The sequence below is a fragment of the Sulfitobacter sp. F26204 genome, from assembly GCF_026410305.1.
Classification (GTDB): Bacteria; Pseudomonadota; Alphaproteobacteria; order Rhodobacterales; family Rhodobacteraceae; genus Sulfitobacter.
In genome coordinates this window covers 1-57671 of sequence record NZ_JAPMLQ010000012.1, presented here as the reverse complement: position 1 = coordinate 57671, position 57671 = coordinate 1, and the positions used below count along the sequence as shown (strand labels likewise).

Below are 57671 nucleotides of genomic sequence, written 5' to 3'. Positions count from 1 at the left end.
CGGTGATCATCTGTGTGATGCGCAAACCAGCTGGTAGGATTTCTTTGATCATTCCGGCACCTTGACCGGCGTAATTGGGCATGGCTTCCAAATCGCCGGTCGTGGTGCGAAGTGGTGAATCAGTGCTGAAACGATAGCGCGCCTGCGCCCCGTCCCACGCAATTGGCTGCTGCGGCAGTTGGTCCGGGTCATGACCAAAGAACCGGCCACCAAGGTCCTTGGTAATGCTGTTGGCGATCACCCGCACCGCTGCCCCCTTGGGCCAATTCAAAACGAAGACGTCTGTAAGTACCGTGTCTTCTCCGTCGGAGCCGACGACACGGTTTTTGTGCTCTGTATGGGCAAATGCCTCATGTGTTGCCAGAAACGCCGTGCCGCATTGAATGCCTTGTGCCCCTAGTGCAATTGCCGCGGCCAGACCTTTGCCAGTTGAAATACCCCCTGATACGACGACCGGTAGATTGGTTTGCTGCAGAACAGTTTCTGCAAAAGCATATGCGGCCATGCGTCCGTGGACATGGCCACCGGCCTCGATGCCCTGCGCAACGATGACGTCTGCGCCTGCATCTTCAGCCTTGCGTGCCTGTTCCAGGGTGCCGACCTGATGCAGGACCAAGGCGCCGTCGCGTTTGACCCGTGCCACGACCTCTGGAACAACATCCCAGAAAAACGAAAATGCCCCGACACCCAAATCCAGACACTGGTTGATCTGCGCGTCAAGCAAAGCCGGGTCGGTCGCAGCGGGGATCAAATTAACCGCGAAAGGGCGTTTGGTTGCGGCCTGAAGGGCGCGTACCTCAGAAGTGATCAAAGCCGGATCTTCGCGCACCATGCCAAGCGCAGGATACCCGCCGGCATTGGCGACTGCGGCTGCCAGTTCCCACCGCGCCACCCCACCCATACCTGCCAGCAAGATCGGCACATCACAGCCCAACAAAGAACAAAGAGGGGTGCGAATTTTTTTCCTTGGATCCATCGCTCGTTTCCATCTTCTGCCGCGTGTATCAGGCTAGGAGGTTTCCAGACCTTGAGCAATGACACAGCTATGATCATCCAATTGCACCACATCTTGGTGGGCGTCTTGAGGGGCTATTGAAACAACTTTTTCGACTCGCTATTGGTTAACCATGAGAAAGTATTTCTTCAGACTTGGCCCCGTCAGAAGCGGTGTTTTTTGTTCAGGGATCGACACGCTGACCCAGTTCCGTTGCGCGCAGGCAAACCAATGACCAAAACCTACCCCTCCACCCGTATAGATGGGTTATTCTTTGGTAAGGTTCAAAACCACTGGCCCGGTCGAGATCCGTCAGCCATTGACAAAAAACCGGTCATTGGCCGCCACGACATCAATGAGCTTGGCTTTGTCGAGGATGCTCAGGCGGATCCCGATCATCATGGTGGCGTTGAAAAGGCGATTCATCACTATGCAAGCGAACACTATGCCAGTTGGATCGCCGAAGGCGAAATCCCGGCAGGGACAACACCCGCCGCTTTTGGGGAAAACATTGCGTCCCGTGCATTGAGCGAAGACAACCTATGCATCGGCGACATCCTTCAACTGGGATCTGCAGTGGTGCAGATCAGCCAGGGCCGTCAACCCTGTTGGAAAGTATCGCAATATACGGCGAACAAGAAAATGGCCTATCTGTTTCAATCAACCGGCCGGACAGGATGGTATTATCGCGTTCTTGAACCCGGCAGTGCCGGGACGGGCGACATGATTTCGCTGATCGAAAGACGCCAGCCCGATTGGTCGGTAAGGCGCGTGACCGCCGCCAGATTGACCCGCAAGGTTTCGCAAGAAGATGCGGAAACACTTGCGGCTTTGCCCGAACTTGCCCCTGGGTGGCGCAAAGCCTTTGCCAAGATTGCGGATGGCGAGAAGGACGAAGACACCGATCGACGGCTTCTGGGGTCCGTTGCCCATGACAACTTTACCAAGGTTGGCTTGCAGCACGATCAATAAATGGATGTCTGGTCCGCTCTACACCCCAAACAACATTGCATCTGGGCGCTGTTGCTGATGCCGCTGCGGCGCCTGGCAACAAAGACCCGCGGTTGGCGATTCTTGGTAGCCATAGAATGAACGCTGGCTAAGTCAGACATCATAGGCAATATGCAAGCATAACAGGTGCACAGCAGCTTGTCGCAAATAGGCAAAGCAGAAAAGCTGTCGCAATTGCGTAGAAGCAATTGGATTTTTGCGTGGTGCAGCCCCCAACGCAGACGTTCGAAAGCACAGATCTGAACGGCTGAAAACCGAAATGACCTATCAAGATGATATTCAAGACGCCAATACCTACCTTCAACAAGGAAATTATGACCGCGCATTGAAAGCGGCGCTCGCGGCCTTCAAAAAGTCGCCGCTTTCTCCGGCCGCGCTGAATCTGGCAGGCATAGCAAGCAGTGCCAATGGGCGCTCGGACGATGCAATCAGGTACTTTCAAAAAGCGCTTAAACTGAAAACGGATTTCCCGGATGCGCAAAAGAATCTCGCGCAGACACTGGTCCTGAGCGGTCGTTATGATGTGGCGATAACCTTGTTGCACAGGCTTTCATCGGAGAGACCTGAGGATTGGAAGGTCTGGTTTCTGAAAGCACAGGCAGAATTTGGTCTGGGTAGAGACAAGAATGCACTTCAGGCGATCGATGCGGCCCTTGCACTGGAACGAAAACAACCAACGCTGCACCATCTGAGAAGTACAATCAACCTATCCCTCGGACGGATTCAGGATGGGATAGACGATCTTTGGCAGGTTCTGGAAATCAACCCCAATGACGTCACCGCGTTGACCAACCTCAGCCTGCCACTCGCCCGTCAAACCAGGTCACAGGATGCTTTGAAAGTTGTCGAAAAGGCGGTGGAGATTGCGCCGGATAACCTGCCAGCGCGGTATAGGCTTGCCGCCCAGTTTATCGAAATGGGTAGATCAGAGGAGGGCATTGCACAATATGAATCCCTTTTGAATATTCAACACGATCACCCCGGTGCATTAGAGCAACTTACAAAACTGTTACCGCGGGAAGAAGTCGCAGCCCTAGAGGCAAGAATTCAAGCTGCCTTGAAAAGGGTGTCAAGAAACCCAGAGGATCGCGCCTGTCTGTTCTTTGCATTGCATGGTGCGCTTGTTGCCAAAGGAAAATTCGAAGAAGCCGACAAAATGTTGGGCCGTGCGAACAAGGAAATGGCAGGTTTGAGGCCTTACAACATTGATGCTGACGCAAGTGTTACCCAGGCGATATTGGATCGGTTCCCAAGTGAGATCCAATTGGAGCGTCAGAACACAACAGCCTTCACGCCAATCTTCGTGATTGGATTGCCTCGGTCGGGTACCACTCTTGTCGAAGCGGTTTTGGGCTTGCATCCACATGTGGCTCCCTTGGGTGAGCGTGGAACGGTAGGATTTCTATTGCGCGACACTATAGAGCAAAACCTGCCCTTCGCGCAGAGAGATGCTGAAATAATTGCCCAACAGGACCGCCGGTTGTTACCGGATTTGCCAGAAGGCACAGTTGCCTATGTTGACAAGATGCCAGAGAATTACCGGCTGGTTGGCTTTCTGAAATTGATCTATCCCAATGCACGCATCATCAACGTCCAGCGCGATCCACGAGACATTGCCCTGTCTATGTGGAAGTCGCATTTCTCCGGATCGGTGCTTTCCTATACTTATGACTGGGCCTGGATGGCTGCTAAATTCAACTTGTATGCACGATCAATGGAGCATTGGCGAATGACCCTGCCAGGAGAAATCCTTGATATTGATTATCGCGATCTGGTTGAAGACATTGAAACCGCAGGACATCGGATGGCGGATTTCTGTGGGCTTGCGTGGTACAGACACATGGCACGTCCTGATCTGAGTACCACACAAGTCTTGACGCAAAGCGCAACGCAACTGCGCCGTCCAGTACACAGGGAGTCAGTTGGAAAATGGCGGGAAAAAGCCAGCCTGCTTACGCCGTTTATCGCTGGATTGGACCACAGATTATGGTTCGACTATATTCAGAATTAGAACACCTTCGCGTTTGAAGAAAGCACGCGCCAAAATACTACTTTGTTTTGTCGTTTGGCATCTGTGACTAGATATTTTCAGCAATGAGAATTTCTGTGCGAATTCGTTCCTGGGATGCCAGAGTCGTACGGTTTTCGCATTTCGCACGCAAAATCCGAACAGCGCTACGTACAAGATGCCCAGGATCCTGATGAATTACAGCGTCGAGCTCGCCGGTTTTGAGTGCATGTTCGGTGGAAGGCGTGCGTTCATGAGCGATTGCAACGCGATCGTTGGTTGCCGTAAGCACTCTGGAAACTTCAATTGGCACGCGCGCTTCTGCACCCATGAAATAAAGGCCAACTATATCCCGGTGGGCGTGCAGCGCATTGCGCAAGATATGTTGTGTTCGCCCCGGATCACCGTGTGTTTCTAGCGTGGGAAGAATTTTCAGGTTGCTGTAGTCGCGGTTGATGACGCCATCAAAGCCAAGCCTGCGTTCAAGGCTGTCACGGGATTGCGTGGTTTCGGTAAGTACCGCTATGGAACCGGAGAGCCGGCCAAGAAAGCGGCCCATCAGACGTCCCGCTGTGGCACCTGCGCCACGATTGTAGATCCCCACAAAGCCCTCGTCACCATGAAGCTGTTGATTTGCAATAAAGGGAATGGTGCGAATACCACGTTCACGCATCCTGAGAATGGCATCACGGATCTGGGGAGTTCCCGGCGCCATGATCGCGACCCCGTCGAGGTCTTCTGCCGACAGACGCGACAATGTCCGGGCGGCCCGGTGCGGGTCATGATCATCCAGCCGGATCACGTCGACCTCAACCATTTCGGCGCGGCCTGCCCTGTCGAATTCCCGGATACGATCAATGATTTCGTCGAGGAATTCATCGCCGAAACGAGGCAGGGCAAAGGCAAAACGGTAAGCCCGCTGTCGGGCAAGCGTCGCCGCAACCTGGTTGCGTTCGAAACCGATTCGTAAAATCGCGGCGTTGACGGCTTTGACGGTTTTTTCTCTAACACCGGAGCGCCCATTGAGAACCCTGTCGACAGTTGCAAGGCTGACACCTGCGGCCTTGGCCAAGTCTTTTGTCGTTGGTCTCATTTTATTGGAAACGTTCCAGTTTTCTTGATCCTCATTCCCTCAATTTGCCCTGTTGGACAAGATTGCGCAATACATTTTGAGGGGCGTACCTCAGAATTTGCTTGATCTGAGGTACGCCCCTCATTTACGACTTGTACATAGTCGGGCCCTGGCAGGAGGGTCGTGGCGGTGAAACTGGGAGGATTTCTAAATGAAGACGAAACATCTGATGTCGGCTGCCGTTTCGGCGCTGATTGCGGGGGGAGTGGCCACGTCTGCGGCCGCAGAGGATCTGACACTATGCTGGGCCGCATGGGATCCGGCAAATGCTCTGGTCGAATTGTCCAAGGATTTTGAGGCAAAGTCAGGTCATGGCATGAGCTTCGAATTTGTGCCCTGGCCAAATTTTGCCGACCGTATGCTGAACGAGTTGAACTCAGGCGGGAAGCTTTGTGACTTGATGATCGGCGATAGTCAATGGATTGGCGCGGGTGCCGAGAACGGGCATTACGTCAAATTGAATGATTTCTTCGACGCCAATGACATCACCATGGATGATTTCATTCCCGCGACGGTGACCGGCTATTCTGAATGGCCCAAGAACACCCCGAACTACTGGGCGCTTCCGGCCTTTGGCGACGTGGTTGGCTGGACCTACCGCAAAGACTGGTTCGAGCGTCCAGAAATTCAGGCAGAGTTTGAGGGAAAATACGGCCGTGCACTGGACGTTCCGGCCACACTGGAAGAGTTGAAAGAAATCGCGCAATTCTTTCAGGGCCGTGAGATTGACGGGACCACTGTCTACGGCGCGGCGATCTATACCGAGCGGGGTTCCGAAGGGATTACAATGGGCGTGACCAACGCTCTCTATAATTACGGTTTTCTCTATGAGAACCCGGAAAAGCCCTATGATCTTGAAGGCTTTGTAAATTCAGAGGGGGCCGTCGCGGGCCTTGAATACTACAAAGAGCTTTATGATACCGCGACACCTCCAGGATCGTCCAACTGGTACATGGGCGAAAACATCGACGCTTATAAATCCGGTCAGGTCGCGCTCCAGATGAATTTTGCCTTTATCTGGCCGGGGGTTGAGGCGGATCCCAATGTAGGCGGCGGCAAATCTGGATATTTCCCGAACCCGGCAGGCCCCGAAGGTCAGTTCGCACAGTTGGGCGGGCAGGGCATCTCTGTTGTTGCCTACTCCGAAAAGCAGGCGGCGGCACTGGAGTATATCAAGTGGTTTGCGCAGCCTGAAATACAAGCACGCTGGTGGGAATTGGGCGGTTATTCTGCACTACGCGCCGTGGTCGAGGATCCGGGCTTTGCCGAAAGCCAGCCTTACGCACAGACCTTTCTCGACAGTATGGCCATCGTAAAGGACTTCTGGGCTGAACCTGCTTATGCCGATCTTTTGCTGCCGATGCAGGAGCGGATTCATAACTATGTGATCGCAGGCGAAGGCACGGCAAAAGAAGCACTTGACGGTCTCGTAGGTGATTGGACCGAAGTCTTCGAGGATGAAGGCAAGTACTGACATCTCTCCCTGTTGGACCACTCAAATGGTCTGACTGCTCTTGGCGGCACGAAGCGGCCGTCAAGAGCCTTTTTCTGAAGAACCAGGCGTAAAACCGGCATACGCGTGACGGGGCGGAAGCAATGATTGACACATCCATCGACAAGGCCGCCAAGGCCACGCCAGTTGGTTTGGCGCGCCGGATTCGCGGACTTTCCGACCGTACCATTGCCTGGATTTTTGTCGCACCGACGATCTTTCTATTGCTGGCGGTCAATATCTTTCCCTTGATCTGGACGATCCGACTCAGCTTTACCGACTTCCGTGTGAACCGCCCAAACCGCGTGGTCGAATGGGTTGGACTGCGTAACTATGAACGCATTCTGTCAGACCCGGATATTTGGGCGACGATGCAGGCAACAGCACATTTTTTGATATGGACCATTGTGTTGCAGGTGCTGATCGGGTTCGCCCTGGCTTTTCTGATCAACAAGAAATTCAAAGGCAACGATTTGTGGACGACGATCATCGTCTTTCCAATGACGCTGTCACCCGCGGTGGTGGGGAATTTCTGGACGTTTCTTTACCAACCACAGATCGGCTTGTTCAATTACGCCGTTACCTTCTTTACTGGTGCTGATCCGGCCAGTTTCTCGATGATCGGGGATGTGCATCTGGCACCCTGGGCCATTGTGATCGCAGACACTTGGATGTGGACGCCATTTGTCATGCTGATCTGTTTGGCTGGCCTGCGTTCCATCCCCGACAGCATCTATGAAGCCGCCGAATGTGATCGTGCCAGCAAGTGGCGGCAGTTCTGGACTATCACCGTACCCATGGTGCTGCCTTTCTTGATGCTGGCGGTGCTGTTCCGCGGGATCGAGAACTTCAAGATGTTTGACCTAGTCGTACAGCTGACCGGTGGCGGTCCGGGCAACACCACGACGCTGACCTCTATCGACCTCAAGCGCGAAGCTTTTGAAAAATGGCGGACGGGCTATTCTTCGGCCTATGCCGTGATCCTCTTCGTTACGGTTTTCGGCCTAGCTTCGATCTACGTCAAAGCCCTGAACAAGGTGAAAGAGAGATGAGCTTTTCCGTGACCGAACCCAGCAAGCGCACAAAGTGGCTCGCTGGTATCCTTGTTGTCGGCTATGCGTTGATCACCATTTCGCCGCTGATATGGATCATCGCGACGGGTTTCAAATCCGGCCCCGATTCAATCGCCTATCCACCAAAGATGATTTTTGAGCCCTCGCTGGAAGGCTATGTGAATCTGTTCACCGAACGCACCCGTGCAACGCAGGACATGCTGGAGACGGCAGGACCGCCCAAGACATGGTATGATCAGATCGCACGCGATCAAGGCACGGTCATCACAGGCCCTTCGCGGTATGGCGCGCGTTTTCTGAACTCGATCATCATTGGATTCGGCTCTACGGCCTTGTGCATGTTGCTCGGTACTGCGGCCGCCTATGCATTCAGCCGTTTTCGGGTTCCGCTGAAGGATGATCTCTTGTTCTTCATACTGAGTACGCGGATGATGCCGCCTATCGCTGTGGCCATTCCTATCTTTTTGATGTTTCGCAATCTCGGCCTGAACGACACCCACCTGGGCATGATCCTGCTTTACACGGCTGTGAATCTATCCCTGTCGGTCTGGCTATTGAAAGGTTTTATTGACGAAATCCCCATCGAATACGAGGAAGCGGCACTGATCGATGGGTACACCCGGTTTCAGGCGTTCTACAAGGTCGTGCTGCCGCAGGCCGCTACTGGTATCGCATCGACTGCGATCTTCTGCCTGATTTTCGCCTGGAACGAATATGCCTTTGCCGTTCTGCTGACATCGGGCACCGCACAGACCGCGCCGCCCTTCATTCCGACCATCATCGGTGTAGGGGGGAAGGATTGGCCCGCTGTTGCCGCCGGTGCTTCGATCTTCCTCGTGCCTGTTATGGTTTTCACCATCCTTCTGCGCAAACATTTGCTGCGCGGCATCACATTCGGAGCGGTTCGCAAATGAGCACTTTCATCAATGGTTTGCTGCGGCTGCGGCGTGGTCCCTGGGAGATGGTGGCTTCAATCCTCATAGCGCTTGGTGTGGTGATGCTGATGCAGCCCTTTGCGATCATCCTTTACAGTTGGTCTTTCCTGATCACTCTCATTGGTACGGTGATGTTCATCATCGTCAGCCATTTCCCGGAGTAACCCATGGCACAGATCAGAATTGAAAATGTGCGCAAGGATTTCGGGGATTTTACCGCGGTTCAGTCGTCAAGTTTCACCATTGAAGATGGCGAGTTTTTCATGCTGCTCGGGCCGTCTGGCTGCGGCAAGACGACAACGCTGCGGATGATGGCGGGTTTGGAACTTCCGACAAGTGGCAAGATCTACATCGACGGCGAAGAGGTGGGTCAGAAACCCGCCAGCCAGCGCGATATTGCATTTGTATTTCAGATGTTCGCTTTGTACCCGCATATGAATGTGCGCGGGAATATCAGCTACCCTCTAAAGAGCCAGGGCATGCCAAGGTCCAAGATCAAGGCCAAGGTAGGCGAGGTGGCGGAGATCCTCGGAATCTCGGATATTCTCGACCGGCCTGTAGGGGGGCTTTCGGGCGGGGATCGTCAACGTGTTGCACTTGGTCGTGCCATTGTGCGTGATCCCAAGGCGTTTTTTATGGACGAACCCCTAGGCGCTCTGGATGCAGAGTTTCGCGAACATATGGCAGAAGAGTTGCGTGCGCTGCACGACCGGATGGCGGCCACAACCGTCTACGTGACCCATGATCAACTGGAAGCGATGCAGATGGGCGACAAGATTGTGGTGATGAACCATGGCGTTGTGGAACAATTCGGCATCCCACAGGAAATTTATGACTGGCCAGCGACCAAATTCGTAGCCCAGTTCATTGGGTCGCCGCCAATGAATTTTCTCGATTTCAACGGTACGATCGGAGCAGGGCAGGCCACTGTGCATCTGAATGATGTTTCGATCGAGGTTCCCGAAAGCATCGAAGGGGGCAACGGCAGGCTGACGTTGGGTATCCGTCCGGAACATGTTTTGCTGGATGATGCAGCCCCCTATCGCGGGCGGATCGTTGCCACGGAATACCTTGGTACTACCCAGATCGTGACGTTGGACACACCTAATGGTCTTCTCAAGGCGCGCGTTCCCAGCAATAAAAAGATTGCAGTCGGAGAGTCCACGGGACTGAATTTCGACTCCCGCACCATCACCCTGTTTGAGAATGATCACGGCCATGCCCTGCGGTCGCGGGCCAATGAAGGAGTGCTAACCCATGGCTGAAGTCACTCTTAAAGGTGTTAGCAAATCTTTTGGGGCCGATACCGCGCTTGATAACGTGACGATGACCATTCCTGATGGTTCATTTGTCGTGCTTTTGGGGCCAACAGGGGCGGGCAAAACGACAACGCTGCGGTTGGTTTCTGGGCTGGATACCCAGGATAGCGGCTGCATTTCCATAGGGGCGCGGGACATGATGGGCCTGACCCCGGCACAGCGGGATGTGGCGATGGTGTTCCAGCAGTATTCCCTTTATCCGCATCTGACTGTGCGGCAGAATCTGGAATTTCCGCTGAAATCACCGATCCTGAAAACACCTGATGATGAGATCGCCCGCAAGGTTGGTGAAATCGCGGAAGTCTTGCAGATTTCTCACAAGCTGGACAACAAGGCGACGATGCTCTCAGGCGGCGAGATGCAGCGCGTTTCCATCGGGCGTGCCCTTGTACGAAACCCTTCGGTCTATCTGATGGATGAGCCGCTCAGCTCTCTGGATGCCAAGCTGCGTGCGGACCTAAGAATCGAACTGAAATCGATTCAGTCGGACCGGGGTGCCACTTTGCTTTACGTCACGCATGACCAGATCGAAGCCATGACCATGGCGACTCATGTGGGTGTATTGGACAAGGGACGGGTGGTACAATTTGGCACCCCCCGCCAGATCTATGAAGACCCGGTGAGCATTTACGCGGCCAGCCGTCTTGGTCAACCGCGCATCAATGTGCTGCCTGCTGCGGTTTTTGGTGGCGCGCCGACAACTGCGCAAAGCATCGGTCTACGCCCCGAACAGATCGTGCAGGGCGAGGGGGAAGAAAGCCTTGTCCAGCGCGTCGAGCATCTGGGCGATCAAACCCGCCTGCACTTGAGCTTCAAATCACATGACATCGTGACGGTCACCGATGCTCATACGAACTTGAAATCGGGCGACATCATCAGGATTCGCCCCAAGAACCCATTCTACTTTGACGCCACTGGCGCGCGACTGGCCTGAGGGAGGACATCATGGCCCAATTCATCAATGACAAGGATACCACGGTCACCGAGGCAATTGACGGTTTGCTTCAGTCATCGGGCGGCGAACTGGCACGACTGGACGGCTATCCTCATATTCGGGTGGTTATGCGTGGCGACTGGGATAAGAGCAGGGTTGCATTGGTTTCGGGCGGTGGCTCCGGCCACGAGCCGGCTCATGCTGGTTTTGTCGGGGCAGGGATGTTGACTGCGGCTGTCTGCGGCGATGTCTTTGCCTCGCCGTCGGTTGATGCAGTTCTGGCAGGTATTCTCGCGGTCACGGGGCCAGCGGGTTGCCTGCTGATCGTCAAGAATTACACCGGGGACAGGCTGAACTTTGGCCTTGCAGCAGAGCGCGCACGCGCCTTTGGCCTCAAGGTCAGCATGGTGATTGTCGATGACGATATTGCGCTGCCTGACCTGCCGCAACCGCGCGGAGTGGCAGGTACGCTTTTCGTTCACAAGATTGCCGGTGCCATGGCGGAAAGCGGGGCCTCTCTCGATGACATTACGGCGGTTGCCGAACGGGTTATCAAAGGCACCAAATCTATTGGCATGTCACTTGATACCTGCACGGTCCCCGGCTCTCCGAAGGAGCAGCGCATCGGAAAAGGGAAGGCTGAGCTGGGCCTTGGAATTCACGGTGAAGCAGGGGTGCAGCAGATCGATTACCTCAATGCAGAACAAGCAATGGATGCTGTAACGGCCAAGCTGACAGCGGTGATGGATCCGGTGCCCCATGTTGTGCTGCTGAATAACCTTGGCGGGGCATCTGAGCTGGAAATGTCGATCCTGGCCAATGATCTTGTGAAATCGTCAATCGGTAAACATCTCAAGCTGATTGTCGGGCCGGCGGCAATGATGACATCCCTCGACATGCGCGGGTTTTCTGTCTCGGTTTATCCGCTTAGTGCCGAAGATCATGCTTGGCTTAGTGCGCCTTGTGCTCCTCCTGCCTGGCCCGGTTGCAAGCCGATCAAACCTGTGCGCGTGATCGAATTGCCTGATGGCCTGCGCCCGATCCAGCCGATCCCTTCCGAACACAAGGGAACGTCGGACTTCCTGACCCGGTGCTGTCAGATCCTGATCGAAGCAGAGGCAGAGCTCAATGCACTTGACGCCAAATCCGGAGATGGTGACACCGGGTCGACGCTCGCCGGCGCGGCGCGGGCACTGATCGGGGCGCTGGACCGCCTGCCCCTGGCGGATCACACTCAACTGTTCCGCGCTGTCGGTCAGGAACTGACCCAGACGATGGGCGGATCTTCCGGCGTTCTGCTGGCCATCTTTTTCACCGCCGCGGGTGATGCAGCCTCCAGCGGGCTCAGTATGGTCGGGGCGTTAAAGGAAGGGCTGGACAGGATGCAGCAGATTGGCGGTGCAGAGCTTGGCGATCGAACAATGGTAGACGCGCTCAAGCCCGCTTTAGATGCGCTGGAGGCCCAGGGCCTGGCCGAGGCCGCTGCCGCAGCGCGGGCAGGAGCAGCCCATACCGCAACGATCACCCGGGCAAAAGCAGGGCGTGCGGCTTATATCAACGCCGAGCATTTACAGGGTCATGTAGACCCCGGCGCCGAAGCGGTCGCGCGGCTGTTTGAACAACTCGCAACATGAGCAAGGCAAATTGCCGGTATTTCGCACAGGATGTAGGGTACTCAGCGAAACTTTGAACGACAATGGGTCTGGGAGAAGAGTCACCCAGATTAGAATGTGCCCTCTTTGTTTTCTAATAGGAGTCGCACTTCGAAGTAGCGCGCACCAGGTTAGGTTTCAAAAATTGATAATCTTGATTATGTTTAATCCTTAGGAGTATTTCACCTCCACCTGGTTATTTCTAAAGACATCAATGCCTGCCTGTGGACTCTCGCCAAGTATGGGGCAGTGTGTTTTGCTGTTTGTTATCAGTGTCACGATCCAAAATTGACACACAGAGGGCTGGTTCCTGTTCATTGACCCCCGAAAGATTTCACCAGACAGCGCCTGTCATGGCGCTGCCATATCTGAGTAGATTGTCGCATTGGGGCAGTGTCTGGTGTTGAAATCAACGCCCAGATCAATGGCATTCTGACAGGCCTTGGCGCTTTTGCAGTGACCGCAAGTTTCAGCAAGCTCCAGTGCCAGGCCGCGGTCGGCATCGATCATCTCAGGTGTTACGTTAAACTGAGCGGCCAGCACTTCCATGCGCTGGCGCGTTCCGTCTGCACTTGACAGCAAGCGTTGATAACTGGATCTGGACAAGCCCATATCGGCAAGCTCAAGTGCTGTCGGCGCGCGCTCGCGCTCATTGATAAGGTTTTTGATCAGGGAAAGGATGGACATCCGGTTGCTCCGTCGTTGGTTCGATTGGCACGACCTTAACCCGGTCTTGACCAATACTACCTTGATCTGGATCACTCTGACGTCAAAACCTGCTGGCCGCTGCTTCAGGAGCAAGGCTCGCAGCATGGTAAAAACATTCCGGTCCTGATTGACACTGCCATACAGCTGGCGGACCCTTGTTGCATCGAAACCAGCAAGGCCGTGACCAAATCGGAAAAATAGCGGAATGACGTTCCGTTCTGCGGTATTGGCATGTGCTGATTTCCTGCATAGTCTCCATATAACAGAGTCGGCGACCTGCACAGACAAGACGGGGCCGGCATTTCTCCTTGGGAGGGGCGAATGCACAGAAATACGATGGCCAGATGATGGCAATGACACCAGAGGCAGCCGTAAGTCATGTGATCGAAACCGATCCGGTGTTCGCGCTCCATCAGGTCATTATAGACGGGGTGAAGGTCAAGGCATTCAAGAATATACCTTCAACCGTTCCCGCATTATTGGCAGCAGGATGGGCGCGCCACGGAGAGGGAGAACTGGAATATCTGGCTTATGAGAAGGAAAGCTGGACTTATGCTGAATTCACCGCCTCTGTAAACCGCTTGGCGCATGCCTTGCGCGATGAACTGGGACTGGACCGAGGGGATCGCATCGCCATTGCTATGCGCAATTATCCCGAATTGCTTGTGCTGATCCTCGCCATTTCTTCAATCGGCGGAGTTTCAGTCTTCATGAATGCCTGGTGGACCACCCAAGAGCTCGACTATGCGCTGCGCGACAGCGAAGCCAGAGTGGTCTTTGCCGACGCCCCGCGCATGGACCGCCTGCACCCCTTGGCCCAAAGCCTGGACCTGACCCTGATCGGTGTCCGCGACGGCGAAAAACGTACTGGGCTGGATTACAGCACCTTGCGCGATGGCGGCGCAAGCGATCAGAAACCAGAAGTTGAAATCGATACAGATGACGACTTTGCTATCATGTATTCTTCGGGAACGACGGGTCATCCCAAGGGCGTGGTGCAAACCCATCGCGGGGCGGTCAATGCGGTGTTTAGCTGGTTGATGCAATCGGTCATTGCACCGCTGGTCGATCCGCCTACCCCAGATGCACCGGCGCCGCTACGTCCTTCTGCACTGGTGGTCACACCTTTGTTTCATGTCACTGCAACCCATCCATTGTTCCTGCTTAGTCTACCAGCGGGGGCAAAGATTACCCTGATGCACAAATGGGACCCGGACGAGGCCGTGCGCCTGATCCGTGACAATGCAATCACGCGTTTTCTGGGGGTGCCGACACAATCTGCCGAGCTTATGGAATCGGCAATACGCATGGGTACATCCCTACCAACGCTGGATTACCTTGGTTCCGGCGGCGCAAAACGCCCCGCCACCCAGGTTACGCAACTGGCCCAAGCCTTTCCTCAGGCGGGTATTGCGACAGGCTGGGGCATGACTGAAACAAATGCTCTTGGGATCGGCATGATCGGTGACGATTACACCGCACGACCTGAATGCGCGGGCAAGCTGCATCCACCTGTCCAGGAATTGCGCATGCTGGATGATCACGGCAAAGACGTGCCGAACGGTACAATAGGTGAGATCGCGGTCAAGGGTCCGCATATCATGCGCTGTTATCTCAACCAACCCGAGGCTACCGCAGAAACGCTTGTCGATGGTTGGCTGCTCACTGGTGATCTTGGGGTGTTGGATGATGAAGGCTATGTCACCATCCTTGATCGCAAAAAGAACATTATCATTCGTGGGGGCGAAAACATCGCCTGTCTGGATGTCGAAGGTGCTCTGCATCGGCATGCAGATGTCCTTGAAGCCGTTGCGTTTTCAGTTCCTGATGATCGCCTGGGAGAGGTCGTGGGTGCCGCTGTGCAACTGCGCGCGGGCACCAGCGTAACCTGTGACCAGATGACGGCCTTTCTTGAGGGGCACCTCGCCAAATTCAAAATTCCGGTAAAACTGTGGGTCCAGCACGAGATGCTCACCCGTGGCGCAACCGACAAAATCGACCGCCGTGCGATCCGCAAGGCCTGTCTGGAAATCCAAGAGGTTCAAACATGAATATTCCGAATGAACAGGAAATCGGTGCCTATATCGCTGCGGCCGGTGCCGCTGCCTGGGAGGTGCCCGGCTTGCCCGAAACCACGCCGCTACGCCCCGTGAAAACCGTAGGTATCATCGGGGCGGGCACAATGGGTGGCGGCATAGCGATGAATTTTGCCACCGCCGGTTTCGACGTCAAAATCGTTGAAACCACACAGGCGGCGCTTGACCGCGGATTGCAGGTTGTGCGCAGCAACTATCAGCGTTCTGCTGACAAGGGCCGGTTCCCTCAGGAGGAAGTCGAGGCGCGGATGGCGCGTTTCGATGGTCGCCTCTCGATGATCGATCTCGCAGACTGTGACTTGGTGATCGAAGCGGTTTTCGAAAACATGGAGCTAAAGCGCAAGATATTTTCCGAACTTGATGCAGTAATGAAACCGGGTGCAATCCTTGCCACCAATACTTCTGCCCTCGACATCAATGAAATCGCCCACATGACGAAACGTCCCGAAGACGTGATCGGGCTGCACTTTTTCTCACCTGCGAATGTGATGAAATTGCTCGAAATCGTGCGGGCCACGCATACCGCTGACGATGTGGTGGCTACCTGTATGGCGCTGGCGAAAGAGATCAACAAGGTCGCCGCGCTCGTCGGCGTCTGCCCCGGGTTTGTCGGCAACCGCATCCTGTTTGCGCGCCAGATTCAGGCCAACAAACTGGTCTATCAGGGCGTATTGCCATGGGAGGTGGATGCCGCATTGAACCAGTTCGGATTCAAAATGGGGCCCTTTCAGATGTCCGATCTAGCAGGACTCGACATCGGTTGGTCCAAGGGTGCCAAGACCGACAACCCAATCCGCGATGCCTTGTGCGAACTTGACCGACGCGGTCAGAAGACCCAGGCAGGTTTTTACGATTACGATGAAAATCGCCAACCAATTCCATCGGATGTAACCGCAGGCATCATCCACGCTATCACAGGTGCCGAACCCGCAAAGAGGAGTGCAGATGAGATAATCGAAATTTGCATATATCCGATGATCAACGAAGCGGTGAAGATCCTCGAAGAGAACAAGGCACAACGTCCGTCCGACATCGATGTCGTTTGGTTGAACGGTTATGGCTGGCCCGCCGACAAAGGTGGGCCGATGTTCTATGGTGATATGGTTGGCGCAAAAGCGGTGTTGCAGCGGATGGAAAAGCTGGGTGCCGAAGATACCGCATTTACGCCCGCCGAAACCCTGCGCACCCTGGCAGCCAAGGGCGGAAAATTCATCGAAATAGATACGGGAGGCCTGAAGGTATGAGCTATGATTTCATAACCGCGGAAAAGAAAGGCAATGTCTTGCTGGTCACGATGAACCGGCCGGACGTCTATAACGCGGTTCATGTCGATATGCATAATGAAATGGCGGATTGCTGGGATACCTTTGCAGCGGATCAGGACCTATGGGTGGCGGTGTTGACCGGGGCCGGTGACAAGGCATTTTGCGCGGGTAACGACCTCAAGGCGACAGCGGCAGGCGGCAGTAAGGCCAAGATGACCAACACCGGATTTGCAGGTTTGTCATCCCGTTTCGATCTGGAAAAGCCAATCATTGCCGCTGTGAACGGCTTTGCCATGGGCGGTGGATTTGAAACGGCTTTGTCCTGTGACATTATCCTTGCCTCAGACCAGGCGAAATTCGCGCTCCCCGAGGTCAAGGTCGGTTTTTTTGCCGCTGCCTCGGGAGTGCAGCGCCTGTCGCGCTACATCGGGCGGCTGGCAGCGCAGGAAATGATGTATACAGGGCGAACCATTCTGGCAGATGAGGCGCTTGAACTGGGATGTGTAAATGCCGTCTATCCCCATGATGAGCTGATGACCAAGGCAATGGAAAAGGCCGAACAGCTTTGCTCTGTTTCGCCGTCCGCCGTCAAAGCAACCAAACGTGTCCTGAATGACATGTATGTGCGTGACGGCATGAAAGACAGCATCGCCTATTCCCGCGAGGTGATCGGCGATCTGGCAAAGACCGAAGATTTCAAAGAAGGTGTTAATGCCTTTGTCGAGAAACGCGCACCCAACTGGGTGAACAAATAATCCGCCAACAGGAGGCACCAAAATGTCCGACACGAATTCCCCGCTAAGCCTGAACAACCTTGAAATGTCTGAAAAGGCCAAACCGCTGTTGAATGCAGTTATCAAACACATCCGCGAAAACGTCGATCCGATGTCAGAAGAATACTACCGCCTCGGCGAAGGCCGCGAAAACCGCTGGTCCCACACCGACGGCCAGATGAAACTGATGAACGCTGCAAAGCAAAAGGCACGCGATGCCGGGCTGTGGAACTTCTTTCTCCCCAATGCGGAAACCGGTGAAGGTCTGTCCAATCTGGATTATGCCTATATCGCCGCTGAATTGGGAAAGAACCCCCTGGCATCCGAGACCCTGAACTGCTCCGCGCCTGATACCGGCAACATGGAAGTCCTCGAACGCGTCGGCACGCCCGAGCAAAAGGAAAAATGGCTCAAGCCGCTGCTGGCTGGTGAAATCCGCTCGGCCTTTGCCATGACCGAGCCGGATGTCGCTTCGTCTGATGCCAAGAACATTGGCATGACCGCCGTGCTGGAAAACGGTGAATGGGTGATGAACGGCGAAAAGTATTACATTTCCGGTGCGGGCGATCCCCGCTGCAAGATCATGATCGTAATGGTCAAGACCTCTCCTGATGCGGAACCTTTCCGCCAGCAGTCACAGATCCTGGTACCGATGGACACGCCTGGCGTTGAAATCCTTGGCCCGATGCATGTCTTTGGCCACGACGATGCACCGCACGGACATATGCATATCAAGTTCGAAAATGTTCGCGTGCCCGAAGCGAACATGCTCTGGGGTGAGGGCCGAGGCTTCGAAATCTCTCAGGTCCGCCTTGGACCGGGCCGCATCCACCACTGCATGCGTTCTATCGGGCAGGCCGAAAAGGCACTGGACCTGATGATTGACCGGGGGTTGAACCGCGTGGCCTTTGGCAAGAAGATCGTCGATCTTGGTAAGAACATGGAAACCATTTCGCGCGCCAAAATCGAAATTGAATCGATGCGCTTGCTGGTGTTGAAAGCTGCCAAGGCAATGGATGTCCTGGGCAACAAAGAGGCCCGCATCTGGGTCAGCATGATCAAGGCCAAGGTACCGGAACAGGTCTGTGACATCATCGATCAGGCAATGCAGGTTCATGGTGCAACAGGCATCAGTCAATGGTCTCCGCTGTCGGGCATGTATGCCCAACAACGCACCTTGCGATATGCGGATGGTCCCGATGAGGTTCACCACCACGTCATCGCCCGCCACGAAGTGCAGACCTACAAGGACAGTAATTCCCGCCAGGACGCCATCAAGGCCGACACCCAGGCGCGTGGTGCCGGCGGATTCATGGGATGAGACTGTTTGATCTGACCGGCAAGGTGGCGCTGTTGACCGGCGCATCCAAAGGCATGGGGTTGGCGATGGCGACCGCCATGGCCGAACACGGTGCAACGGTGGTGATTTCTGCGCGCAAGCAGGACCAACTCGACATCGCGGCAGAGGGCATCAATGCCCTCGGCAAGGGACGCGCCCATGGCGTGGCCTGCAATGTGGGCTATAAGGACCAGCTCCAGGCACTGGTCGATAAAACCCATGAACTGGCTGGCCCAATTGATGTGGTGATTGGCAATGCGGGGGTGAACCCATACTTTGGAAAAACCTCCGAAATACCCGATGACGCCTATCAGAAAACCATGAACGCCAATGTGCAATCCAACCTCTGGCTGGCCCAGATGGTCGCACCGGACATGGTGGCAAAGGGCGCAGGGTCAATGGTCTTTACTTCATCCATAGGGGCATTCAAACCCTCCGTGATGCTGGGGACTTATGGGATGTCGAAACTGGCGCTGATCGGTTTGGTACGGAACTTGGCAGAAGAATTTGGCCCAGACGGTTTACGTTTCAACGCAATATGCCCCGGTCTTGTGAAAACCGAATTCGCCCGCGAACTCTGGGACAATCCCGAAGTCGCCAAACGCATCGAAAACGAAATCCCGCTGCGTCGATTGGGTGAACCGGATGATTTTGCCGGCCTCGCCGTCTTTCTGGCCTCCGACGCCAGTAGATACATGACCGGACAGGCGTTGACCGTCTGTGGCGGGTCCAACATGTGGACATGAAGCAATGGAAATAAGAGACAAGATATGTGTCGTTACCGGTGCAGCGAGCGGCATCGGGCGCGCCCTTTGTATCGCGTTCAAGGATGCCGGTGCCAAGGAAGTCATCTGTGTCGATGTAAATGGCGAAGGGGCCGCAGAAACTGCGGAAAGCACTGGCGGTGCGGCCTATACTGTTGATGTCGCGGATGAGGCGCAGATCATCAAGATGATCGATAGTGTTGAACGCGACGTTGGTCCGATTGATTTATTCTGGTCGAATGCTGGCATCGCCGTCGGGGGCGGGATGGAAACCCCCAACAGCGAATGGCAACGTACATGGAATATCAATGTGATGGCCCATGTTTGGGCAGCCCGTCATTTGGTGCCTTTGATGGCGGCACGGGGTGGTGGCTATCTGCTCAACACCGCTTCGGCGGCTGGGTTGCTGAACCAGATCGGGTCCGCGTCCTACGGGGTTACCAAACACGCCGCCGTTGGTCTGGCCGAATGGATCGCACTGAGCCATGGTGACGAGGGCATCAAGGTCTCTGTCCTCTGCCCGCAGGCCGTGCGTACTGAAATGACCCGCGGGCATGAAGACCATGTCGCCGCTATCAACGGCATGATGGAACCAGAACCGGTTGCACAGATTTGCCTGGAGGCGATCCGCGATGAAACCTTCCTGATTTTGCCACATGAAGAAGTGCGCGAATACATGAAGAACAAAACCAATGACTATGACCGCTGGATCGGTGGTATGCGCAAGCTGAACCGCAAGTTCAGCGACAAGAAAATGTAAGCAAGGAACCTGACATGATCGGCTATACCACCATCGGCGTTTCAGACATGGAACGTGCCAAGACATTTTACACCGGGCTGTTTGCAACGCAGGGCGCGAAAGTTGTGACCGACATGGGCCGCATTGCCTTTATCGGTTGCAAGAAAGGCGAACCGATGTTGGCGGTTTGCGAACCCTATGACAAACAGGCACCTGCACCCGGCAATGGTACCATGATCGCGTTTCCCGCAGCCACCAAGGAAGAGGCAACCGCGCTATATGCCCTTGCACTGGAACTGGGTGCAACGGATGACGGCGAACCGGGGCAGCGCATTCCCGACCGGTTCTATGGTGCCTATGTGCGCGACCCGGACGGTAACAAACTGTGCTTTTTTGTGTTTGGTTAAGGCAAATCCGCAGCTTTGTTACAGTCAGGTGACCAGTAGGCCGCCTAGTCCTTTTTGTGCAAGGGGCGCATCAACCCTTCCTGGGCAACACTCGCTACCATCTGGCCATTCTGGTTATAAATCGAACCGCGGTTGAACCCCCGCGCACCGCCTGTCCAGGGCGCATCGAGATCATACAGATGCCAGTCGGCGAATTCGATCGGCGCATGAAACCACATCGCGTGATCAAGGCTTGCTGTCATGACCTTGCCCTGAAACCAAGTCAGCCCATGCGGACGCAGCGATGAACCGAGCAAATTCATGTCCGACGCATAGGCCAGGAGACAATGTTGCATCTGCGCGTCCTGACCTTTGGCAGCTTCCATTCGGAACCATAGCTGATTCATATCGTCAGCCGGTTCCGGTGCAAAGAAATCACGCGGCGCGACCTCGCGCAGTTCAATTGGGCGCTGGCGCATGAAATCGGCATGGTACTTTTCAGGAATTTTATCGACAAAGGATGCCCGTAATTCGTCGCGGTTTGGCCAGTCTTCGGGGGCACCGACATCTTTCATTGGATGTTGATAATCCCAACCATCCTCAACCACGTGAAACGATGCAGACATGTTGAAGATCTGTTTCCCATGCTGAATTGCGACCACCCTGCGGGTCGTGAAACTGCCCCCATCGCGGGCGCGGTCCACCTGATAGATCACCGGAATCTTCGGATCACCGGGGCGGATGAAATAAGCATGCAACGAATGGCACAGACGATCCGGCACCGTGCGGTAGGCCGCCATCAATGATTGTGCAATAACGTGCCCACCAAAGATGCGTGTTGTTGTCTCCCCTCCGCCGCCGACACCTCGAAACAGGTCTACCTCAAGCTGTTCAATATCCAGCAGGTGCAGCAGTTCTTCGGCAGGTGTCATGATGGTTGTCATCGTTAAGGCCCTCAGGCGATGGCCCGTGCATCTGCATAGGCGATAAAGAAATCAAAACTGTCGGGGTTGGCCATACTGTCGCGGTTGACCACCGTAGCGGGATCACCGCCAAGCAACAGCTTTTTCACCGGAACTTCAAGCTTCTTGCCAGACAGGGTCCGGGGCACGCCAGAAATCTGTACGATCTCGTTCGGCACAAACCGCGCCGAGACTTGCGTCCGGATGGCTGCGATGATCTCTTCTTTGTGGGCCTGATCAAGTGTCACACCTGCTGCCGGCACCACAAAAAGCGGCATGAAACTCTCGCGGCCCAGGAACTCCAGATCCACAACAAGAGAATCCATAACCCAGTCCAATCCCTCGACCGCTTGATAGATCTCGGCACTGCCAAGCCGCAGGCCTTTGCGGTTGATCGTGGCATCCGAACGACCGTAGATCACGCTTGAACCGGTTTCATCTATCGCAATCCAGTCACCATGGCGCCAGACCCCCGGGTAATCGGCAAAATAGCTGTCAAATAAACGACTACCATCCTCATCCCCCCAGAAATACAGAGGCATGGAAGGCAAGGGCTCAGTACATACCAATTCTCCGACCTCACCGAAAAGCTCCTGCCCTTGCGCATCAAAGGACCGTACGGCATTGCCAAGGGCACGGCACTGCATCTCGCCCGCGCGCACCGACATACCGGGATGGCCGAGTACAAAAGCACCGGCCAGATCAGTACCACCTGAAATTGGGGCGAGCCATTGGTCCGCCTTCACATCGCGGTAAATCCAGTCATAGGTATCCGCCGACAGAGGCGAACCTGTCGAACCTGTCGACCGCAGGGCCGACAGGTCCACATCCCTCCCCGGTTTGATTCCGGCTTTCATGCAACTGCTGAAATAGGCAGCGCCAGCGCCGAAAAAGGTTAACCGTTCGTTTGCCACAAAACGCCAGATCACGCCAAAGTCGGGAAAATTCGGTGCGCCGTCGAAAATTGCCACGGTCGCCCCCTGCCCCAGCGCCATCCATTGTGAATTCCACATGATCCAACCCGAGGAGGTCAGCCAACAATAGCGATCCTTTGCACGAACATCGTGGTGCAGGGATTGTTTGCAGGATTCCAGAATGATCCCACCGTGACCATGCACAATAGGTTTCGGGTTGCCCGTGGTCCCCGACGAATAAACGATCCAAAGCGGATGCTCGAAGGGTACCTGCACAATGTCGAGCGCCACCTCATCCTGCGTCAGCGCGCGCCAATCCACATGACCATCCGGTAATTCACCAACCACAGGCAATGTTACAAATTGCACCACACTTGGCAGGCTTGCGCCGATCTCGGCCAAGACCTTGCGACGGTCCACGGTTTTGCCACTGTGTATATAGCCGTCCTGGGCGATCAACACTTTGGGGGCGATTTGCCGAAACCGGTCAAGAATCGCCACATGCCCCATATCAGGCGCGCACAACGACCAGACCGCACCGATGCTGACAGTAGCCAGAAAGGCAATTAGCGCTGTTTGAGTGTTCGGCAAGATGGCAACAACCCGATCCCCCTGTTTCACACCCATGCCACGCAGATGCGCCGCAACGCTGGCAACCTGACCACGCAAGTCACCCCATGTCATTTCGTGCCGATCAAAGGTTTCAGATTGAACAATTATCGCCGGGAGATCTTCACGGTGCTCTGCATGTTTCAGCACGTTCTCGGCATAGTTCAACATGCCGCCCGTGCCCCATTCCATGTCAGGCATCTGGCGTTTTACCAACAATTTCTTTGGTCGCACCGATGCGCGAATGTCAAAGAAATCCCAAATCGCGTTCCAGAATCCTTCCAGATCATCAACACTCCAACGCCACATGGCATTGTAATCGTCAAAGGTCAGACCCCTGTTTTCCTCCACGAAGCGTTCAAACTCGGCCATGGTAGATGCGTCATATCGCGCCGATGTCGGTGTCCAAAGTACCTTGCTGCTCATAATAATGCTCCATGTACCAATGCCTTGAGTTCAGCGCGAGCGGGATAGGAACTACTGGGGGCAAGTTGCGTGAAGAACAGGACCGACAGATCGTGTACCGGATCGATCCAAAAGAAGGTCGAGGCCATGCCTCCCCAGCTGAAATCACCAACTGACCCCGGCACACCCGCACGGGCGGGATCAAGCACGACAGCGCCGCCGATGCCGAACCCCATACCATGCATCGGTTGCTCAGCAAAACTGCTTGGCCCCATGGATGCAATGTCACCCGTCAGATGATTGCACATCATAAAACCAAGCGAATGACGCGAAACTAAGCTGTGACCCCCTGATCGCAAGGCTTCTGCGAATTTGGCATAATCATCAATCGTGCCAACCAATCCGCCGCCGCCTGAATGCATCTGCGTTCCAAGAAAGGGTGACTCCGCAGCCCGGTCCGTCAGACGCAGTGTTTCATTTGATTTCTGAGAGGCGTTCAAATCAAACGAGTTTCCCGCCAATGGTGTATACAGCGCGGCAAATCGGTCCCGCCCGCCTTCGGACACCGTAAACCGCGTTTCACTCATGCCCAACGGCACAAAGATCTCGGCTTCCAGAAACGCTGCAAGCGTCTGGCCCGTAACCACCTCGATCACGCGTCCGATGATGTCGATGCCAACGGAATATTCCCAGCGCGAGCCGGGTCTGAAGGCAAGCGGAAGTGCCGCAACCTGATTCACCATATCAACCAATTTGCCCTTGCCGGGCCCAAAGACCAGATCATCCGCCTGCATCGCTTGCGGCAAAACACCTGGATTGAACGGATAACTCAACCCTGAAGTATGGGTCAGCAATTGATGCAGGGTCGGGACTGTACAAACTTCGGTCTGTGCAATGTCGGTCGCATCAGGCAACAGGCATCTTGTGTCGGCAAAAGCCGGAATGAAGGCCGAAACCGGCGCATCCAGATGCACGATGCCACGTTCGACCAACATCATCAATGCCAGTGAAGTCAGCGGTTTTGTCATCGAATAAAGACGCACAATCGTATCTCGCTGCCAAGGCAAGCCAGAGGCAACATCACGCAGACCTTTTTCCGAATAGAATACCTCCTGGCCATGCTGAGTAATCAGAGCAGAGCAACCTGCATAGAGCTGACGATCCACATAGGATTGCATCCAGGTTGAAATCCGGTCCAACCGTGCGGTGTCAAAGCTGCCCATGCCGGCCCTCATCTGTCAGGTGACTATACTTCCAGCCATTCCTTGCGGACGTCTTCGCGCTGTTTAAGCTCGGCGGGGGTGCCTTCAAAAACCACCTGCCCATGACCCATAACGTAAACACGATGCGCGATGTCCATGGCAATCGACAGTTTTTGTTCCACCAGCAAGGTTGAAATACCCTTTTCGGCAATTGCTTGTAGCACCTCAGCCACCTTTTGCACCATCTGCGGACTAAGCCCTTCAGTCGGTTCGTCGATCATCACAAAATCGGGATCGCCCATCAGCGTCCGACACATGGTGAGCATCTGCTGTTCACCGCCCGACAACACCGAAGCTTCAACATCTGCGCGGCGGTCAAGGTTTTCGAACATCTCGAACATGGCCTGCATCGACCAGCGGCCCGCACCATCCTTTTGCCCGGGCTTCAGGCCCAGTGTCAGGTTCTGGCGCGTTGTCAGGCCCGGAAAAATATCACGGTTTTCAGGCACATATCCGATCCCCATATTGGCGATTTCAAAGGCCTTTTTTCCGGCAATCTCCTGTCCCTTGAATTTGACAGATCCATGCGGGGAAACTTCGCCCATGATCGCCTTGCAGGTCGTTGAACGGCCTACGCCGTTCCGGCCCAAAAGCGCAACAATCTCGCCTTCCTGCACGTTCATCGTCACGCCCTGCAGGATGTGCGACTTGCCATAATAGGCGTGCATGTCGTTGACTTCGATCAATGTTCTGCCTCCAGTGCCGCGCCCAGATAGGCTTCTTGAACTTTCGGGTCCGCCCGGACGAGTTCGGGTGTATTCGTTGCGATGATCTCGCCATAGACAAGCACGGAGATGCGGTCAGCCAGGCCAAAGACAACCCCCATATCATGTTCGACCATAATCAGCGTCTTGCCCTCTGTGACCTTAAGAACCAGATCGGTAATGTAATCCGTTTCCGAATGGCTCATCCCGGCTGTCGGTTCGTCCAACATGATCACATCCGCACCACCGGCGATGGTGATCCCGATCTCAAGCGCGCGCTGCTCCGCATAGCTGAGCGTCCCGGCAGGCAGGTTGCGCCGTTCAAGCAGGTTGATCTGGTCAAGAATTGCTTCCGCACCTTCGGTCAAACTGTGCGAGCGGGCGACAAGATGCCAAAATGAATACCTGTACCCCTGTGCCCACAGCAACGCACAGCGAACGTTTTCAAACACTGTCATCGCGGGGAAAATATTCGTGATCTGGAAAGACCGCGAGAGCCCCTTGCGGTTGATTTGATAGGGTTCCAGCCCGGCCAGGTCTTCGCCGTGCAGCTTTACCGTACCAGACGTCGGCGGAAACCGTGCAGTGATCAGGTTGAACAACGTTGATTTTCCCGCGCCATTCGGGCCAATGATCGCATGGCGTTCGGCCTTCCCAATCGACAGATCGATGCCCCGAATGATCTCGGCTTTGCCAAAGCTCTTCTTTAGGCCTTTCAGCTCAAGTGCTGGTGTGCTCATGATGCACCTCCTGGCGTATTGGCTTCGTCCCAGGCTTCTTTCATTGCGGGTGCCGTAGCTCTGGCGATGCCAATGCCGAACAGAGCAACCGCCGCGGCGATAATCCAGGGCAGAATTGAGTGACTGTCAAAGGTGGTCCAGAACAGGGTCATTTCAGTGTCACCCGTCGCCCCGTGCCGATAATGGAATATCATCTCGATCAGCGCACAAATTCCAAGAATGCCAATCGCCGCCGGCACCAGTGTCTTGATATATGGCACGACCAGACCGCCTGCCTTGCCCAGCTTGTAGGCTGGAACATGCATCATCATCAGACCAGCCAGCCCTCCCGGAAAGAACATCACCGTAGCAAGGAACAGCGCACCAACATAAATCGCCCAAAGCTCTGTCTGCAGACCCAGAACGGTTTGCAGCAAAGTAAAGGCAATCGCGCCAATGATCGGCCCAAAGAAAAAGCCGACACCCCCCAGAAACGTCACCAACAGGATCACACCCGAAGAGGCCGCGTTCAGATTCTCTTCGGTCAGGATTTCATAGCTGATAGCGAAAAGACCACCCGCAATGCCACAAAAGAAACCGGAAGCACAAAAGCTGTAAAACCGCACCCAACGTGCAGAATACCCAAGGAACTGCGCACGTTCAGGGTTGTCGCGTACGGCATTGGCCATGCGCCCAACGGGCGTGCGCGAAAACAGATACATCAACAGCGCCGACAACATCAGCCAAAAGGAAATCAGATAATAGACTTCAATCTGTTTGAGGAATTCGACACCGAAAAACGGCAGACCATAGGTACGATCACCCGAGATACCCTCTTCGCCACCAAAGAAGGCGACAATAATCACCGAACAGGCCGCAATCAGTTCACCAACACCCAGAGAGATCATAGCAAACCGTGTGCCCGCCCCGGAGGTCGAAAACGATCCGATCAACATTGCAAAACCCATCCCGAACAGGCCGCCGAACAGTGGCAACAAAGGCAGCGGAAAGGCCAAGCCATAGTCTTCGATATAATTCATCAAGTGCATGCAGAAAAAACCGCCAAGTCCCATATAGACCGCATGACCAAAGGACAGCATACCGCCCTGCCCCAGCAACATGTTATAGGCCAGCGCAAAGATCACCGTGATCCACATCTGATTCATGATCGTCAGGGCAGAATTAGACGTAAAAATAAAGGGCATGACCAGCAACGCTAAGGCCGCAATTATCCACGGACCAACCGTCAGGCTCAATGAGCCTGCACGCATCCGTTCTGCTGGTCTACTGGGGTCTGTTGTAATCTGATCGGTCATGATTCACGCTTTCCGAATAGCCCCGCGGGGCGGAAAATCAGGATCAGCACCATCAGGATATAAGGCAGAATATCTGCTATCTGCGGACTGGTGATGGACCAGAGATCGCGGAAAATGTTTTCAGACATGTTTTCAGGTGTGCTGATTCCGATTCCGTTAAGGATGTCTGACATCAGGATATTGTACGACTTTGCAAAGGTCGTGATCCATCCGATGAGCAGAGAGGCCACAAGCGCACCCCATAGGCTACCAAGGCCGCCAATCACGATTGTCACAAAAACGATGGAGCCAAGCACAAAGGCCATACCCGGAAAGGTGCCGAGAACCGGACCGGCAATGACACCGGCCACGCCCGCCAGTGCCGTACCAACGCCAAAGACCCCCATAAAGATCAGTGGCACATTATGCCCCAGAGACTCGACCGTGCGTGGATAGCTGAGGGCCGCTTGAATGATCATACCGACCCGCGTCTTGGTCAGGACATACAGCAGTCCGATGAAGATCGAGATCGAGATAAAGATCATGAAAATCTTGTATGCCGGAATTGAATTGCCCGCGATTGCGAAGGCGGTGAAATTCAACACTTCGGGAACATCGTAGGGCATCTGGTTCTTGCCCCACAAGAACTGCACCAGTTCTTCGATCAACAGCGCCAGACCAAAGGTAAAGATCAGTTCGGGCACATGCCCGTATTGGTGAACCCGCCTGAGCCCGTAACGTTCAACACCTGCACCCAACACGCCGACGATCAGCGGCGCAAGCAATAGGCCCATCCAGAAACCCAGCGCAACGCTGATCTGGTACGCGAAATAGGCCCCCAGCATGTAAAAACTGGCGTGGGCGAAATTGAGAACACCCATCATTGAGAAGATCAGCGTCAGGCCCGCCGAAAGCATGAACAACAGCAATCCGGTTACAAGCCCGTCGATTATGTTGACGAGGATGAGTTCCATCGGTCCCCCAAAGGGTAAGCAAAGTTAAGAAGAAAGTGGCCCGCCCGGCGCCTTGCCGGGCAGGCCCTCAAGCTGCCTTTACGGGCGCTTCATCTTACAGGTTGTCGGACTATCCATCGCGGCCATTTCGACGGTGGATTCGGTCAAAACGCCGTAACCGGAGTTATCATAGTCAAACTCAATATTCTCATCGGTATGCACGCCGACGTTCATGTCCTGAATCAACTGGTGGTCCTGTGGACGCATGAACAGCTTACCGCCCCACATGCTGTCATATTCCATACCCTCAAGCTCGTTGGCAACTGCAACAACATCATCTGCAGTACCTGCCGCTTCGATAGCCGTTTTCAGCATGCCGATCACGTTAAAGATACGGCTTTGATCGATGTTGCCATCCGGATATTTTTCTTTGAAGGCCTTATATGTAGCCCGTGCTTCTTCGGTCGCAATCGGGTTGATGCCACCTTGCGAAATCAGACGCACACGGCCTTTTGCGCTTTCGCCGAATGCCGCTGTCATACCGGAACCAGCCGCGTAATAGGTATAGATCGGACCGTCAAAGCCGTTTTCGATAACCGATTTGCCAAGGCCCAGCATATCTGCACCCCAGTTACCGGTAATGATGGCATCCGCGCCCGAAGCCACGATCTTGCGGGAATAGGGGGTAAAGTCCTTGACCTTGCCGATCGGGTGCAACTCGTTACCGACAATCTCGACGTCGGGGCGTTTTGCTGACAGATTTTCAACCGCTGAGGCCGCCACCGCCTTGCCGAATGAATAATCCTGACCAATGATATAGACCTTCTTCATGGTCTCATCCTGGGCCATGACATCTGTCAAAGCGTCCATTTTGATGTCTGCATTCGCATCAAAGCGGAAATGCCAGAAATTACACTTGTCGTTGGTCAGTGCCGGATCAACCGCAGCGTAGTTCAGAAACAAGACTCGGCTGTCTGGATTACGCTTGTTGTGCTTTTCCACTGCTTCCGTAATCGCATTCGCGACACCGGAAGAGTTGCCCTGAACCACATAGCGGATTCCCTGATCAATCGCGACCTGAAGCTGGATCAGAGATTCTTTCGGGCTCATCTTGTTATCGAAACTTACGACTTCAAAATTCGTACCGCCCAGAACACCGCCTTTTTGATTGACCATATAATCGGCAGCAAATTCGAACTGGTGCGAGCCGTTTGTGCCTGTGCTGGCGAACGGGCCGGACAGCGGATCAATAAAGGCGATCTTGATGTTTTCAGCAAAAGCAGCCGATGCGCCAATGATCAATGACAGCGCGGAAGCCGCGCCGAGTTTCGTAAACTTTTTCATGTTTTCCTCCCTAAGGTGAGCCATGCCCCATTCGCATATTTTGAGGGTCTTGGGCTATTCGGAAAGAGTTGCAGAACCCCTGTCAATGTCAAGGCCACAGGCAGAGTGTAACCCGGCGTAACTTTTGCGATCCACTGCATTGTCCTTGGCTACCGGGCACTGATCACCTTTGAACCCCCTTAACAATAACCTCCGTGCTACTATTTGATATATAATAGATTTTTCCGGTATCTGCTTCGCAATCGGACGTCGTAAATTGCGACATCCTGCTGGTTTTGGAAATCCAAACAACCTGTCAGAACGATCCGCATTTTTTGAAAAAACCGGAGTCGAAATCAGTTCGGTCTGAAGGTTACAAATATCAATTTGTTCCGCCAGGCGAAACTGATCTCCGCAGTCACTATGGCGTTGCGCCGGTCGAGAGTATTTTCGCGGCCTTGATCAAGCGCGGACCATAGACTGTCTCAAGCTGTTTTGGTTTGACCCGAAAGGATGGCCCACCTGCGTTCAGCCCGTACACCCGTGTGCCCCCCAGTGAAAAAACCGGCACGGCGACACCGTTCACATCAGAACGCCATGACCCGTACCCGGTGCAAAACCCCTTTGCCTCAAAAACAGCACGGGCATCTGCAAATCGCGCACGACCTTCGGCTTCGATTGCCGGATCCTTGCGCCGCGCCGTTTCAAAAACCCTGTCGCGCGCGTCATCGCTCATGCCAACCAGGATCGCCTGCCCGATGGCCGAATGGAACACAGGCAACCTCGTGCCCACACGAATAGCCAGCGATACACCCTCATGCGAATTGCAGGTTGCCACATAGATCACATCAAGCTGGTGCAATTCACCCAACGCCACCGTGATATAGGAATTTGGCCCATCTCGAAGCTGCGCCATTTCATGTTCCGCACGATCGCTGATGTCCATCGCAGACAAGACGCTGAACCCGAGGTTCAGGACGCCCGCCCCCAAACGATATGTCCCGGCACGGGCATCCGGTACCAGATATTCCAGTTCAACCAAGGTGTGGGTCAACCGCGAGATTGTCGCCTTTGGCAGCCCTGTCCGTTCCGAGAAATCGGAGTTGGTCAACGACACTTCACCAATCTGAAAACAGCGCAGCAGTTCAAGACCGCGCGCGAGTGCCGTGACGAAATTGCGGTCTTTGCTGTCGTGCAGATCATCCATCATGCAATTACCCGCGTCGCAAGGCTTCGAGCCCGTGCTGCGCAAAAACCGGAACGAATTCGCCCAGTTTCATTGCCCTTTCGGGGTTGGAGGCATTCCCGTCAAGACCGCGCTTCAATACCCCTTGAATGATCCCGGCCATTCTAAAAAAACAAAAACCAAGGTAGTAGCCAAAATTGTCGATGCCTTTCAGCCCACGCCGTGCACAATATTGAGCGACAAATTCGGCATCTGACGGCAGCCCCAGTGCAGCCCGGTCCAGTCCGCCCATTCCACGCCCTTCGGTGCCCGATGGTAACTGCCATTGCATGATGACCGCAGCGAGATCGGCAAAAGGATGTCCGATTGTCGACAGCTCCCAGTCCAGTACAGCCCTACAATCCGTTGTCTCTGCGTCAAAGATCATGTTGTCCAAACGATAGTCACCATGCACCAGTGTGCGCTGCCCATCGTCTTCGGGTTGCGCTTCTACCAATTCGATCATCAGCGCATCCATCGCCGGATTGCTTTGCGTTTCTGAGGCCTTGTACTGCTTTGACCAGCGGGCCACCTGACGTTCGAAGTAATTCCCTTCCGGACCGTAATCAGCCAATCCGACTGCATTTATGTCAACCTCGTGCAATGCGGCCAGAACGCGGTTCATATCATCAATCACACCGGTGCGAACCGCGGGTGTCAGACCGGGCATTTCAGGTTCGTTGAAGTTGCGCCCCGGCACATGGTCCATGATATAAAACATTGATCCGATCACCGCGTCGTCTTCACACAGCAGATGCATCTTGCTGACCGGGACATCACTGCCCGCCAGTGCCTTTTGCACGCGGAATTCCCGATCCACCGCATGGGCAGATTTCAACAGAACGCCCGGCGGTTTACGTCGCAAGACATAATTATGTGCAGGTGTCTTCAGCATGAATGTCGGGTTCGACTGACCTGTCTGGAACTTGCTCACCTGCATCGGCCCTTCAAAACCGGGCAGATGCTCCTTGAGATATGCCGCAACTGCCGCTTCATCGAGTGTTTGTGTATCTACGCTCATTTACCTACCCTTTAGCTGTAGCTTAGCAGTGCTGCGCCATCTGGAGTCATAAAATGCGGAGTCGCATTGAACTCGCTCAGTGAATATCGCGCTCCCTTGAACATGAAACGGGTCATGGCGGTATTCTTGATCTGCAAATTCAACTCCATCATATGCCGCTTGTTTGCGCCCATCGCCGCTCTCGTCATCTGTCCGATCACCCCACCGGATGAGATCACCAGCACCCGCTTCGCGTCGGTATCGCAGGCAAAGGCCCGCGCCGCCTCGACCCGCGCCATAAAGTCGAGAAAGCTCTCGGATGCGCCGTCAAATGCCGCGTCCTGCCATTCAAAAACCGTTTCACGCAGACTGCGAAAATGGGTCTTACGGTCGCCTTTGACCAAAGCGGGGATGTCCCCCTTGAATCGCGCCTTCAGCAAATCGGCGAAATCGTATTCATCAAATCCTGCGTGCTCCTCGGCACCTTCGGTAAACCCCATCGAGAACAGGGTGTCCTTTTGCCGCCGCAAGGTGCCCGTCACCAACCTGTCCGGTACCCAATCGAGGTCGCGCAGCAGCATGCCAACAGCTTTGGCCTGTCGATGCCCCAGATCAGACAATACATCATAGTCGTCATGCCCGAATGATGCCTGTCCGTGGCGAATGACAAGAAGTTCTGCCACCTAGGAAAACTCCGCTGCCAATTTCTTGCCCGCCGCGAAATATTCATCCGCCATCCGGTCCACAATCACATGGGCAGGTTCAACCGATTTGACCGCACCGATGCCCTGCCCCGAGCCCCAGATGGTTTTCCACGCTTTCGGCTTTTCCCGATCATTTCCGAAATTCATCGACGATGCATCCGCTTGCGGCAGGTTGTCCGGGTCCATGCCCGCGTTTTCAACGGATCCTTTCAGGTAGTTTCCCCAAACCCCGGTAAACAGAGACGAATAAACAATATCCTCTGCGCCGCTTTCAACGATCATATCCTTATAGGCCTGCGCGGCGTTTGCCTCATGCGTCGCAATGAACGGCGATCCGGTATAGCCAAGATCCGCTCCGATTGCCCGCGCACCCAAAAGAGAGGCACCCGTCGCAATCGCACCGGACAAGGCGATGGGACCGTCAAACCATTCACGAATTTCACGCACCAAAGCAAAGGGCGATTGCTGCCCTGCATGCCCGCCCGCACCGGCGGCAACAGCAACCAGACCATCCGCGCCCTTTTCAATCGCTTTTCGGGCAAATCGATTGTTGATGATGTCATGCATCACAATCCCGCCACAGGAATGTGCCGCCTCGTTCACTTCAACCCGCGCGCCCAGGCTTGTGATCCAGATTGGCACCTCATGTTTGACGCATATTTCCAGATCTCTCTCCAGTCGTGCATTCGAACGGTGCACAATCTGGTTCACCGCATAGGGGGCTGCCGGATGATCAGGGTTTGCCTGATTATGACGGTCCAGCGCTTCCTTGATCTCGGTCAACCAGGTGTCGAGCAGCGGATGTTCACCCTCGCTTTCCCGTGCGTTCAGCGCAGGAAAAGACCCGACAATCCCTGCCTTGCATTGGGCGATCACCAGTTCGGGGACTGAGATGATGAACAACGGGGAGGCAATCAACGGAATGCGCAGACCTTGCAGCGCCTTGGGAAGATGTGAATCGTCGCGGGCCATAGCACCTCCAGATACATTCATGTTAACCGTCAGGGGGCGGCTGAACCCGCCCCTCTTGTTCGCGAATTGCAAGGTTTACAAAACCTCAAACAGGCCCGCAGCACCCATGCCACCGCCGACACACATGGTACAGACAACGTATTTCGCACCGCGCCGCTTGCCCTCGATCAGCGCATGACCAACCATGCGTGCGCCGGACATGCCATAAGGGTGCCCAATAGAAATCGCGCCGCCGTTCACGTTGAGCAACTCATCAGGAATACCCAGCACGTCACGTGACTGAATCACCTGCACCGCAAAAGCTTCGTTAAGCTCCCACAACCCGATGTCATCCATCTTCAACCCATGCGCCTTCAAAAGCGGTGGCACCGCATAGATCGGGCCAATGCCCATTTCGTCCGGTTCGCATCCTGCTGCCATGACACCGATGTAACGGCCCAGCGGTTCAAGCCCAGCCTTCTCAGCCGCTTTCGCCTCCATCACAACGCTGGCCGACGCTCCGTCCGAAAGCTGCGATGCATTTCCGGCGGTGATGAACTTACCCTCTTTGATGTGGATCCCGTCCTTGTGTACCGGTTTCAGTCCGGCAAGGCTCTCTGCCGTGGTACCAGGGCGGTTGCCCTCGTCCTTTTCCAGCGTGACCTCGTGATGTGAGATTTCCTTGGTCTCACGGTCCTGTATCAACATCGTGCTGGCCAGCGGCACGATCTCGTCATCGAACCGGCCTGCTTGCTGCGCTTGGTGGGTCAACTCCTGTGAGCGCGCTGCATATTCGTCCTGCCGCTCTCGGCTGACGCTATAGCGCTCGGCCACAGTCTCGGCAGTTTCCAGCATAGCCATGTAGATTTCGGGCTTGTGTTCCGTCAACCATTTGTCGGCTTTCACACGCATCTCAGGCGTCTGTACCATCGAGATAGATTCGACACCGCCACCAACAACAACTTCCATCCCGTCCATGACAACTTGTTTCGCCGCTGTGGCGATTGCCATCATACCGCTTGCGCATTGGCGATCCAAAGACATCCCCGCCACGGAAACCGGCAAACCAGCCCGAACCGCCGCCTGCCGCGCAATATTGCCTGCACTATGGCCCTGCTGCAAAGCGGCACCAAGGATCACGTCCTGTACCAATGCCGGATCAACCTTTGCGCGTTCGACCGCATGTTTGATGGCATGAGCTGCCAGCGCCTGTGGTGTGGTGTTGTTGAATGCTCCGCGATAGGCTTTGCCAATCGGAGTCCGCGCTGTCGAAACGATTACTGCATCACGCATGGGTTTTCTCCTTGAAATCCATCATTGCCAATCCAGCTTCAGGCCACGTGCCCTGGCTGCATTGAGGGCGTACTTTTTGGTCTGGCTAAACGCATCCTGCAGATTTTCCTGACCGTCAGGATCGTTTATTTCTTTGAATCGTGCGGCAATCTCTTCAGGTGTATTGGCATCATCCAGGAGTGTAATGCCTTGAGTTTCATAAACCCGCGTCTGGGCAAAGCTGCCCGCGCCTGCGCCCATGATGAACCTGCTCGGCGCGTCTTCACTTACCAGATACAACAAACCCGGCGTGATGGTTTCCGGTGACAACAGCGCCGCTGCTTCGGGTGGCAACAACTCTTCGGTCATCCGTGTTGCCGCCGTGGGGGCCAGCATATTGACGCGAATATTGTCCCGTGCGCCTTCCAGATGAAGCACGTTCATCAATCCCATCATCGCGGCTTTTGCCGCACCATAGTTGGACTGGCCGAAATTCCCGTAAAGCCCCGATCCCGAAGTGGTAAAGACGATCCTGCCGTATTTCTGTTCCCGCATGATCGGCCAACAGGCATGCGCCACATTGGCGGATCCAATGAGATGCACATCGACAACTTTGCGAAAATCGGACATCTCCATCTTGGCAAATGTCTTGTCGCGCAGAATGCCGGCGTTGTTCACGGCAATATCAACACGGCCCCAGGCGCGCATCGCCTGAGCCACCATATCTTTCACACCGGCCTCGTCAGACACATCACAACCGTGGGCGATCGCGTCACCATCCATCGCCTTGATCTCGGCGACAACTGCTTCGGCGGCTGCGGAAGACGATCCGGTGCCATCACGGGACACCCCAAGGTCGTTCACCACGATTTTTGCACCACGCGCCGCAAGGCCCAAGGCATGCGCCCGACCCAGACCTGTACCCGCACCGGTGACAATCGCCACCCGATCTTCAAATGATATAGTAGCCATCAGTGCAGCGCCTGTTCAAAAATGTTAGGTCCCGACATGACATTGATGCCACCGGACACAGGTACCACGGACCCCGTGACATAGGCACCGCCGCGCCCGCAAAGGAACAGAATGCAGCCTGCAATATCCTCGTCGCGCCCCACACGTTTAAGCGGCACATCCGCGCCAACCTTGTTGCGCATCTCTGCATCATGGGTGGCAAATGCTGTCATCTTCGACACAAACGGCCCCGGCGCCAGAGCATTGACCGTCACGGCCTGACCCGCCAGTTCCTTGCCCAGAATGCGCGTCATGTGATGCACCGCAGCCTTGGACATGGAGTAGGAGTAGGCACCATCACCCATTTCGCGCTCCCCCATGACAGAGCCGACGTTAACCACACGTGCCGGATCATCCACCGACCCACCGGCGATCAGCATCGGTAGCAATTTTTGAGTCAGGTCAAACATCCCCGCCACATTCACATTCATTACCTTTTCCCATGCCGCATGGGGAAATTGTCCCAAAGGTGCACCCCAGGTGATACCGGCGTTGTTCATCAGAATGTCCAGCTTTTCTGTCCGCTCCTTTACTGCCGCAACCAATGCGTCAACACCGGCTTCTGAACCGACATCACCGGCAAATCCGATTGCCTTGCCCGAGGCACCGAGGGCATTCAATTCTGCGGCCCCCGCCTCGCAGGCCTCGCCCTTGCGCGAAGCCATCAACACCGTTGCACCCGCACGCACAAATGCCTCACAGGCCATCCGCCCAATACCTGTTGCACCACCAGTGACCAAAGCCACCTTGCCGTCCAAACCGAACAAAGTCTGAATATCCATTTTAGAATCCTCTCGCCGCAGCGACCTTTTCAGCGTGGTAGGAATAATCCCCCAGCCATTCTGCACCCACACGGGCACGCTTCATATAAAATCCCATATCATAGGCGTCGGTCATGCCGATACCGCCATGCATCTGCACACCCTCCATGACGGCCAGCTTTGCAGTATCAGTTGCCCGCGCCTTGGCCAAAGAGACTGCCAGTTCTGCATTTTCCGGATCATGGTCCAGCATCCGACCAGCATTGAGGATAGCCGAGGCCGTCACCTCGATCTCGCACCACAGATGGGCGGCGCGGTGCTGCAACGCCTGGAAGCGCCCGATCTCGACTCCAAACTGCTTGCGTTCCTTCAGATAGTCCACCGTCATGCCGAAAGCGCCGCTTGTCAGCCCTGCCATCTCGGCGGCAAGTGCCGCCTGCCCTGCCTGCAATGCAGGTTTCAGCACCTTCATTGCGTGATCCACAGCACCCAGCACATCCTCGCCAGTGGCCTCGACATTCTGAAAGGTGATACGCGCCGCGTCACGGGCATCGATCATGTTTGACGCAACCCGTTCGATCCCCGCACGTTCTGCAGGAATATCAAACACGGTCAGCCCGTTTTCAGTTCGGGCAAGAACCAACAACCGGTCAGCCAAAGCGCCATCAACAACAAATTGTTTCTTGCCATTCAGACGAAAACCATTGCCATCGGCCCGCGCCTCCATTGCCGTTGCGTCCGGGTCAAACTTGACCCCCTCATCGACCGCCAAAGCATAGGTCACTTGACCCAATGCGATACGTGACAAAGCATCTTTCGCCCGCTTGTCGGAAACCTGACGCAACGCCGTCGCAGCAATGACTGCTGTCGACAGAAACGGGGACACTGCCAACGTCTTGCCCAATTCACGCGCGATAATATTGGTCGCTGCGAACCCCATATCGGATCCGCCAGCGTCTTCAGGCACCAGCACACCAGCCCAGCCCATATCAGCCATTTCCTGCCACAGCGCCTTGTCGTAGGTGTGGCCGGCATCCCGCATTTCGCGGAACCTTGAAACAGGAGCCGCCCCGTCCAGAAACCCCCGCGCCATATCAGCCAGCATTTTCTCTTCTTCGGTCATCACCAATTTCTTCATGCTGGCAACCCCAGAACCCGTCGTGACACGATCGACAACATCACTTCGGATGTGCCGCCCTCAATCGAATTCGCCTTGGTGCGCAGCCAATCACCGGCGCGATTGCCCAAAGGTCCATCCCATTCCAACGCGTCTGACCCCCCCGCAGACATCATCAACTCATGACGTTGCTTGTTCAACTCTGTGCCCGTGTATTTCAACATCGCGGATGCATCACCGGCCCCCTGCCCTGCTTCGGACTGGTCCTTGTAGCGTTCCAGAGTCAGGCCGATCGCCAGTGCATCGATTTCGCACCGCATCGCATCTGCCCGTGTGGTTGCGTCCAGCGTTTCCATCGTATCAGATAGAACTGCCCCCAGCGCGCGACCACCACCGGACAGTCCGGCACCACCGCCCGAAATCATCTCGCGTTCGTGGGTCAATAAATATTTCGCAACATCCCAACCGCGGTTTTCCTCGCCTACAATCTGGTGTTTCGGTATTTTCGCATCGGTAAAGAACGTCTCGCAAAACGGCGAAATGCCCGAAATCATCTTGATCGGTCGTGTTTCAACGCCCGTTTGATCCATGTCGCACAACAGGAACGAAATCCCCTTGTGCTTGGGGGCATTCCTGTCGGTCCTGACCAGTGCAAAAATCCAATCGGCCTTGTCTGCATAAGAGGTCCAGATCTTTTGCCCGTTGACCAACCAATGATCGCCCTTGTCCTCACCCCTGGTCTGCACATTCGCAAGGTCCGAACCCGCCCCGGGCTCCGAATAGCCCTGACACCAGCGCACCTCGCCCCGGGCAATCGGCGGCAGATAATGCAGTTTTTGCTCATGCGATCCAAAGTGCAACAATGCCGGGCCTAACATCCAAATGCCAAAGGACTGCAAAGGCGAACGTGCATTGATGGCGCTCATTTCTTCGTGGAACACTTTTTCCCGGGTGCGATCCAATCCGGCACCACCATATTCCACCGGCCAGGTTGGCACAGTGTATCCTTTGGCCGCGCATCGCTCCAACCAGACCTTTTGCGCGTTGCTGGTAAACACCCAATCCTTACCGCCCCAACAAATGCTGTCTTCGCCCAACCCACCGTCACGCATTTCACCCGGACAGTTCATCTCAAGCCAGTCGCGCAATTCGGCACGGAATTCTTCCGGGGTGTTTACGGTCATCTTCAAATTCCTCCCATGGGACGTCACGTCAATTTGCGGACATCAATTCCGCTGTGCAGAATGGCGGACCGAATTGCGATTGACAAGTCACGACGCCACGTCCCACCCTTGAACACAACAAAACGGGAGAGATCAAATGAAAGCGATGCTTAGCAAGGAAGTTGGTGGGCCGGAAACTCTGGTTCTTGAAGAACGACCCATGCCGGAACCCGACAAGACCCAGGTTCGAATAAAGGTGCATGCCGCTGGCGTTAATTTTCCCGATACATTGATCATCCGCGATATGTACCAGATGAAACCACCACGCCCTTTTGCGCCGGGTGGCGAAATTGCAGGCATCGTCGATGCCGTGGGCGAAAATATCAACGGGCTAAAGGTCGGCGATCGGGTGTTGGGCATGTCCGGATTTGGTGGCTTTGCAACCCATGTGGTTCTGGACGGCATGAAAGTTGTCAAAATCCCGGATGAGATGCCTTTTGACGAAGCGGCATGTTTCATGCTGACCTACGGGACCTCCTGTCATGCGTTGAAAGATCGCGCAACAGTGTTACAGGGGGAAACCTTGCTGATCCTTGGCGCAGCGGGGGGCGTAGGCGCGGCAGCTATCGAACTGGGCAAGGCAGCAGGTGCCAAGGTGATTGCCGCTGTTTCCTCGGAAGAAAAAGCCCAGTTTTGTCGCGATCTCGGGGCCGATCAAACCCTGATCTATGCACGCGACATGTCCGACCGTGCTGCACAAAAGGCATTTTCGTCCCAGATCAAGGAACTGTCGGGCGAAGATGGCGCCGATGTGATCTATGATGCTGTCGGCGGCGACTATGCCGAGCCCGCACTGCGCGCCATGGCCTGGAACGGCCGCTACCTTGTGGTAGGATTTCCCGCTGGCATCCCGAAAATTCCGCTTAATCTGACTTTGCTCAAAGGGTGCCAGATCGTGGGCGTTTTCTGGGGCGCACATACGATGCACGAACCGGGAAAACATGCTGAAAACATTCGCGACCTGTTCAAACTCTATGCAGCGGGCATGATCAAACCACGCATCTCTGCACGCTATCCACTGGAAAAAGCCGGCGATGCATTACAATTGCTTTCAGACCGCAAGGTGCTGGGTAAAGTCGTTGTAACAATGTCCTAACCGGAAAGGTGCGACACATCATTGAATCCACGCACAATCATCTGATCGCCCTGCACTACCAGCCGCGAGATAGAGCCGTTCGCCGCCCCACTAAAGGCGAAACCGCGCGCGCCCGTAGCAATCGCAAGGGCCGCACCGACGACGCCGCCATGTACGACGACCGCCACCATTTCATCCGGGTGCGCGGCAGCAATCCGCATCAGACCGGTGCGGACACGGGCATGCAACTGCGCCGTCGTTTCTGCACCGGGCAGCTCACCCCATTCATGTTTGGCCCGAGCGCGCAGAATCGCAGGATCGTTCGATGCGGCGCGAAACCGGAATTCGCCACCGTCCCAATCCCCCAAAAACACCTCGCGCAGGTCTCGTTCGACCTGGGGCACCAGTCCCAGGTGCCGCGCCAGGGGGGCTGCCGTTTGCTGGGTGCGCTGCATGTTCGTCACGTAAATCGCCCTTATAGGCTCTGTTTTCAAACGTTCGCCAAGGGCGACGGCCTGCTCCTCTCCGTCACGATGCAGCACCGGATCACCCTGCCCGTCAACCAAAGGGAAGCTCTCGCCGCGCACGGCTGCCTGGGTCTCCCCATGCCGGATAAGCAACAAATCCGCCGCTCCCTTAGGCGGCGTGAACCTATGCTGTCTCGCTTCCTTCATCGCTTTTCCCTTCACGTTTTTCCGCAATAGGACATATCCCATGCAAAACCGCCAGATCACGATTGCCGAACTGCCCACAGCAGAGCTGACAACCGCGCATTTCACCCAGATAGAGACTGATTTGCCGGTCGCCGCAGAAGGCGAAGTCCTGCTCCGTGTCATCCTGATGTCAATTGACGCCGCAAACCGGTCCTGGATGAAGGGGGCCACCTATCGCGCAGCCGTTCAGACAGGCGATGCGATGCCGACTTATGCCATCTGCGAGGTCATGCACTCCAACAGCCCTAAAGTCGCAGTCGGGGACATCGTCGCCGCAGAGGCAACATGGTCCGATTACGTCATTGCCAAAGGCCACCATGTGCAGAAACTGCCCAAGGTAGAAACAATTTCTCACCTGATGTCCGTTTACGGCATCGCCGGGAAAACCGCCTATCACGGACTGATGTCGATCGGACGTCCAATTGCCGGAGAAACCGTTCTGGTTTCCGCGGCGGCCGGATCTGTCGGCGGCTATGTGGGGCAGATTGCCAGGGCGCTCGGCTGTCGGGTTGTCGGCATTGCCGGTGGACCGGAAAAATGCAGCTGGGTGGTTGACGAACTGGGCTTTGATGCTTGCGTCGATTACCGCGAAGCCGGGTTGTCCAAAGCCCTTGCCAGTGCATGCCCCGATGGTGTCGATGTCTATTTCGACAATGTCGGTGGCAAGATCCTCGAAGCCTCATTGACCCTAATGAACGACAAGGGCCGTGTCGTTTGTTGCGGTGCGATCAGCCAATATGACACCGACACACCCACCGGACCCCGCAATCTTCCTGGTGTGATTGTGGTGAAACGCCTCAAGATGGAAGGATTCATTGTCATGGATTTTGCCCATAACGACGCCAAATGCATCCGCGCCCTGCAACATTGGGTTGGCACCGGCCAGATCAAAGTCTTCGAAGACATCGTTGACGGCCTCGAAAATGCGCCGAAAGCCCTGATCGGGCTGCTGGCCGGCGACAACAAGGGCAAGCGTATGGTCCGTGTTGCCGCAGATCCATCATAAAGGAGCACCCCCATGTCCGCATCCCAAGACGCCCTCAAAGCCAGTCAAACCCAGATCGGTACAGAGGTGGGCGTGTCCAGTTGGATTACCGTTGACCAATCCATGATAGATGCCTTCGCCAAGACCACCTTGGACGAACAATGGATCCACATTGATCCCGACCGCGCACAGGCCGAAACCCCCTTTGGCGGTACGATTGCTCATGGGTTTCTGACATTGTCCCTGGCCAGTCGCTTTGCTTCTGATTGTTTTTCAATGATGCCAGGACAGGTCATGAGCATCAATTATGGTATGAACAAACTGCGGTTCTTGATGCCTGTCCGCGCCGGAAGCCGCCTGCGCGGCCGTTTCATACTGAAAGAGGTCAAAGCCCGCGGCGGCACCGATCTTTTGCGCACCAACACGCTGACGATCGAAATCGAAAACGAAGAGACCCCTGCCTTGGTCGCCGAATGGTTGGGACTTGCTGTTTTCAAGGACTAGTTCGCCGGTGAGATAGACAAGGAAAAGACGGCACCTTGTCTGGCACTAAGGTAACGAGCCGGTGGAGACCTACACGCTCGATCGCCTTGTTGAGAAAGGCCCTTGCGGCTTTTGCATCGCGCCGCGCGATGAAACGGAAGTCGACCATCTGGCCGTTAGCATCGGGCGCGCGCCAAAGATAGCGCCACTTTCCACTGACGCGGGTGTAAGTTTTGTCCTCATGCCAGTCGACACTTGCCCGGCGCAGATGCTTCTCGGTGCGCCGGGTCAGTTCAGGACCAAACTTCTGGACCCATCAATACACCGTGGCGCGATCAACCGTGACATCGCGCTCTGCCAAATGATCCACGACGTCTTGGCAGGAAAGGGGATAGCGCAGGTGCCATCGTAGGGCACAAAGAATGATTTCACTCGGAATCCGATGATGTTTGAAGTGTGGCTTGCTGGATCTCAAAAGCTCAAAACTGAATAACTCGCCTGATTGATGCAACATGTTTACCGCCCTCTGACGGCATCGATGTGCCATGGCTCTGTGTTCTGTCGCAAAGTTTGCGCGGTTGGTTAGACTGGCTCGCGAGTGGTAGGTGTGTGTTTTTGTTTTTGAAATGACCTGCCCCCCGATAGTCCCTCATTCATAAAGAGAGTTTGCGGGTCTGATTTTCATAGTCTTCGGTTTGGTTTGAGCAAGCGCGCAGGGCGCGGAGCCCTCATTTAGCTCAAGCGTTCGGCGCGCTTCTGCGGGTGTTTGATTTCCGAGCGATGAGTGCGGCCTGACGTTGTTGTAGTCGTATCGCCAGAGCGCCAGCTTTCGTCGGACGTCTTCGAGGCTGTCAAACATTTCCTCGTTCAGGAGCTCGTCGCGCAGGCTGCCATTGGATGACTCGATGAAGGCATTCTGCTGGGGCTTTCCCGGATCGATGTAATGCCAGTCGACGTTGTTGTCGTTGGCCCATTTCTGGATCGCCCGGCTGGTGAACTCCGTCCCGTTGTCACTGACAATGCTGGCCGGCCTGCCATAGATGCGCACTAGGCATCCAGTTCCCGTGCCACGCGGGCGCCCGAGATGCTGGTATCGGCCATCAGATACAGGTTTTTGCGGCAGCAATCATCGTTCACCGCCAGAATGCGGAACTGAAGCGAAGCCCCGAACGTGTCGGACAGGAAGTCCAGCGACCAACGCTCATCTGGTCTCAGCGCCTCCGGCATCGGCGTCCGCGAGCCATGGGCCCGCTTGCGGCCCCTTCGCCGCCGGACGCCCAGCTTCTCGTCGGTGAAAAGCCGATAGAGTTGCTTGTGGTTCATGATCATACCTTTGCGTTCCAGTATCACGCCAATCCACCGATAGCCAAACGGCCGCCGCTTAACCGCGACGGCCTTCATCTCTTCTCTGATCTCTGGATTGTCCGGCGGGCGTTCAAGCTGGACCGTCTTCGGATCGTCACCAACAAGTCGACAGGCCCGGCGCTGCGAGATGTCGTGATCCCGCATCGCTCTCAGCGCTGCCTCTCGCCGCTCATTCGGCGTCGTCAGTTCTTTCCCAGCAGATCCTTCAAAACAGCATTGTCCAGCATCGTATCGGCCAACAGGCGCTTGAGCTTGGCGTTCTCGTCCTCAAGTGTCCGCAGCTTGGCGACGTCGGACACCTCCATGCCGCCAAACTTCGATTTGTACTTGTAGAACGTACCCTGGCTGAGGCCGTGCTTGCGGTACACCTCCGCCGTCGGCATTCCGGCTTCCTGTTCCTTGATCATCCCGATGACCTGCGTCTCGGTGAAACGGCTCTTTCGCATCTGTTTGCTCCTTCGAAAGGTTGAGCAAACTCTACATCACAACGAGGGAAATTTCGGGGGGCAGGTCAGCAGCTATATCAAGCCGATCCGGACCCTTACGCCTGAAGCTGATCATCGGGCGCACAAAGGTCTCAATAACCGCATTGAGGGGTCACACCGACCAACCCGAAAGCGAGAGAAGGTTATGGGCCGGTTCAAGTCGGTCCGTCAAGCGCTGAGGTTCCTCGCTGCTCACGATCAGATCAACACAATTTTCAGACCCCGCCGCTACCGCCTCTCCACCGCCTCATATCGCCACGCAAGATCCGATGCCTTCGACCTGTGGCACGACTATGCGCTCGAAATGACCGCCTGACACAAACACCCTTGGCGGCCGTCTCATGCTGCTGTCGTTAAGTTGGCAATCCCGGGCGTCTCCATCGGGTTATGCGTCCTCGATCTCGGCAATGGTCGTGACCGGTGGCGTGGACATCTTGGGCTTCAGGTCCTTGCCCAGCTGGGCGAAGGTTTCGCTGGCACGGTAGGCTTCGAACGCGGCCATGTCGGTCCAGCGCTGCACGATCGCGATGCCATCCGAGGTGGTGTTGCGGTACAGGGCATAATGCGTGCAGCCGGGCATCTCGCGGACCTTCCGGGCCTGGTCGTCAAACAGGGAAATGGCCGCCTCGAGCACGGAGGGGTCAAAGGTGGCTTCTACATTTATCAGTTTCATGCGCGTGTCATCCTGTGTCGGTTGGTGGGTTCAGTGGTTAATGGCCATCAGCACGGCTTCACGGCGCCGATGGACGGCCAGAGACTAGCCGCGCCGCGGATCGGCGTCCTGCGAACAGACGCCAAAAACCCGCTCCCGAGCGCCAAAGCGGCACGGCGCCCTGACCCGCCGCAGCCCGACCAATGCGCCAAAGGCCGGCGACGATTCACCGGGCAATAATCCGGCCATCAATCCGGGAAAACCCATGTCATTTGACGGATAGTGAATTTGTTTCAAGCGGTTATCCCTGGTTCATGGCGATGTGTCAAAGTGTGTTGACATTATTTTTAGTAACGTTACTAAATTAAATAATGATGAACGAGCCTCTCACATATGACGTTGCGATCGTTGGCGCGGGCCCGGTCGGATTGATGCTGGCCTGCGAATTGGGTGCCTATGGCGTTTCGGTCGGAATTGTCGATTCTGGCAGCCCCGACAGGCCGGAACACCCACGCGCCAACAACCAGTCAGCCCGCAGCATGGAGTATTATCGCCGTCTGGGAATCGCGGACGCGCTCCGCGCGAGCGGCTTGCCGGACGACTATCCAACCGACGTGGCCTATCTGGCTGGCTTCAACGGCCTGGAAATCGCACGGGTATCGCTGCCTTCCAAGCAAGAGGCCCTGCGCCGATGCCGCGAGGGCGATCCCGTCTGGCAGTCTTGCGAACCGCAGTTACGCACCAGCCAGCGTTCTCTGACGCCGCTTCTTGCGCGGCGGCTGGACGCGTTCGAAACCGTCGATCTGATCCCCAATACAGATGTGACGGATATCGCGGCAAAGAATGGCGCAACTCTGAGACTGAGCGACGGCCGCCGCATTTCGGCGCGGTATTGCGTCGGCTGCGACGGCGCGCGCAGCATGGTCCGCAAGGCCATGGGAATTCGTCTGGATGGCGAAGGCGGGTTGGACATGGAATTCATGGGCGGACGCATGATCGCCACCTATTTCCGCTCACCGAACCTGACATCGCTGACCGGCATGCGGCCCGCATGGCAATACTGGGCGATTCTCGCCGACATACGCGCGGTCATGGTGACGCTGGACGGAGATCAGGAATTCATCCTACACCGCCAGCTCTCGGCTGATGAAACGGTGGAAACCTATGATCTTCAGGCCGATCTGGATCAGCTATGCGGACCCGGAACCGAGGCCGAAATCCTGTCCTCGGCATCCTGGCGCGCGGGTCAGGCGCTGGTTGCGCCGAGATTCGGCGAGGGCCCACTCCTGCTGGCCGGGGACAGTGCGCATCTATTCACGCCGACGGGTGGAATGGGATTGAACACAGGCATCGAAGATGCGGTGAACCTGGCATGGAAGCTCGCCGAGCTGTGTCAGGGGCACGCGGACGCGGCGATTCTGGACACCTATACAGAGGAACGCCGCAGTATCGCATTGCGCAACACGGGGTTCGCGCTGCAACTGGCCAAGGCTGTCGGGGGATGCCCCGTCGCCAAGGCAATCGGGCAGGATGGCGCCGCCGGGGACGCAGCGCGGGAAGCCGCCCGCACACATATTCTGGAATTTGCCCCCAATGAATTCGAACATCCCGGCATCGGGCTGGGGGTCCGCTATGACGGGTCTGCGCTGATCGTGCCGGATGGGATGCCACCCGAGGATCACCCGGTCAAATACGTGCCCAGCACCGTGCCCGGTGGCCGGCTGCCGCATGTCTGGCTGAGCCCGAACCAAAGCCTGCTGGATCTGGCGGGGCATGGTTTCACGCTGATTGATTTCGACGCGGCATTGCCGCCCCTGTCCGGGGATTGGTGCAAACAGATGCGGCTCACCCTGCATCACCTTGCCCGGCCCGATCTCGTTGCACAGCTGGGTGCCCGCGCCGTTCTGGTCCGTCCTGACCAGATCATTGCATGGCGTTGCAGCGATACGCGCGACAGCGGACGGGATGTGACCCAGCAAGAGATCGAACATGCGCTTCGGGTCGCACGGGCCCAGCGTCACGGGGATCAGCAAAGGGAGATCGCGCAATGATCGTTCGCTGCGGGTATCTGATGGGGTGCGTGCACCCGAATGCACAGCCGAATTTCGACGACACGCTGGTAAATGACCTGCTGCCTGCGATCCGGGCCATGCCCGGCGTCGAACATGCCGAGCTGCATTTCGCCCAGGAGGCCGAGCCCGGCGCACCGGATCTGCACGCGACCTTCGTGATCCACTTTGCCGACGAGAAGGCCATGCAAACGGCGTTGTCTTCGCCGGAAAGAAACCGAATGCGCGAGAAATTCATGGCCATCCTACCCGGTCTGGACGGCACGGTCGCGCATATCAACCACACGATGATGCCCCGGCATCACGCCAAGAACACATAACGAAAATCAACACGGGAGAGAGAGAAGATGGACGATTTTGAGAACTACAAGACGCTAGAAGAGTACAAGGCCGCGGTCGACTACGCGATGAACATTGTCGACAAGCATTTCCTCGAGGAGAACCCCGAGCAGATCGACGACATGCTGCGGCTTTATTCCGAGGATGTCGAATGGCATGCTCCGGCCCGCGACGTGATCTACCACGGCAAGGAAGAAATTCGGAAAATGTACATGGCCCTGTTCTATGCCGCCGAAGGCATGGAACTGACGCCCATGGAACGTTTCGCAACGCCCAGCCGTGTCGTGGATGACAGTCTGGTGACATTCCGCATCGGAAATGACGACATTCAGAACTGTCCTTATCCGGTCGGAACATATGTGAAGATGCGCTTGATCCACATCTTCCACGTAGAAAAGGGGATGATCACCCGTGAGAGCGGCTACGAATGCTGGACCATCGACAAGTCCAAAGGCTGAATCTGTCCTAGTTGCGCGCGCTGCGTTAGAGTTTCCCGAAACACTGATGCAGGAGCGGCAGAATGCTTAACAACGGAGGCTCAGGCGGCGGCTTGAAACAAGACGCGGACCGTCTGTGGCGAACGGACAATACTGCGAGACTGCTTCTTCATGCTTTCAACACGTTTGAAGAAAAGCTGTTGTTGCGCGCTGCGTCGGCCGGAGCCGGCGATATCAGGCGGGTTCATCTCAATGTTCTGCGGCATGTCGATGTCAAAGGCACACGAATCGCCGTCCTGGCGCAGCGCGCAGGCATCACCAACGGCGCAATGTCTCAGGCGGTTGCCCTGTGCCAGCGGGACGGGCTGGTGAAAATCAGGACCGACCCCGAAGACAAGAGAGCCCGACGGGTCTATTTCACACCTGACGGTCTTTCGCTCTTGGAAACGCTGCATGAGTTGTTTCTGGGCATTGAACAGGAAATCTCCGACATCATCGGGGAAAATGGTCTTGCCGAGTTGAGACGTTTGCTGGGTCTTCTCCAGCGGGATTTCAACGTATCGGCAGGCGAAATCAAGGCAAGGGGCTGACCACACGCCCCCTACGGGATCGCAAAGAGGGCAACATGACCGAAATATTCGCATATCGCGACGCCGACGGACAACGCCGACCCTGCGTCCGTTCGGCTGCGGGGTTGGTCGCGGTCGATGACAGCTGGGCGGATCTTCTGGGGCGGATGTGCGGGCCGGTTGCGGCGCAGCCGACACTGGGCCGGCCGCTGCCGGACAGAACCCGGATCTGCACCCCGATGCCCGAGGGCGGAACCCTGTATGCGATTGGTGTGAACTATGCCGATCACGCACAGGCCGGAATGCAGGTCATGCGCGACATGGGGTTCAGGGATCCCGCCGTCGCCGCCCCGCGCCCGGTGTTCTTCACCAAGCCGGCAGGCGCCTGTCTGGCCGATCCCGGGGCGCAGGTCACCGCGCCGCAGGGCTGCGAGGCATTCGATGTCGAGGTCGAACTCTGCGCTGTCATCGGCAAGGCGGGCAAACATATCGCCGAGGCCGACGCGCTTGGTCATGTGGCGGCCTATTGCATCGCTCTGGACATGAGCGCGCGCGATTTCCAGATGCTGCCGGGCACCTTGTTCGGCGTCGACCTGTTCGCGGGCAAGGTGTTTGACGGCGCCTGCCCGATGGGCCCCTGCCTGTGCCCCGCCGCACAGGTCGGCGACCCCGCCGCGCTGGCGATCGGCGTCGCGGTGAACGGGCAAACCTGGCAGCAGTCGGACACCGGCCAGATGACAATGGGGCTGCCGGGAATAATCGCCGCCCTGTCGCAGCTTGTGACGCTCAGGCCGGGGGATGCGATCCTGACCGGCACACCCGCAGGAACAGGATTTGAAACCGGAAGAACCTTGCAATCCGGTGACAGGATTTCCGCCTGGATCGACACGCTCGGACAGCTGTCGGTCGAGGTGGGGTAACCAAGCGGCGTCAAGACCGCATAGATCAGGACCCAATTAGGGAGGAAACGCGAATGAAACATCTACTGACTGCATTTGTGGCAGCGCTGGTACTGGGCACTCCGGTACTGGCCGAGGAGACCCACACACTGAAACTGTCGACTTTTCTGCCATCCGGAAACGTGATGGTGAAGGAATTCGAACGATGGGGTGCCGAACTGGCCGAGAAATCCGATGGTCGGCTGACGCTGGAAATCTTCAACGCCGCCCAGATGGGGCCGCCACCGCAACAATATGATCTGGTGCGCACCGGCGTTGCGGATATTTCCTATGCGCTGCATGGCTTTACGCCGGGTCGTTTTCCATTGGTCGAGATTGCCTATCTGCCAAACCTCTTCGGCAGTGCCGAGCAGGGCAGCCGGGCACTGTCGGCCATGGTGCCTGACTATCTGGCAGATGAGCATCGCGGCACGAGGCTGCTCTATATCGTGGCCGCGCCGCCAATCGGCATTCTCAGCAAGGATGTGCGCATCGACAGCGCCGATGCGCTCGAGGGATTGCGTATCCGACACCCCGGTTCGGTGATTGCCGCCAGCCTGACCGCGGCGGGCGCGGTGCCTGCCGCCGTACCGCCAGCGGAAATGGGGGATGCACTCAACAAGGGCGTGATCGACGGGATCGCAACCACGGTCGAGGCCGCCGATGCGTTCAACTTTGCCGACATGATCGGCTACAAGAACGATCTGAACATCGGCACGGGCACCTTCAGCCTGGTGATGAACCCCGACAGTTATGCAGCCCTGCCCGAGGACCTTCAGAAGCTGATCGACGACACCACCGGCGCCGCCGCTTCGGCGCGGATTGGCCGCATCTATGACACGTCCGAGGCCCAGGCTTGGTCGCAGCATCAGGATCACATCGAGATCGTGTCGATGCCCGAGGAAGAAACCGCAAGGCTCAATGCGACGCTCGAGGATTTCGCCAATGGCATGATCGCTGATCTCGACGCCAAGGGCCATCCGGCCAGTGCCTTTTACAGAGACTTGAAAGCAGCATTGGAATGACGCCCGGTCCAATGAAATTAGTCAGCGCGGTTCCGGTCGCGCTGGCCTCACTTGCGACCTTCGGGATGGCAGCAATTACGCTGGTTGACGTGGCCATGCGCAACCTGTCGCTCGGGGCGGTGCCGGGGTCATATGAAATCGCGCGGATCTGCCTGTGCGTGGCAATTTTCGCCTCGCTGGCGGAAGCCACCCGCAGAAAAGCGCATATCACGATAGATATCATCGACACGATGATCCCCGGCCACCTCGTTTCGTGGTTCAAGCGCCTGGCATCCCTGGCGCTGGCCCTGTTCGTGCTCCTGCTGCTGAAATCCGGCTGGACGCAGGCCCGCGACGCTCTGGAATATGGCGATCTGACACCCGATCTGCGCTGGCCGCTGATCGTGTTCTGGGGGCCGATCCTTGCCGGACTGGCCGCAACGGCGCTGGTCGCCATTCTTCAGGTATTCCGGAGGTCCACATGACTCCTGCCATGATCGCGGGCCTATCGGTGCTGGCCGTCACGATGATGCTGTTCATTCGGGTGCCCGTGTCCGTGGCGCTGGGTCTGGCCGGGACCGGCGGCTATCTGGCAATCGCCAAGCCCGCGGCCGTCCTGCATGTGGTGGGCAGCACGCTGATACAGGTCGGGACCGAATACACGCTTACCGTCGTACCGCTGTTTGTGATGATGGGTGCAGTGGCCATGCGGGCGGGCATGTCGCAGCGCCTCTTTGCGGCGTCAACCGCCCTGTTCGGACGCCTGCGCGGCGCCGAAAGCATGGCGACCGTCGTCGCCTCGGGGGCCTTTGGTGCCGTGGCCGGTTCATCGCTCGCGACCACGGCCACCATGACCCGCGTCGCCGGCCCCGAACTGCGCCGACGCGGGTATCACGACAGCATGGTCGGTGGCACATTGGCGGCGGGCGGGACGCTGGGCATCCTGATACCGCCCTCGGTTGCGCTGGTGATCTATGCGCTGATCACCGGGCAATCGGTCGCCGAACTGTTCGCGGCGGGTATCCTGCCCGGCCTGATACTGATGGGGCTCTATGTCGTGGCCGTGCTGTGGAGCATCTGGCGCAACCCGGATTCGGCCCCTGCCCCGGATTGCAACATGCCCAACCGCCTGATCGAGATAATCAAGGGCTGGGAGGTGGTATTGCTGTTCGGGACGACCATCGGCGGCATCTATGCCGGCTGGTTCACACCGACCGAGGCCGCATCCATCGGGCTGTTCCTGGCCATTGCGACCGGCTTTCTTGTGGGCGACCTGACCATCCGGGGGCTGATCGCCGCTCTGGAGGAAACCGTTCTGACCACGGCGGCGCTGTTTTTCGTGGTGCTGGCGGCGACCCTTTTTGCCTATTTCATCATTCAGGCCAAACTTCCCCCCGCCCTGATCGGCATTGCCGAATCCCTTGCCTTTCCGCCATGGGCCGTCATTGGCACGATCATCATATTCTACCTGATTGCCGGTTGTTTTCTGGATGGCATGGGCATGATGCTGGCCTCTGTTCCGGTGTTCTACCCCGTGGTCACGGCGCTTGGCTATGACCCGATATGGTTCGGGATTCTGGTGGTCGTCGTGATCGAGGTCGGCCTGATCACCCCTCCGATCGGAATGAATATCTTTGTCATCCGGGCACAGATGCCGGACCTGCCGCTTGGTGCGGTCTACAAGGGCGTCCTGCCCTTTATCGTGGCCCAGCTGGTGCTGATCGCATTGCTGATGCTGCAGCCTGGGCTGGCAACCACCTTGCCCCAATGGTTTGCGCAATAGGGAGTTCGCAATGCGTTTCATCGACTATTATGAAAAGGGCATGGCACGCAGTTCGGGGGGGGTTGCCTTTATCGACGGCGACACCCGCCATAGCTGGCCCGAAGTGGACAGGCTGTCTGCCCGGATCGCCGCCGGACTCAGCGCCATCGCGCCGACGCATGATGCCCGCATCGGGGTTTATTCGCCCAATGACGCCCGCGCCTTTGCCTGTGTCCTCGGCATTCTGCGCGCCGATCTGGTCTGGGTGCCGATCAACTGGCGCAACACGGTGCATGCCAATGGTCACCTGCTCGAACTGACGGGCTGCGACGTGCTTTTCTATCACAGCGATTTCGCCGGCGAAGCCCGGCAACTGGCCGAGCAATGCAACACGGCCATCCGCCTGATCTGTCTGGATGATGAGACTGAGACCGGAAACGGGCTGGCTGCGGTTTGCGGCGATCACCGGGATGTGCCGCAACCGCTCGACGACATGGACCGTCTTGTCGCCTTGTTTCCAACCGGCGGCACCACCGGATTGTCCAAGGCCGCGCGCTGGTCACACCGCACACTGAGCGCGACATGCGATGCCTTCTGGCACTGCCTGGCCACCGAGGAACCGATCGTGCATCTGGTTGCCGGTCCGATGACCCATGCGGCGGGGTTGCTGGCGCTGAACATGATGCCGGCGGCACCGACCCATGTCATCCTCAAGACCCCCGACCCCCTGTCGATCCTGCGGGCGATCGACAAGCACAAGGTCACGCATCTCTACCTGCCGCCGACGCTTCTCTATGCGCTGCTGTCTCATCCCCGCGTTGGCGAGTTCGACTATTCCTCGTTGCGCGCGATGGTGCTGGCCGCCGCGCCGGTGGCCCCGGAAAAGCTGCGTGAGGCGCTTGCGGTTTTCGGCCCGGTGCTGTGCCAGAGCTATGGGCAGGCCGAGGCCCCGATGTTCCTGACCTTTCTGTCGTCCGGGGATCTGGCCGAGGCTGACGAGACCAGCCCGGTCTTTGCGTCTTGCGGTCGCGAGACCTTGAAGGCGCGACTGGCCATCATGGGTGACGACGGTGCGCTGCTGGCGGACAATTCCCGGGGCGAAATCGTTGCCAGGGGGCCATTGGTATTCTCGGGCTATCACGCCAATCCCGAAGGCACGAAACAGGCCTTTGCCGATCAGTGGCTGAAAACCGGCGATGTCGGCTATCGCGACTCCAAAGGCTATTACTACATCGTGGACCGCAAGAAGGACATGGTCGTGACTGGCGGTTTCAATGTTTACACGGCCGAGGTCGAACAGGCGGTTCTGGCGCACCCGGATGTGCGCGATTGCGCGGTCTTCGGCATCCCTGACAAGAAATGGGGCGAGGCGGTCAAAGCGGTGGTCGAGATGAAGCCCGGCGCGTCCTTTGATCCCGACGCCATCACCGCCACGGTCAAGGATTTGCTTGGCTCGATACAGGCACCGAAATCCGTCGATGCCTGGCCCGAACTGCCCCGCAGCGGCAATGGCAAGGTTCTCAAGCGCGAGATCCGCGACAGTTTCTGGCGCGACGAGGATCGGCAGGTTTGAAACAGGGAAAAACCATGAACACTCACGTCTATGTCATTGGCACCTACACGACGCCGTTCTCGAAATGGGTCGACCGCAGCTTCAAGGACCTGACTCGCCAGGCCTATATGGGCGCGCTGGCTGATGCCGGCCTGCAGGACGGGGTGCGGATCGACGCCGCCTGGTTCGGCAATTGCCTGATGTCGCATTTCGGACAGACCATGATCGGTGGCAATGTTTGCTTTGTGCCGCTCGTGCGCGAGGGCCTGTTTCCCGATCGCGCCCCGATCATCAATGTCGAGGCCGGCTGTTCGACAGGTACCCTTACCCTGCAGGGCGCGGCGACGGCGATCCGCGCGGGTGATGCCGACCTGACCGTCGCGCTCGGGGTTGAAAAACTGGTCGATCCGGACAACCAGACCGAAGTGTTCCGCAAATTCTCGCAAGGTCTCGATTGTCTCGACCCGCAGGACTGGCAAGAGGAATACAGCCGCGCCGGAGACCAGCTCGGCATGCCGTTCGAACCGGGGCCTGACCGCACCGTGCCCATGGATACCTATGCCATGCAGGCGCGCTATCACATGTCGCGTTTTGGCACGACGCAAGAGCAGATCGCCGCCGGTGCCGCCAAGAACCACAATAACGGCGCCCTGAACCCGAATGCCCATTACCGGTTCGAGATGACGCCGCAACAGGTGATGCAGGATCGCATGGTGGTCGATCCGCTGACCCGCTCGATGTGTGCGCCGATGACGGATGGCGCGGCCGCTGCGCTGGTCTGTTCGGAATCGTTCTTTCAGACTCTGTCCCCGCAACAGAAGGATCGCGCGATCCGGTTGCGCGCCATCGGTCTCTCGGGTGGCAAGTATCGCAATCTGGAAGACCCCAGCCTGACCGCGACCGCGGCGCAACGGGCCTATGAGCGCGCCGGGATCGGGGCGCGAGACATCGACGTGGCCGAAGTGCATGACGCGACCTCGTTCTGCGAGGTCTATCAGGTCGAGATGATGGGCTTTTGCCCGCCGGGCGAAGGCGGCGCATTTGTCGGGGGCGGGGAAACCGCGCTGACCGGCTCCCTGCCGGTGAACACGTCGGGCGGGCTGGTTTCAAAAGGACATCCCATCGGTGCAACCGGCCTGTCCATGTGCGCCGAGCTGGTGACACAGCTGCGCGGCGAGGCCGGCGCGCGTCAGGTCGATGGCGCCACGCTGGCGCTGCAGGAAAATGGTGGCGGCATCATCGGTTTCGACGAAGCCCTTGCCGCCGTGGCGATTTACGAACGTTTCAGGTGAGGAGAAGCCCGATGTCGGCAAAGGATTTTCTGGAGGCGCTGCGCTGGCGCTATGCAACCAAACTCTTCGACGCGACCAGACCCATCCCCGCGGATGTTCTGGCGCAGATCGTCGAGGCGACGCGCCTGTCGCCCTCTTCGGTCAACCTTCAGCCCTACAGGTTGATGCTTCTGACCGAGCGGGACCGGATCGACGCCTTGATTCCCGCCACCTGGCTGCCCAACCGTCCAAAGCTGCAAAGCTGCGCTGCGCTGGCGGTCTTGACCGTGCCGACCGATCTTGGCGATCATACGGTCGAGGCGTTTCTCGATCAGGTGGCGGCGCATAAGGGCATCCCGCGCGAAAGCCTCGCCGAGGTCGAGGCCAAGGCCAAGGGGTTCCTGATGGCCATGACCCCCGAAGCGCGCATAGAATGGGCGCGGCGTCAGGCATTTCTGGCCCTTGGCACGCTGTTGTCGGCCTGTGCTGCGGCCCGTGTCGACAGCTGCCCGATGGAGGGCTTTGTCGCCGAAAACTATGACCGTGCTCTTGGCCTGCCCGAGCAGCGCATGACCACGGCTGTTCTGGTCGCTCTCGGGTATCGCGACGCAGACGACCCGGCGGCCGCGATACCGAAATACCGCCGGACGATCACCGCAGAACCGAGCGGCAGCTGACGGCCTGAACAAGGAATCCCCAATGACGCAATCTGAATTGAAAATCATCGAGCAGCGCCTGCTGTGGCTGTCGCACTGGATGATCCACAATGCCAACCACATCCGCCCCAAGGCGGATGGCATCAAGGTAGGGGGTCATCAGGCCTCGTCGGCGTCGATGGTCTCGATCATGACTGCGCTCTATTTTTCCGCGCTCCGGCCCGAGGATCGGATCGCGGTCAAACCCCATGCGTCACCGGTGTTTCACGCGATTCAATACCTGATGGGCAATCAGACCCGCGAGAAGATGGAGAGCTTTCGCGGCTATGGCGGGGTTCAGTCCTATCCCAGCCGGACCAAGGATATCGACGATGTGGATTTCTCGACAGGTTCAGTGGGTCTTGGGGTGGCGATCACGTCTTTCGCCTCGATGGTGCAGGACTACGTGACCTCGAAACCCTGGGGTAAGGATGTGACGCCGGGCCGGATGATCGCGCTGATGGGCGATGCCGAACTGGACGAAGGCAATATCTATGAATGCCTGCAAGAGGGCTGGAAACACGACCTGCGCAACACCTGGTGGATCATCGACTATAACCGTCAGTCGCTGGACGGCATGGTCAGCGAAGGTCTTTGGCACCGGATCGAGCAAACATTCAGTGCCTTTGGCTGGGATGTGGTCCGGGTCAAGTACGGACAGATGCAACAGGCCGCCTTTGCCGAACCGGGAGGCGACCGGCTGCGCGACTGGATCGACGCATGCCCCAATGATCTGTATTCGGCGCTGACCTTTCAGGGCGGGGCGGTCTGGCGCGAACACCTGATGAACGATCTGGGCGATCAGGGCGACGTGACCGCCCTGATCGACAGCCGCAGTGACCGGGAACTTGCCGAATTGATGGAGAATCTCGGCGGCAATTGCGTGGATACCATGGCCCGCGCCTTTGACGCGATCGACCATGACCGGCCAACCTGTTTTCTGGCCTACACGGTCAAGGGCTGGGGCACTCCAATTGCCGGGCACAAGGACAACCACGGCGGGTTGATGACCAAGGCACAGATGGCCGAGTGGCAAAAACACATGGGTGTGCCCGAGGGGCAGGAATGGGACCCGATGGCAACCGTCGAAGACCCCCGCGCGCTAGCGGCATTTCTGGCCAAGGTGCCATTCTTTTCGGGCGGACCGCGCCGCTATGACGATAGCCGCCTCGACGTGCCCCGGATCGAGATCCCGACCGATGGCACCATCGCCACCCAGATGGCCTTTGGCAAGATTCTCGACGAACTGGCCAAAGGCACATCCGAATTGAGCGACCGGATCGTCACCACCTCGCCCGATGTCACGGGCACCACCGGTCTGGGGGCCTGGGTCAACCGGCGCGGGCTGTTTGCACGGCATGAACAGCGCGACACCTTTCGGGATCGCAAGATCCCCTCGACCGCGAAATGGGCCTTTTCCTCGGAGGGCCAGCATATCGAACTGGGCATCGCCGAGATGAACCTGTTCCTGATGCTGGGCGCGGCGGGGCTGTCGCATTCGCTGTTTGGCAAACGGTTGTTTCCCATTGGCACGGTCTATGATCCTTTTGTCTGCCGTGGCCTTGATGCGCTGAATTACGCATCCTATCAGGATGCGCGTTTCCTGATCGCGGGAACACCGTCCGGGGTGACACTGGCGCCAGAAGGCGGCGCCCACCAATCTATCGGCACACCGCTCATCGGGATGAGTCAGGACGGGCTGGCGGCCTTTGAACCGGCCTTTGCCGACGAACTTGCGGTCATCTTCGAATGGGCCTGTGATTATCTGCAACGCGACGGGTCGGGCGACCCCGACGTACGCACCTGGCTGCGCGACGAGGTGGGCGGCTCGGTCTATCTGCGCTTGAGCACCAACCCGATCGAACAACCCGGCAAGCGGCATGATGATGCATTCCGTCAGGGCGCGGTGGACGGTGCCTATTGGTTGCGCCCGCCCGGCCCGAACTGCGAGGTGGTGATCGCCTATCAAGGTGTCGTTGCCCCCGAGGCGATCAACGCCGCGGGCATCATCGGCGAAGGACGCCGGGATGTCGGCGTGCTGGCCGTGACCTCTGCCGATCGCCTGAACGCCGGGTGGACCGCCGCCCAGCGGGCCCGGTCCCGTGGTCAGCGCAGGGCCCAAAGCCATATCGAAAAACTATTGGCGGACGTGCCGCGCAATGCGGTGATGGTGACCGTTATCGATGGCCATCCCGTCACGCTGGCCTGGCTGGGTGGGGTACATGGCCACCGCACAGTGCCTCTGGG

54 protein-coding genes and 3 pseudogenes (1 of these 57 running past the window's edge) are annotated in these 57671 nt (G+C 56.8%); 32 read left to right on the top strand and 25 right to left on the bottom strand.

Annotation, left to right across the window (positions count from 1 at the left end; genetic code table 11):
• A protein-coding gene (locus tag OS190_RS19260; protein WP_267160332.1) for an NAD(P)H-dependent flavin oxidoreductase crosses the window boundary here: on the bottom strand, positions 1-976 show its 5' portion. 56 nt of this gene lie to the left of the window's left edge; only the first 976 of its 1032 coding nucleotides appear in the window; its start codon is at positions 974-976; its stop codon lies off the left edge, out of view.
• 249 nt (positions 977-1225) lie between these two features.
• On the opposite strand from OS190_RS19260, the gene OS190_RS19255 reads away from it, so the two are divergent.
• Positions 1226-1966: an MOSC domain-containing protein gene (locus OS190_RS19255; protein WP_267160331.1), complete on the top strand. Its 741-nt coding sequence runs from the start codon at positions 1226-1228 to the stop codon at positions 1964-1966.
• A 298-nt stretch (positions 1967-2264) separates the two neighbouring features.
• The gene (locus OS190_RS19250; RefSeq protein WP_267160330.1) at positions 2265-4016 is read left to right on the top strand and encodes a tetratricopeptide repeat-containing sulfotransferase family protein; all 1752 of its coding nucleotides are present in this window, start codon (positions 2265-2267) and stop codon (positions 4014-4016) included.
• Between the two features lie 67 nt (positions 4017-4083).
• Here the strand turns inward: OS190_RS19250 and OS190_RS19245 are convergent, their stop codons facing one another.
• Positions 4084-5106, bottom strand: coding sequence for a LacI family DNA-binding transcriptional regulator (locus OS190_RS19245; protein WP_267160329.1), 1023 nt, complete (start codon positions 5104-5106; stop codon positions 4084-4086).
• A 190-nt stretch (positions 5107-5296) separates the two neighbouring features.
• Here OS190_RS19245 and OS190_RS19240 point away from each other — a divergent pair, with 190 nt between their 5' ends.
• The 7 genes from OS190_RS19240 to OS190_RS19210 all read left to right on the top strand — a co-directional run bounded on the left by OS190_RS19240 (position 5297) and on the right by OS190_RS19210 (position 12532).
• Positions 5297-6619 carry an ABC transporter substrate-binding protein gene (locus OS190_RS19240; protein WP_267160328.1) on the top strand — a complete coding sequence of 441 codons (1323 nt, stop codon included), beginning with the start codon at positions 5297-5299 and terminating at the stop codon, positions 6617-6619.
• Between the two features lie 122 nt (positions 6620-6741).
• Positions 6742-7689 (top strand): carbohydrate ABC transporter permease, encoded by a 948-nt coding sequence (locus OS190_RS19235; protein ID WP_267160327.1) that lies wholly within the window; start codon positions 6742-6744, stop codon positions 7687-7689.
• Entirely contained in the window at positions 7686-8624 is a 939-nt protein-coding gene (locus OS190_RS19230) for a carbohydrate ABC transporter permease (protein ID WP_267160326.1), read from the top strand. The genes OS190_RS19235 and OS190_RS19230 overlap by 4 nt, the downstream gene beginning before the upstream one ends.
• Positions 8621-8809, top strand: a complete 189-nt coding sequence (locus OS190_RS19225; RefSeq protein WP_267160325.1) for a hypothetical protein — start codon at positions 8621-8623, stop codon at positions 8807-8809. The genes OS190_RS19230 and OS190_RS19225 overlap by 4 nt, the downstream gene beginning before the upstream one ends.
• Before the next feature lie 3 nt (positions 8810-8812).
• Complete coding sequence (locus OS190_RS19220) at positions 8813-9910, top strand: ABC transporter ATP-binding protein (protein WP_267160324.1); 1098 nt, start codon at positions 8813-8815, stop codon at positions 9908-9910.
• The gene (locus OS190_RS19215; RefSeq protein WP_267160323.1) at positions 9903-10898 is read left to right on the top strand and encodes an ABC transporter ATP-binding protein; all 996 of its coding nucleotides are present in this window, start codon (positions 9903-9905) and stop codon (positions 10896-10898) included. The genes OS190_RS19220 and OS190_RS19215 overlap by 8 nt, the downstream gene beginning before the upstream one ends.
• An 11-nt stretch (positions 10899-10909) precedes the next feature.
• On the top strand, positions 10910-12532 hold the full coding sequence (locus tag OS190_RS19210; RefSeq protein WP_267160322.1) for a dihydroxyacetone kinase subunit DhaK: 1623 nt from the start codon (positions 10910-10912) through the stop codon (positions 12530-12532).
• 369 nt (positions 12533-12901) lie between these two features.
• On the opposite strand, the gene OS190_RS19205 is transcribed toward OS190_RS19210, so the two are convergent.
• Positions 12902-13237, bottom strand: coding sequence for a hypothetical protein (locus tag OS190_RS19205; RefSeq protein ID WP_267160321.1), 336 nt, complete (start codon positions 13235-13237; stop codon positions 12902-12904).
• A 365-nt stretch (positions 13238-13602) separates the two neighbouring features.
• Here OS190_RS19205 and OS190_RS19200 point away from each other — a divergent pair, with 365 nt between their 5' ends.
• Genes OS190_RS19200 through OS190_RS19170 form a run of 7 tightly spaced genes read left to right on the top strand, consistent with a single transcriptional unit; the run spans position 13603 to position 20641 of the window.
• Positions 13603-15309, top strand: coding sequence for a class I adenylate-forming enzyme family protein (locus tag OS190_RS19200; protein WP_267160320.1), 1707 nt, complete (start codon positions 13603-13605; stop codon positions 15307-15309).
• The gene (locus OS190_RS19195; protein ID WP_267160319.1) at positions 15306-16598 is read left to right on the top strand and encodes a 3-hydroxyacyl-CoA dehydrogenase; all 1293 of its coding nucleotides are present in this window, start codon (positions 15306-15308) and stop codon (positions 16596-16598) included. Before OS190_RS19200 ends, OS190_RS19195 begins: the two co-directional genes overlap by 4 nt.
• Positions 16595-17374: an enoyl-CoA hydratase-related protein gene (locus OS190_RS19190; RefSeq protein WP_267160318.1), complete on the top strand. Its 780-nt coding sequence runs from the start codon at positions 16595-16597 to the stop codon at positions 17372-17374. The genes OS190_RS19195 and OS190_RS19190 overlap by 4 nt, the downstream gene beginning before the upstream one ends.
• A gap of 22 nt (positions 17375-17396) precedes the next feature.
• The gene (locus OS190_RS19185) at positions 17397-18713 is read left to right on the top strand and encodes an acyl-CoA dehydrogenase family protein (protein WP_267160317.1); all 1317 of its coding nucleotides are present in this window, start codon (positions 17397-17399) and stop codon (positions 18711-18713) included.
• A complete protein-coding gene (locus tag OS190_RS19180; RefSeq protein ID WP_267160316.1) occupies positions 18710-19477 on the top strand; it encodes an SDR family NAD(P)-dependent oxidoreductase in 768 nt (255 codons plus the stop codon). Before OS190_RS19185 ends, OS190_RS19180 begins: the two co-directional genes overlap by 4 nt.
• 4 nt (positions 19478-19481) lie before the next feature.
• Entirely contained in the window at positions 19482-20255 is a 774-nt protein-coding gene (locus tag OS190_RS19175) for an SDR family oxidoreductase (RefSeq protein ID WP_267160315.1), read from the top strand.
• A 14-nt stretch (positions 20256-20269) separates the two neighbouring features.
• On the top strand, positions 20270-20641 hold the full coding sequence (locus OS190_RS19170; protein ID WP_267160314.1) for a VOC family protein: 372 nt from the start codon (positions 20270-20272) through the stop codon (positions 20639-20641).
• Positions 20642-20685: 44 nt separating this feature from the next.
• On the opposite strand, the gene OS190_RS19165 is transcribed toward OS190_RS19170, so the two are convergent.
• From OS190_RS19165 to OS190_RS19085, 17 genes are all read right to left on the bottom strand, one after another.
• Complete coding sequence (locus tag OS190_RS19165) at positions 20686-21552, bottom strand: acyl-CoA thioesterase (RefSeq protein WP_416237427.1); 867 nt, start codon at positions 21550-21552, stop codon at positions 20686-20688.
• 23 nt (positions 21553-21575) lie between these two features.
• Positions 21576-23531 (bottom strand): acetoacetate--CoA ligase, encoded by a 1956-nt coding sequence (locus OS190_RS19160; protein WP_267160312.1) that lies wholly within the window; start codon positions 23529-23531, stop codon positions 21576-21578.
• Entirely contained in the window at positions 23528-24733 is a 1206-nt protein-coding gene (locus OS190_RS19155) for a serine hydrolase domain-containing protein (RefSeq protein ID WP_267160311.1), read from the bottom strand. Before OS190_RS19155 ends, OS190_RS19160 begins: the two co-directional genes overlap by 4 nt.
• Before the next feature lie 23 nt (positions 24734-24756).
• Positions 24757-25440, bottom strand: a complete 684-nt coding sequence (locus tag OS190_RS19150) for an ABC transporter ATP-binding protein (RefSeq protein ID WP_323370741.1) — start codon at positions 25438-25440, stop codon at positions 24757-24759.
• Between the two features lie 14 nt (positions 25441-25454).
• Positions 25455-26216 carry an ABC transporter ATP-binding protein gene (locus tag OS190_RS19145; protein ID WP_267160309.1) on the bottom strand — a complete coding sequence of 254 codons (762 nt, stop codon included), beginning with the start codon at positions 26214-26216 and terminating at the stop codon, positions 25455-25457.
• Positions 26213-27511 carry a branched-chain amino acid ABC transporter permease gene (locus OS190_RS19140; protein ID WP_267160308.1) on the bottom strand — a complete coding sequence of 433 codons (1299 nt, stop codon included), beginning with the start codon at positions 27509-27511 and terminating at the stop codon, positions 26213-26215. The genes OS190_RS19145 and OS190_RS19140 overlap by 4 nt, the downstream gene beginning before the upstream one ends.
• Positions 27508-28464, bottom strand: a complete 957-nt coding sequence (locus tag OS190_RS19135) for a branched-chain amino acid ABC transporter permease (RefSeq protein WP_267160307.1) — start codon at positions 28462-28464, stop codon at positions 27508-27510. The genes OS190_RS19140 and OS190_RS19135 overlap by 4 nt, the downstream gene beginning before the upstream one ends.
• A gap of 78 nt (positions 28465-28542) precedes the next feature.
• The gene (locus OS190_RS19130) at positions 28543-29787 is read right to left on the bottom strand and encodes a branched-chain amino acid ABC transporter substrate-binding protein (RefSeq protein WP_267160306.1); all 1245 of its coding nucleotides are present in this window, start codon (positions 29785-29787) and stop codon (positions 28543-28545) included.
• A 400-nt stretch (positions 29788-30187) separates the two neighbouring features.
• On the bottom strand, positions 30188-30976 hold the full coding sequence (locus tag OS190_RS19125; protein WP_323370740.1) for an IclR family transcriptional regulator: 789 nt from the start codon (positions 30974-30976) through the stop codon (positions 30188-30190).
• Between the two features lie 4 nt (positions 30977-30980).
• Entirely contained in the window at positions 30981-32012 is a 1032-nt protein-coding gene (locus tag OS190_RS19120) for a phosphotransferase family protein (protein ID WP_267160305.1), read from the bottom strand.
• 11 nt (positions 32013-32023) lie between these two features.
• On the bottom strand, positions 32024-32674 hold the full coding sequence (locus OS190_RS19115; protein WP_267160304.1) for a histidine phosphatase family protein: 651 nt from the start codon (positions 32672-32674) through the stop codon (positions 32024-32026).
• Positions 32675-33667 (bottom strand): NAD(P)H-dependent flavin oxidoreductase, encoded by a 993-nt coding sequence (locus OS190_RS19110; RefSeq protein ID WP_267160303.1) that lies wholly within the window; start codon positions 33665-33667, stop codon positions 32675-32677. It lies immediately after the preceding gene.
• A 75-nt stretch (positions 33668-33742) separates the two neighbouring features.
• Positions 33743-34939 carry an acetyl-CoA C-acyltransferase gene (locus tag OS190_RS19105; RefSeq protein WP_267160302.1) on the bottom strand — a complete coding sequence of 399 codons (1197 nt, stop codon included), beginning with the start codon at positions 34937-34939 and terminating at the stop codon, positions 33743-33745.
• A 21-nt stretch (positions 34940-34960) separates the two neighbouring features.
• Positions 34961-35890, bottom strand: a complete 930-nt coding sequence (locus OS190_RS19100) for an SDR family NAD(P)-dependent oxidoreductase (RefSeq protein WP_267160301.1) — start codon at positions 35888-35890, stop codon at positions 34961-34963.
• Complete coding sequence (locus tag OS190_RS19095; RefSeq protein ID WP_267160300.1) at positions 35890-36711, bottom strand: SDR family NAD(P)-dependent oxidoreductase; 822 nt, start codon at positions 36709-36711, stop codon at positions 35890-35892. Before OS190_RS19095 ends, OS190_RS19100 begins: the two co-directional genes overlap by 1 nt.
• Before the next feature lies 1 nt (position 36712).
• Positions 36713-37828: an acyl-CoA dehydrogenase family protein gene (locus OS190_RS19090; RefSeq protein ID WP_267160299.1), complete on the bottom strand. Its 1116-nt coding sequence runs from the start codon at positions 37826-37828 to the stop codon at positions 36713-36715.
• On the bottom strand, positions 37825-38991 hold the full coding sequence (locus OS190_RS19085; RefSeq protein WP_267160298.1) for an acyl-CoA dehydrogenase family protein: 1167 nt from the start codon (positions 38989-38991) through the stop codon (positions 37825-37827). The genes OS190_RS19090 and OS190_RS19085 overlap by 4 nt, the downstream gene beginning before the upstream one ends.
• A 136-nt stretch (positions 38992-39127) precedes the next feature.
• Between OS190_RS19085 and OS190_RS19080 the strand changes: the two genes are divergently transcribed.
• The gene (locus OS190_RS19080) at positions 39128-40126 is read left to right on the top strand and encodes an NADPH:quinone oxidoreductase family protein (RefSeq protein WP_267160297.1); all 999 of its coding nucleotides are present in this window, start codon (positions 39128-39130) and stop codon (positions 40124-40126) included.
• Here OS190_RS19080 and OS190_RS19075 read toward each other — a convergent pair.
• Positions 40123-40779 carry a histidine phosphatase family protein gene (locus OS190_RS19075; RefSeq protein WP_267160296.1) on the bottom strand — a complete coding sequence of 219 codons (657 nt, stop codon included), beginning with the start codon at positions 40777-40779 and terminating at the stop codon, positions 40123-40125. The two genes, OS190_RS19080 and OS190_RS19075, sit on opposite strands and share 4 nt — an antisense overlap.
• Positions 40780-40819: 40 nt before the next feature.
• Between OS190_RS19075 and OS190_RS19070 the strand changes: the two genes are divergently transcribed.
• Together OS190_RS19070 and OS190_RS19065 are read left to right on the top strand one after the other, a co-directional pair.
• Positions 40820-41824: an NADP-dependent oxidoreductase gene (locus OS190_RS19070; protein WP_267160295.1), complete on the top strand. Its 1005-nt coding sequence runs from the start codon at positions 40820-40822 to the stop codon at positions 41822-41824.
• A 12-nt stretch (positions 41825-41836) separates the two neighbouring features.
• Entirely contained in the window at positions 41837-42307 is a 471-nt protein-coding gene (locus OS190_RS19065; RefSeq protein ID WP_267160294.1) for a MaoC family dehydratase, read from the top strand.
• A gap of 22 nt (positions 42308-42329) precedes the next feature.
• Here the strand turns inward: OS190_RS19065 and OS190_RS20660 are convergent.
• Both OS190_RS20660 and OS190_RS19055 read right to left on the bottom strand, forming a co-directional pair.
• Positions 42330-42800, bottom strand: a pseudogene (locus tag OS190_RS20660) (IS6 family transposase); the annotation flags it as partial.
• Positions 42801-42939: 139 nt separating this feature from the next.
• A pseudogene (locus tag OS190_RS19055) lies at positions 42940-44097 on the bottom strand (IS3 family transposase).
• Between the two features lie 61 nt (positions 44098-44158).
• On the opposite strand from OS190_RS19055, the pseudogene OS190_RS19050 reads away from it, so the two are divergent.
• Positions 44159-44452, top strand: a pseudogene (locus OS190_RS19050) (DDE-type integrase/transposase/recombinase); the annotation flags it as partial.
• A 69-nt stretch (positions 44453-44521) separates the two neighbouring features.
• Here the strand turns inward: OS190_RS19050 and OS190_RS19045 are convergent.
• On the bottom strand, positions 44522-44809 hold the full coding sequence (locus tag OS190_RS19045; RefSeq protein WP_267160293.1) for a putative quinol monooxygenase: 288 nt from the start codon (positions 44807-44809) through the stop codon (positions 44522-44524).
• An 84-nt stretch (positions 44810-44893) separates the two neighbouring features.
• Complete coding sequence (locus OS190_RS19040) at positions 44894-45085, bottom strand: hypothetical protein (RefSeq protein ID WP_267160292.1); 192 nt, start codon at positions 45083-45085, stop codon at positions 44894-44896.
• A 74-nt stretch (positions 45086-45159) separates the two neighbouring features.
• On the opposite strand from OS190_RS19040, the gene OS190_RS19035 reads away from it, so the two are divergent.
• The 12 genes from OS190_RS19035 to OS190_RS18980 all read left to right on the top strand — a co-directional run.
• Positions 45160-46839, top strand: coding sequence for an FAD-dependent monooxygenase (locus tag OS190_RS19035; protein WP_267160291.1), 1680 nt, complete (start codon positions 45160-45162; stop codon positions 46837-46839).
• A complete protein-coding gene (locus OS190_RS19030) occupies positions 46836-47177 on the top strand; it encodes an NIPSNAP family protein (protein ID WP_267160290.1) in 342 nt (113 codons plus the stop codon). Before OS190_RS19035 ends, OS190_RS19030 begins: the two co-directional genes overlap by 4 nt.
• Before the next feature lie 27 nt (positions 47178-47204).
• Positions 47205-47654: a nuclear transport factor 2 family protein gene (locus OS190_RS19025; RefSeq protein ID WP_267160289.1), complete on the top strand. Its 450-nt coding sequence runs from the start codon at positions 47205-47207 to the stop codon at positions 47652-47654.
• 62 nt (positions 47655-47716) lie between these two features.
• A complete protein-coding gene (locus tag OS190_RS19020) occupies positions 47717-48223 on the top strand; it encodes a MarR family winged helix-turn-helix transcriptional regulator (RefSeq protein WP_267160288.1) in 507 nt (168 codons plus the stop codon).
• 35 nt (positions 48224-48258) lie between these two features.
• Positions 48259-49122, top strand: coding sequence for a fumarylacetoacetate hydrolase family protein (locus OS190_RS19015; RefSeq protein ID WP_267160287.1), 864 nt, complete (start codon positions 48259-48261; stop codon positions 49120-49122).
• Positions 49123-49175: 53 nt separating this feature from the next.
• Positions 49176-50165, top strand: a complete 990-nt coding sequence (locus OS190_RS19010; RefSeq protein ID WP_267160286.1) for a TRAP transporter substrate-binding protein — start codon at positions 49176-49178, stop codon at positions 50163-50165.
• A gap of 11 nt (positions 50166-50176) precedes the next feature.
• The gene (locus tag OS190_RS19005; protein ID WP_267160285.1) at positions 50177-50629 is read left to right on the top strand and encodes a TRAP transporter small permease; all 453 of its coding nucleotides are present in this window, start codon (positions 50177-50179) and stop codon (positions 50627-50629) included.
• Positions 50626-51927 carry a TRAP transporter large permease gene (locus tag OS190_RS19000; RefSeq protein WP_267160284.1) on the top strand — a complete coding sequence of 434 codons (1302 nt, stop codon included), beginning with the start codon at positions 50626-50628 and terminating at the stop codon, positions 51925-51927. Before OS190_RS19005 ends, OS190_RS19000 begins: the two co-directional genes overlap by 4 nt.
• A 10-nt stretch (positions 51928-51937) precedes the next feature.
• On the top strand, positions 51938-53479 hold the full coding sequence (locus OS190_RS18995) for a class I adenylate-forming enzyme family protein (protein WP_267160283.1): 1542 nt from the start codon (positions 51938-51940) through the stop codon (positions 53477-53479).
• A 14-nt stretch (positions 53480-53493) separates the two neighbouring features.
• A complete protein-coding gene (locus OS190_RS18990; RefSeq protein ID WP_267160282.1) occupies positions 53494-54750 on the top strand; it encodes a thiolase family protein in 1257 nt (418 codons plus the stop codon).
• An 11-nt stretch (positions 54751-54761) separates the two neighbouring features.
• Positions 54762-55406, top strand: coding sequence for an NAD(P)H-dependent oxidoreductase (locus OS190_RS18985; protein ID WP_267160281.1), 645 nt, complete (start codon positions 54762-54764; stop codon positions 55404-55406).
• A 22-nt stretch (positions 55407-55428) separates the two neighbouring features.
• Positions 55429-57671: thiamine pyrophosphate-binding protein (locus tag OS190_RS18980; protein WP_267160280.1), on the top strand; the 2243-nt coding region annotated here is incomplete at its 3' end.

Excerpts from the sequence above, each read along its gene's own strand:
- OS190_RS19165 (WP_416237427.1), bottom strand. The coding sequence starts at position 21,552 with ATGACACCTGCCGAAGAACTGCTGCACCTGCTGGATATTGAACAGCTT.
- OS190_RS19070 (WP_267160295.1), top strand. The coding sequence starts at position 40,820 with ATGCAAAACCGCCAGATCACGATTGCCGAACTGCCCACAGCAGAGCTG.
- OS190_RS19005 (WP_267160285.1), top strand. The coding sequence starts at position 50,177 with ATGAAATTAGTCAGCGCGGTTCCGGTCGCGCTGGCCTCACTTGCGACC.
- OS190_RS19130 (WP_267160306.1), bottom strand. The coding sequence starts at position 29,787 with ATGAAAAAGTTTACGAAACTCGGCGCGGCTTCCGCGCTGTCATTGATC.
- OS190_RS19010 (WP_267160286.1), top strand. The coding sequence starts at position 49,176 with ATGAAACATCTACTGACTGCATTTGTGGCAGCGCTGGTACTGGGCACT.
- OS190_RS19255 (WP_267160331.1), top strand. The coding sequence starts at position 1,226 with ATGACCAAAACCTACCCCTCCACCCGTATAGATGGGTTATTCTTTGGT.
- OS190_RS18995 (WP_267160283.1), top strand. The coding sequence starts at position 51,938 with ATGCGTTTCATCGACTATTATGAAAAGGGCATGGCACGCAGTTCGGGG.
- OS190_RS19105 (WP_267160302.1), bottom strand. The coding sequence starts at position 34,939 with ATGCGTGATGCAGTAATCGTTTCGACAGCGCGGACTCCGATTGGCAAA.
- OS190_RS19230 (WP_267160326.1), top strand. The coding sequence starts at position 7,686 with ATGAGCTTTTCCGTGACCGAACCCAGCAAGCGCACAAAGTGGCTCGCT.
- OS190_RS19235 (WP_267160327.1), top strand. The coding sequence starts at position 6,742 with ATGATTGACACATCCATCGACAAGGCCGCCAAGGCCACGCCAGTTGGT.
- OS190_RS19145 (WP_267160309.1), bottom strand. The coding sequence starts at position 26,216 with ATGAGCACACCAGCACTTGAGCTGAAAGGCCTAAAGAAGAGCTTTGGC.
- OS190_RS19160 (WP_267160312.1), bottom strand. The coding sequence starts at position 23,531 with ATGAGCAGCAAGGTACTTTGGACACCGACATCGGCGCGATATGACGCA.
- OS190_RS19020 (WP_267160288.1), top strand. The coding sequence starts at position 47,717 with ATGCTTAACAACGGAGGCTCAGGCGGCGGCTTGAAACAAGACGCGGAC.
- OS190_RS19150 (WP_323370741.1), bottom strand. The coding sequence starts at position 25,440 with ATGCACGCCTATTATGGCAAGTCGCACATCCTGCAGGGCGTGACGATG.
- OS190_RS19025 (WP_267160289.1), top strand. The coding sequence starts at position 47,205 with ATGGACGATTTTGAGAACTACAAGACGCTAGAAGAGTACAAGGCCGCG.
- OS190_RS19110 (WP_267160303.1), bottom strand. The coding sequence starts at position 33,667 with ATGGCCCGCGACGATTCACATCTTCCCAAGGCGCTGCAAGGTCTGCGC.
- OS190_RS19000 (WP_267160284.1), top strand. The coding sequence starts at position 50,626 with ATGACTCCTGCCATGATCGCGGGCCTATCGGTGCTGGCCGTCACGATG.
- OS190_RS19075 (WP_267160296.1), bottom strand. The coding sequence starts at position 40,779 with ATGAAGGAAGCGAGACAGCATAGGTTCACGCCGCCTAAGGGAGCGGCG.
- OS190_RS19250 (WP_267160330.1), top strand. The coding sequence starts at position 2,265 with ATGACCTATCAAGATGATATTCAAGACGCCAATACCTACCTTCAACAA.
- OS190_RS19180 (WP_267160316.1), top strand. The coding sequence starts at position 18,710 with ATGAGACTGTTTGATCTGACCGGCAAGGTGGCGCTGTTGACCGGCGCA.
- OS190_RS19190 (WP_267160318.1), top strand. The coding sequence starts at position 16,595 with ATGAGCTATGATTTCATAACCGCGGAAAAGAAAGGCAATGTCTTGCTG.
- OS190_RS19100 (WP_267160301.1), bottom strand. The coding sequence starts at position 35,890 with ATGGCTACTATATCATTTGAAGATCGGGTGGCGATTGTCACCGGTGCG.
- OS190_RS19240 (WP_267160328.1), top strand. The coding sequence starts at position 5,297 with ATGAAGACGAAACATCTGATGTCGGCTGCCGTTTCGGCGCTGATTGCG.
- OS190_RS19035 (WP_267160291.1), top strand. The coding sequence starts at position 45,160 with ATGATGAACGAGCCTCTCACATATGACGTTGCGATCGTTGGCGCGGGC.
- OS190_RS19245 (WP_267160329.1), bottom strand. The coding sequence starts at position 5,106 with ATGAGACCAACGACAAAAGACTTGGCCAAGGCCGCAGGTGTCAGCCTT.
- OS190_RS19065 (WP_267160294.1), top strand. The coding sequence starts at position 41,837 with ATGTCCGCATCCCAAGACGCCCTCAAAGCCAGTCAAACCCAGATCGGT.
- OS190_RS19140 (WP_267160308.1), bottom strand. The coding sequence starts at position 27,511 with ATGACCGATCAGATTACAACAGACCCCAGTAGACCAGCAGAACGGATG.
- OS190_RS19045 (WP_267160293.1), bottom strand. The coding sequence starts at position 44,809 with ATGAAACTGATAAATGTAGAAGCCACCTTTGACCCCTCCGTGCTCGAG.
- OS190_RS19125 (WP_323370740.1), bottom strand. The coding sequence starts at position 30,976 with ATGATGGATGATCTGCACGACAGCAAAGACCGCAATTTCGTCACGGCA.
- OS190_RS19220 (WP_267160324.1), top strand. The coding sequence starts at position 8,813 with ATGGCACAGATCAGAATTGAAAATGTGCGCAAGGATTTCGGGGATTTT.
- OS190_RS19225 (WP_267160325.1), top strand. The coding sequence starts at position 8,621 with ATGAGCACTTTCATCAATGGTTTGCTGCGGCTGCGGCGTGGTCCCTGG.
- OS190_RS19170 (WP_267160314.1), top strand. The coding sequence starts at position 20,270 with ATGATCGGCTATACCACCATCGGCGTTTCAGACATGGAACGTGCCAAG.
- OS190_RS19215 (WP_267160323.1), top strand. The coding sequence starts at position 9,903 with ATGGCTGAAGTCACTCTTAAAGGTGTTAGCAAATCTTTTGGGGCCGAT.
- OS190_RS19210 (WP_267160322.1), top strand. The coding sequence starts at position 10,910 with ATGGCCCAATTCATCAATGACAAGGATACCACGGTCACCGAGGCAATT.
- OS190_RS19015 (WP_267160287.1), top strand. The coding sequence starts at position 48,259 with ATGACCGAAATATTCGCATATCGCGACGCCGACGGACAACGCCGACCC.
- OS190_RS18990 (WP_267160282.1), top strand. The coding sequence starts at position 53,494 with ATGAACACTCACGTCTATGTCATTGGCACCTACACGACGCCGTTCTCG.
- OS190_RS19175 (WP_267160315.1), top strand. The coding sequence starts at position 19,482 with ATGGAAATAAGAGACAAGATATGTGTCGTTACCGGTGCAGCGAGCGGC.
- OS190_RS19090 (WP_267160299.1), bottom strand. The coding sequence starts at position 37,828 with ATGAAGAAATTGGTGATGACCGAAGAAGAGAAAATGCTGGCTGATATG.
- OS190_RS19120 (WP_267160305.1), bottom strand. The coding sequence starts at position 32,012 with ATGAGCGTAGATACACAAACACTCGATGAAGCGGCAGTTGCGGCATAT.
- OS190_RS19135 (WP_267160307.1), bottom strand. The coding sequence starts at position 28,464 with ATGGAACTCATCCTCGTCAACATAATCGACGGGCTTGTAACCGGATTG.
- OS190_RS19205 (WP_267160321.1), bottom strand. The coding sequence starts at position 13,237 with ATGTCCATCCTTTCCCTGATCAAAAACCTTATCAATGAGCGCGAGCGC.
- OS190_RS19080 (WP_267160297.1), top strand. The coding sequence starts at position 39,128 with ATGAAAGCGATGCTTAGCAAGGAAGTTGGTGGGCCGGAAACTCTGGTT.
- OS190_RS19085 (WP_267160298.1), bottom strand. The coding sequence starts at position 38,991 with ATGACCGTAAACACCCCGGAAGAATTCCGTGCCGAATTGCGCGACTGG.
- OS190_RS19200 (WP_267160320.1), top strand. The coding sequence starts at position 13,603 with ATGATGGCAATGACACCAGAGGCAGCCGTAAGTCATGTGATCGAAACC.
- OS190_RS19030 (WP_267160290.1), top strand. The coding sequence starts at position 46,836 with ATGATCGTTCGCTGCGGGTATCTGATGGGGTGCGTGCACCCGAATGCA.
- OS190_RS18985 (WP_267160281.1), top strand. The coding sequence starts at position 54,762 with ATGTCGGCAAAGGATTTTCTGGAGGCGCTGCGCTGGCGCTATGCAACC.
- OS190_RS19185 (WP_267160317.1), top strand. The coding sequence starts at position 17,397 with ATGTCCGACACGAATTCCCCGCTAAGCCTGAACAACCTTGAAATGTCT.
- OS190_RS19095 (WP_267160300.1), bottom strand. The coding sequence starts at position 36,711 with ATGGATATTCAGACTTTGTTCGGTTTGGACGGCAAGGTGGCTTTGGTC.
- OS190_RS19155 (WP_267160311.1), bottom strand. The coding sequence starts at position 24,733 with ATGGGCAGCTTTGACACCGCACGGTTGGACCGGATTTCAACCTGGATG.
- OS190_RS19195 (WP_267160319.1), top strand. The coding sequence starts at position 15,306 with ATGAATATTCCGAATGAACAGGAAATCGGTGCCTATATCGCTGCGGCC.